We start from the raw sequence: 56,849 nt of genomic DNA on the forward strand, positions 1-56,849 counted from the left end.
CGTTCATGCCCGCGTGCCGCCGGGGCGGGAGATTCAGACGCGCTTCGTCCGGCAGGACCGCGGGGTGCGTATCGAGGTGCACGACGCCTCCGGCGTGTGGCCGGTACGGCGGGTGCCGGGCGGGGCGGGCGGCTTCGGCCTGGTCGTGGTCGAGGCGCTGGCGGCGCGGTGGGGTGTGGTCGAGCGCGGCGGGGTGGGCAAGGCGGTGTGGGCGGTGGTCGTCGAGCCGGTGGGTCCCGTGGTGCCGGGCGAGAGCGCGGTCGGGTGACGGCCCTCGGCCGGGCTCGGCGGGTGCGGACACCGGCACGCCGGTGATCGGGGTCCCGCCCGGAGGCCAGCTGTCCGCATCCGTGCGTCGCATCGCTCGGCGGGCCAGATTTCGATGTCGTTTCCAAGCCTGAATCGATATCATTGACGGGTTGTCGGGATGTGGAGGACGACTGATGGCCAGGACTGTGATCGATCTTGACGAAGAGATCGTCGAGCAGGCGATGCGCGTATACGGGGTGAAGACCAAGGCCGCCGCGGTACGGGCGGCCATGGAGGAAGGGGTGAAGCTGCGGCTGCGCCGGGAACTGTTCGACGCCATCGACGAGGGTGAGTTCGAGGACGCCTTCGCAGAGATCCGGTCGCAGACCGGGCCGCGGAATCCGGACGGCTCCCTCAAGCGCGGAGGCGGGGCCTCGGCGGCGTGAAGGGGCGCTACCTCATGGACAAGTCCGCGCTGGCCCGCCGGGGCAAGCCGGCGGTGCGGGCGCGGCTGGATGCGCTGGACCGCGACGGGCTCCTCGCCGTGTGCGCGCCGACCGAGTACGAGGTGCTGTACTCGGCACGCGGCAAGCCCGAGGCGCTGCGGCTGCGCACGCTGCTCCGTGGCTTCGACTACCTGCCCTGCAACGACGAGGAGTTCGAGCGGGCCCTTGAGATCCAGGGCCTCGCCCTGAACGCGGGCTTCCACCGGGCCCTGTCACTGGCCGACGTCCTCATCGCGGCAACCGCCGAGCGGCACCGGGCCACGGTCCTGCACTACGACGGCGACTTCGACATGATCGCCTCGGTGAGCGGGCTGCGCGCCGAGTGGGTCGTGGAACCCGGCGCCGGCGACTGAGCCGGGAGCGCCGGACGCTGCGCCGCCGCGGCGGAGGGGGCGGGGTGGGGCCGCGCGGCGGGCTGGGGGGAGGGGGCGGTTGCGTGACGGGGCCACGGGCCCCGGGCCACGGGCCACGGGCCACGTTCGGGGCGGGTCCCGGTGCTCCGGACCCGCCCCCGCGCCGGAGCATCCCGTCCCCGCGCCCGGGGCATCCCGCCCCCGCGCCGCCGCGCCCCGGCGCCGTGGCTTGCCGTCCGTCACGCCCGGCCGCGGCACAGCTCCAGCAGGGTCATCGCCAGCGTCGTGCCCGGGCGGCCCAGGTGGTCGCGGTAGCGGGCGAGGATCTCCATCTCGCGGGCGAGGTTCACCCGGCGGCCGCCGGAGGCGATGCGGGCCTGCTGGATGCGGGACGAGACCGCCATCCGTTCCTGCACCAGCGCGATGATCCGGCCGTCGAGGTCGTCGATCCGTTCGCGGGCGCCGGTGATCTCCGTGGCCGCCTCGTCCGTGTGCGCGCCGGTCCTGTCGCCCGCCTGGGTTGCGTTCATCTCGTCTCTCCTGGGATACGGGCCCCGGAGCCGCCGCCCGGCGGCGACAACGCAGCGCGCCCCGGGCCTGTCGGCCCGGGGCGCCTGGGAAGTCGCTTGTCTGTCAGCTCAAGCGCACGACCATGGCAGCCGGACGGGCCGGTTGCCATAGGTAAAGAGGAAGCTCTGCGTGCGCATGGGCCCCAGTATTCACCGGCGTCCCGCCGTGGACAACGCCGGCCCGGATGGTGAGACGCCGCGGCGGGGAGGGGCAGCGGATAGACTCGGCGGTATCTCCCCTCCCACCGCCGGAAGGCCGCAGCAGTGACCTCAGCGACCCCCGACACCGTTCTCGTCGTGGACTTCGGTGCCCAGTACGCCCAGCTCATCGCGCGTCGCGTGCGCGAGGCCCGGATCTACAGCGAGATCGTGCCGTCCACGATGCCGGTGCCGGAGATCCTCGCGAAGAACCCCAAGGCGATCATCCTCTCCGGCGGTCCCTCGTCGGTGTACGCGGAGAACGCTCCCGGCATCGACCCGGCGATCTTCACCGCGGGCGTGCCCGTCTTCGGGATGTGCTACGGGTTCCAGCTCATGGCCCAGGCCCTCGGCGGCACCGTCGACAACAACGGGCAGCGCGAGTACGGGCGTACGGAGCTGACCGTCTCCCGCCCCGACTCGACCCTCTTCGAGGGCACTCCGCGGCGGCAGGACGTCTGGATGTCGCACGGCGACGCCTGTTCCGCCGCCCCCGAGGGCTTCACCGTCACCGCGGCCACCGAGGGTGTGCCGGTCGCGGCCTTCGAGGACGACGAGCGGAAGCTGTACGGCGTGCAGCACCACCCCGAGGTCATGCACTCCACCCACGGCCAGCTCGTCCTGGAGCACTTCCTCTACCGCGGCGCCGGCCTCGCCCCCGCGTGGACGACGGCGAGTGTCGTGGAGGAGTCCGTCGCGGCCGTCCGCGCGCAGGTCGGGGACGCGCAGGCGATCTGCGCGCTGTCCGGCGGGGTGGATTCGGCGGTGGCGGCGGCGCTCGTGCAGCGGGCCATCGGGGACCGGCTGACGTGTGTGTACGTCGACCACGGGCTGATGCGCAAGGGCGAGTCCGAGCAGGTCGAGAAGGACTTCGTGGCGGCGACGGGTGTGCAGCTGCGGGTCGTGGACGCGGCCGAGCGCTTCCTCGCGGCGCTGGCCGGGGTGTCCGACCCGGAGGAGAAGCGGAAGATCATCGGCCGGGAGTTCATCCGGGTCTTCGAGCAGGCGCAGTCCGAGATCGTCGCCGCGGCCGGGAGGTCCGGCGAGGCGGTGCGGTTCCTCGTCCAGGGCACGCTCTACCCGGACGTCGTGGAGTCCGGCGGCGGCACCGGCACGGCGAACATCAAGTCGCACCACAACGTCGGCGGGCTCCCCGAGGACCTGGACTTCGAGCTGGTCGAGCCGCTGCGGCGGCTGTTCAAGGACGAGGTCCGGATGGTCGGCAGGGAGCTGGGGCTGCCCGAGGCGATGGTGCACCGGCAGCCGTTCCCCGGCCCGGGGCTCGGCATCCGGATCGTCGGTGAGGTCACGAGGGACCGGCTCGACCTGCTGCGTGAGGCGGACGCCATCGCCCGCGAGGAGCTGACGGCGGCGGGTCTCGACCGCGACATCTGGCAGTGCCCGGTGGTGCTCCTCGCCGACGTGCGGTCGGTGGGCGTGCAGGGCGACGGCCGGACGTACGGGCACCCGGTGGTGCTGCGGCCGGTGTCGTCGGAGGACGCGATGACGGCGGACTGGTCGCGGCTGCCGTACGAGGTGCTGGCGCGGATCTCGACGCGGATCACGAACGAGGTGCCGGAGGTCAACCGCGTGGTTCTCGACGTCACGTCGAAGCCGCCGGGCACCATCGAGTGGGAGTGAGCGGCCCGGCCGCCCCGCCGGGGCGGCGGTAGGGCAGAATGCGCTCTCTCATCACATGCACGGCATGCACAGGTACGGCTTGCGGTCAAGGGGGCACGAGGTGGCGGTGGACGCGGGGGGCGACGACACGGGCGCGCCCGCGGCCGGCGCGGCGGGTGCGCCTGCGGCCGGCGGGCCGGAGGGGCACGCGGGTGCGGAGAGCGAATCGGCCGGCGCCCGGGCGGCCGGGGACGCGGCCGGCGGCGGCGCCGAGGTGCCGGTGCAGCGCGGGGGCAGCGGTACGGGACCGGGTGCCGCGCGCGGTACGGGCGGCGGCCCGCAGACCGGCGGCGGCACGGCCGAAGCGGCGGCGGACTCCGGCGCCCCGGCCGCGCCCGGCTCCGGCTTCGCCTCCGTACCCCCCGACCCGGCCCGCGAGTTCGCCCGCCGCCGCGACGGCTTCGCCGCCGGCGAGGGCGTGCCCGCCGGGGTCGCGCACTCGCCCGGCGCCTCCCGCCAGTGGGTCTCCGACGAGCTGACCCGCTCCGCCGAGCGCGGCGCCGCGGCCGCCGGCGGGACGTGGCCGGCCGCGCTCTGGCGGCGCAGCCTGTACGTCATAGGCGGCGGCCTCCTCGCCCTCCTCCTCGTCGTCGGGCTCACCGCCCTCGGACCCGGCTGGACCCGGGCCCGTACCGCCGCGCTGCTCGCCGCCGTGCTGACCGCCGGGCTGCTGGCCGGCGCGGCGTGGCTGAACCGCGCCCGCGGGGGGCTCCTCGCCCCCGTCGTCGGCGAGGACGGGCGGCTCTCGACCGGCCGGGCGGTGGCCGGCGCGTGGACGCTGCTCGCCGGCTACGCCCTGCTGCACCTCGCCCTCGCCCTGGCCCTCGCCGACGGCTCCGCCGCCCGCGACCGGCTCCTCGACGGCCTCGGCTGGTCCGGCTCCGGGTCCGGATCCGGTACGGGCACGGGGCCGGACGCCGGCGCCAGCGGTGGCGCCGCCGGGCTCGTCGTCACCGTCGCCGTCGCCTGGGCCGCCGCGCTCGGCGCCCGCGCCGTCGTGGCGTACCGGCTGCGCTCCGGCGGCCTCACCAAGACCCGCGCCCCCCGCCCCCGCGCCGCCGACCTGCTCACCGACGACGCCGGCCGCGCCGCCGCCGTCGACATCCAGTACGCCGTCGTCTCCGCCGCCGCGCTGCTCTTCGCCCTGGTGCAGCTCGGCCGCCGGCCCGAGCAGCTGCCGGGCCTGCCGTGGGGCGTCGCCGCGCTGGTCGCGGTGAGCGCGGCGGTGCACCTGACGGCGCGGCTCGTCGACGGCGGACGGCCCGCGGTGCTGTCCGTCGTCCGGGTGCGCGAGCCCGGCGACCTGCACACCGCGATCCGCACCGGCGACGACGTCGAGGTGCGCGGCACCGGCTTCGTGCCCGCCGGGGCCGAGGCGCCGGAGCTGCTGGCGCGGGTCGTCGTGCGGATCGGCGCCGTCCACGTCCACGTGCCGCTGGTGCCGGTCGCGGGCGGCTTCGCCAACCCGACGGCGACCCGGCTGACGGTGCCGGTGCCGGTGGACGTCGAGCCGGGGCGTACGGAGCTGAGGGTCGTCACCGCCGGGGGCGCGGAGTCCGCCCCGTACCTGCTCGACATCGTCGACTGAACCGCCGAACGGGCCGTCGACCCGGGCGGCCGCGAACGACCCGATCCGGTTGAGCGTTCACGAAACGCTTTACGTATCCCCTCCCACACATGAAGTATCGGCGCCGGGACGATCACCGGCACGGTCTACGGCAGGAGAGGCGGACAACACATGGCACAGGACCAAGCGTCCGGCACCGGTGTACTCGGGAGGGTGCCGCAGGGAGATCCGCCGGGCGGCATCCGCGCCGCCGCCGCCCGGTTCGCGCTGCTGCCCCTGCGGATCTTCCTCGGCGTCACCTTCGTCTACGCCGGCATCGACAAGCTCACCGACGACGCGTTCCTCGACGCCAGCGGCCCCGGCTCCCTGCACGACATCCTCGACACCCTCCCCGACGTGGCGATTCCGGCGCTGGTGGACCTGGCGCAGAAGGCGCCGACGGAGTTCGGGATCGCCATCTCGCTGGGCGAGATCGCGGTGGGGCTCGGCACGCTCGCCGGGCTGTGGGCGCGGCTCGCGGCGGTCGGCGGGGTGCTGATCTCGATGACGCTGTGGTTCACGATGAGCTGGTCGGCGGATCCGTACTACTACGGGCAGGACCTGCCGTACATGATGGCGTGGACGGCGCTGGCCCTGGCCGGCGCGCCCTACTGGTCGCTGGACTCGGTGCTCGCCGTCCGCCGCCGCCGGAAGGGCCGGCAGCTCTTCTCCTAGCGCCCCGCCGCCCCGGCAACCCCGCCGCCCCTGCGCCTCAGCGCCCCGACCCGCCGGTTCTCCCGCTCCCGTCCGCCACGTCCTCGGGGTCCGCCTCCCCGGCGGGCCCGCCGAAACGCGCGTCGTACGTCCCGCGCAACTCGTCCATCGGCAACGCGCCCAGGTCCGCCCCCGGGTCCGTGCCCAGGTCCGCACCCGGGCCGGTGCCCGGGTCCGTACCCGCGCCCGCCCTCCGCGGCCCCGCCGCGCGCGCCTCCCGGGCGCGCCGGCGTGCGCGGCGCGCGGCGTAGCCGACGGCGGCGACGAGCGCCGCCAGCGCCAGCCCCGGCGGCACCACGACCAGCGGCACCCAGTTCGGCTGGCGCAGCGCGTCGGCCGCGTCGAGCAGCCCGAAGAGCGCGCCGCAGAGCAGCACCAGGCCCGCGACCAGCTTCGCGGGTTCGAACCTATGGCGTCGCACGCCGGACCTCCAGCTGACCGACCGAGACCGTCAGGTCCAGCACCATCGTCCCCCCGGAGCCGTCCGCCCGCCCGGCCGCCGGCTCCAGCACCGTCCTGCGCTCCTGCCCCGGCGACACGTCGATGTCGCCGCCGCCGTCCTCCGGCGGGTCGGTGCGGGTGGTGGGCGGGAACTGGAGGTCGCCGAGGTCGACCCGGCCGCGTACCTCGACCCGTACGTCGTCGGGGACCCGTACCTCCAGCTGGCCCAGGCCCACCTGGGCCGTGGTCTCGACCGTCCGGCCCTCCGCCACCTTCAGCCGGCTGAGGTCGAGCATCGCCTCACCGCTGCCCAGCTCGTACCGCTCGCGTACGTCCTGGACCGCGGCCGGGCGCCAGGTCCGCTCGCCCCAGTCGGCGGTGATGGTGTCCGGCAGCCAGAGCGCGCCGGCCAGCAGGACGGTCGTCAGCAGCGCCCAGAAGGCGGTGCCGCCGCCGGTGCGGCCGAACCAGGCGCTGAGCGTGAACCCGGCGCCGAAGACGGCGAGGGCGCCGCCGAGGCCGAGCGCCAGCGTGGTGCCCAGCGGCTCCGCGCCCCAGGTGGCGGCGACGAGGGTCGCGCAGGTGGCCGCGGCGGCGAGGAACGTCCAGCCGCCGATGCCGGCGGCCTCGTGCTCGCTCCGGCGGCGCCCGCCGCCGGCCGGCGCCTTCTTCGTCCCCCCGCCGTCCGGGCCGGACGGGCTCTCGGGCGGGACCATGCCGTCGGCGGCGCCCTCCGGACCCCAGAGGTACGGCGGGAAGTCGCCGTCCTTGGTGAGCGGGTCGCGCCACCACGACGGGGAGTACGGCACGGGGGGCGGCGTGGTCTCCGGCGGGGCGTCGGCGACGGCGTGGGCGGTGGCGTCGTCCACGGGGACGCCGTCGGCGGCCAGCTCCTCGGCGGCGCGGCGGTGGTGGGACCAGTAGGCGGCGCCGCCGAGGCAGAGGATGAGCAGGGCGGCGAAGAAGTGGGTGTCGGTGGTGTTCAGTACGGAGAGGAACAGGCCGCAGCCGACGACGGCGAACAGCAGCGCCGTCAGCGCAGAGCCCTCGACCCGGCCGGACAGCAGCCGGCGGCCCTCGCTGTCGTCCTCGCCGTCGAGCGGCATCAGCAGCCAGGCGAAGCCGTACGCGACGAGGCCGAGGCCGCCGGTGGCGGTGAGCACGCCGAGCACGATGCGGAAGATGACGGGGTCCATGCCGAAGTACTGGCCGAGGCCGCCGCAGACGCCGCCGACGACCTTGTAGCGGCGGCTGCGCCGCAGCCGCGGGCGCGCGGGAGCACCGGCGCCGGTGCCGGTGTCGGTGCCGGTGCCGTCGGCGGAGTCCGGTCCGGGCCGTCCGGACGGGCCGCCGCCGGCCCCGCCGGGCGGCTCGTCCCGCGCGCCGGGGCCCGCGCCGGGGCTCGTGTCCGTCATGGGTCCATGGTGGCGGACGCCGCCGCGGGGCGGCAGGCGGGACTACCCCGAGCCCACCCTGAAATCCTCCGGGGGCCGATGGGGGGTCAACCCTGATGCCAGGGCCGCCCCACCCGTGTGACGATGCATGACATGACCGCAGCCGCCACCGCGCCCGCCCCCGAGGGCGCCGCCGCGCCCGGCGACCCGTACGAGCGGCCTGTCCGGCGGCTGTACCGCAGCGCGGACGGGCGCTGGCTCGGCGGGGTCGCGCGCGGTCTCGCCGGGCACCTGGGGCTGCCCGTGTCGTGGGTGCGGATCGTCTTCCTCGGCCTGCTCATGGCCAACGGCCTGGGCGTGCTGCTGTACGCCGTGTTCTGGTTCGTCGTCCCGCTCGGCCAGGGCGGCCGCGCCGAGAAGCCGCTCGTGGACGTCGACGCCGACGGGCGCAAGCGGCTCCGCAAGCCCGACAAGGGCCAGCTGCTCGCCCTGCTCGCGCTGCTCGTCGGCGCCGGCATCTTCGCCGGCAGCCTCGACCTGGGCCGCTCCAACGCGTTCGTGTGGCCGCTGCTGCTCATCGGCGCCGGGGTGGCGCTGGTGTGGCGGCAGGCGGACAACGCCCGGCGGGCGAAGTGGGCGGCGGTCACGCGGGGGACGAAGTTCCTGCCGTTCGCGCGCGGCGCCGCCGGGGTGCTGCTGGTCGGGGCGGGGGTCAGCGCGATCTTCGTCATCCAGGGCTCGACGCGGCACATCGGCGCCGTCGTGCAGGCGTCGCTCGCCGTGCTGGTGGGGGTCGCGCTGCTGGCCGGCCCCTGGCTCGTACGGATGGTGCAGGACCTCTCCGAGGAGCGGCTGATGCGCATCCGCGCGCAGGAGCGCGCCGAGGTCGCCGCCCACGTCCACGACTCCGTGCTGCACACCCTCACCCTCATCCAGCGCAACGCCGACAACGCCGGCGAGGTGCGCAAGCTGGCCCGCGCGCAGGAGCGGGAGCTGCGCACCTGGCTGTACAAGCCGCAGGGCACCGGGAAGGACGGCGAGGACGGCGAGGCGGGACCCGGCACGCTCGCCGAGGGGGTGCGCCGGACGGCGGCGGAGGTGGAGGACCACCACGGGGTGCCGGTCGAGGTGGTGTGCGTCGGCGACTGCCCGCTGGACGACCGGCTCGGGGCGCAGTTGCAGGCGGCGCGGGAGGCGATGGTCAACGCGGCCAAGTACGGTGGCGAGGCGGGGCCGGTGCAGGTCTTCGCGGAGGTCGAGGGCCGGCAGGTGTTCATCTCGGTGAAGGACCGCGGTCCCGGCTTCGACCCGGAGGCGGTCCCGGCCGACAGAATGGGCGTACGCGAGTCCATCATCGGCAGGATGGAGCGCAACGGCGGCACCGCCCGGCTGCGCACGCCGGCGGGCGGGGGCACCGAGGTGGAGCTGGAGATGGAGCGCGCCGAGTGAGGGCGCGCGGGCGTACGCGGACGGCGCGGACGCGGTGGGCGCGCGGGGCGCGCCGGGCGCAGTGAGGAGCGGACGATGACGGACGACGCGGCGGGCGGGACGCCGGCGAGTGGCGCGGGCCCCGGGGAGGGCCGTCGGGTACGGGTCGTGCTCGTCGACGACCACCGCATGTTCCGGGCCGGGGTGCAGGCGGAGATCGGCGTGACGGACGAGACCGGCGTCGAGGTCGTCGGCGAGGCGGCGGACGTGGAGCAGGCGGTGACGGTCATCACCGCCACCCGCCCCGAGGTCGTCCTTCTCGACGTGCACCTGCCGGGCGGCGGCGGCGTGGAGGTGCTGCGGCGCTGCTCGGGGCTGATGGGGGAGTCGCCGAGCGGCGAGGCGCCGGTGCGCTTTCTGGCGCTGTCGGTGTCGGACGCGGCCGAGGACGTCATCGGCGTCATCCGCGGCGGCGCCCGGGGGTACGTGACGAAGACCATCACCGGCACCGACCTCGTCGGCGCGATCTTCCGGGTCTCCGACGGCGACGCGGTGTTCTCGCCGCGGCTCGCCGGCTTCGTCCTCGACGCCTTCGCGTCGACGGACGCGCCGCCGGTGGACGAGGACCTGGACCGGCTGACGCAGCGGGAGCGGGAGGTGCTGCGGCTGATCGCCCGGGGGTACGCGTACAAGGAGGTCGCGAAGCAGCTGTACATCTCCGTCAAGACCGTCGAGTCGCACGTGTCGGCGGTGCTGCGCAAGTTGCAGCTGTCGAACCGGCACGAGCTGACGCGCTGGGCGACGGCCCGCCGGCTGGTGTGACGCACCCCCGCCGCGTGCGCGCCTCACGCGCGCGTGCCCGCGCCCGCGGCCTCGCGGGCGCCCGCGGTCACGCGGGGCGTACCGCGGTCGCGAACGGCATGGCGTCCACCGGGGCGTAGCGCACGGTGGCGCCCGGGCGGGGCGCGTGGATGATCTGCCCGCCGCCCGCGTAGATGCCGACGTGGGTGCGGCCCGGGTAGTAGAAGACCAGGTCCCCGGGCGCCAGCGCGGAGCGCGGGACGGCGGTGCCCGCCGCGGCCTGGGTGTAGGTCGTACGGGGCAGGGAGACGCCCGCGGCGCCCCAGGCGGCCTGGGTCAGGCCGGAGCAGTCGAAGGAGCCGGGGCCGGTGGCGCCCCAGACGTACGGGCTGCCGACCGCGCTCCGGGCGTACGACACGGCCCGCGCGGCGCGGGCGTTGGGCGCCTGCACCGGCCCGCGCGCGGCGTCGCGGCCCGCCCGGCCGTCCGCGCCGGCCGCCCCGGCCGCGGCGCCGTGGCCGTCCGCGCCGAGGACCGACTCCCGCTGCCCGGCGGTGAGGGTGGCGAGCAGCCGGCGGGCCTCGGCGAGCTTGTCGTTGATCGCGCTCTTGCGCCGCTTCAGCTCCGCACGCGCGGACTTCAGCTCCGCCAGCCGCTCGTCGGCCTCCGCGCGCACCTGCCGCACCTCCCGCAGCTGCCGCCCGACGTCGGTGAGCGCGGCGGCCCGCCGGCTGCCGACCCGCTCCAGCAGCGCCGCCTGCCGCAGGTAGTCCTCCGGCTCGGCGGACAGGGCGAGTTGCACGGTGGGGTCGGCGGTGCCGCTGCGGTACTGGGCGGTGGCGAACGCGCCGAGGGCGTCGCGGGCGTCGTTCAGCCGGGCGGTCCTGCGGGCGGCCTCGTCGCGGAGGTCGTCCAGGTCCCGTTCGGCGCGGTCGGCCTTCTCGGCGACGCCGTTGTACTTCTCGACGGCCTGCTCGGCCTCGTGGTGCAGCCGGTCCACCCGGGCCTGGACCTCCGCGGGCGCCGGCCGCGGGTCGGCGTGGGCGAGACCGCCGAGGGCGCCGGCGGTGGCGGCGCCGACGAGCGCGATCGCCCCGGCGGTACGGGCCGTGGCCTTACTGTGCGACGCCACGCGGGCGTTCACCCCTTCCTCGCAGTCAGGTGGCGGCCCGCACGGGGGAGCGGGCCGCCGCCGAGAAATTAGGCCGGGGCGGCGGCACAGCACGAGGGGATGACGGAGACTTGTCGGCACCGGTCGATGATGACGTATTGTGATCGACCGAACACGCTGAAGTGAGCCGCGGGTTGGCGTCTGCGACCGATGCTGCTGAAGTGGTCACCCCCGTGGGCGGGGCCTGTTACGGATCGCTACGCTCGCGTGCCATGGATGTACTCATCAACCTCTTCGTCGCGTCGCACATCATCGGGATCGCCTCGCTCCTCGGCGGCTGGCTCACCCAGATGAAGTCGATGAGCACCGGCGACGTGCGGGTCGTGCCCGCGATGGTGCACGGCGCCCTGGTCATGCTCGTCACCGGCTTCATCCTCTCCGGGCTCAACGAGGCCGACGACGTGGAGCTGAACCAGGCGAAGCTCGGCGTCAAGGGCGTGATCCTGATAGTGATCCTCGTCATGGTCTTCATCAAGAGGAACGAGGAGCGCGTCCCCAAGGGCTACTTCGCCGCGATCGGACTGCTGACCATGTCGAACATCGTCATCGCCACCACCTGGACCTGAGACCGGCCGGGCAACGGCCCGGCCCGGTCTGCCCCGGCCCCGGGCGGTCCCTCAGGCCGGGCGCACGCCGCTGTGGAACGGCATGTAGTCGATCGACTCGTACTTCACGTCGTCGCCCGGCTTGGAGGCGTGGATCATCTGCCCGTTGCCCACGTAGATCCCGACGTGGCTGATGTCGTCGTAGAAGAAGACGAGGTCACCCGGCTGCAGATCCGCCTTGGCCACCTGCGTGCCGGCGTTGACCTGGTCGTAGGTCGTGCGCGGCAGGGAGATGCCGGCCTCCCGCCAGGCGGCCTGGGTGAGGCCGGAGCAGTCGAACGAGTCCGGGCCGGTCGCCCCCCACACGTAGGGCTTGCCCAGCTGGGCCTCGGCGAACGACAGCACCTTGTCCGCCTTCGTGGCACCGGTGTCCGGCGGCGGGTCCTGCTGCTCCTCCTCCTGCTCCTGCTGTTCCTCTTCGCGCTGCTGCTGCTCCCGGCGCTCCTGCTCCGCCTGCCGCTGCCGCTCCGCCTGCCGCGCGGCCTCCTCGGCCTTGCGCCGCGCCTCCTCCTCGCGCTTGCGCTCCAGCTCCGCGAGCCGCTTCTTCTCCGCCTCGGTGAGGCGGTCCAGCACCTGACGCGCGTCGGACAGCTTCGTCTGGACCTCCTTCTTGGAGTCCCGGAGCTGCTCCTGCGACTCGGTGAGGGTCCGCAGGCTCTCCTGCGCCTCCGCGCGCTTCTTCGCGGCCTTGGCCTGCCGCGCCTGGAACCGGTCGACCGCGGCCTGCTCGTGGTTCGTCAGCCGCTCCATGAGGTGCGCCTGGTCGAAGTAGGTCTGCGGGTCGGGGGCGAGCATGAACGTCGCGGTGGGCGTGATGCCGCCGTTGCGGTACTGGGCGGCGGCGATGCGGCCCAGCTCGCGCCGCGACTCGTTGAGCCGCGCGGTCTCCTCGGCCACCTCGTCGAGCTGCTCCTCGACGCGGGTGCGCTGCTGCGCCGTACGCTCCTTGGCGCCGTTGTAGCGCTCGGTGGCGCGCTCCGCCTCGTGGTAGAGGTGGTCGACCTCCTTCTGCACCTCTTCGATCGACCGCTCGGCCGGGGCCGCGCCGGCCTCCTGGCTGAGGAGCGTCGCCGAGGCCAGTGCCGCGGAGCCGACGCCGACCGCGGTACGCCGCCCCGCCGGCGACTCCATGATCCGGGTGCGCGGCTTTCGGTGGGAAGCCAAGGCAGGCCACTCCTTCCGTCCAGGCAGTGCCGTGCACGGTAGCCACTCGGTGGGACTGCTGTGAAGCCTGATGTTCGATTTGCCCGAAACCATTTTGTGATCTGAGGGAGTCGTTCCGTCCATCCCGGACATCCCGGATCCCGGGCCGGGATGCGCGACCGGGTGCGCGGCGGGTGGCGCGGCGCGGTGCGCGGCAGCGGGCGGGGGCGGGGATACGGGAACGGGCTGTCGGTGGGGCGCCCTAGACTCTGTGGACGATGAGCAGCCTCTTCGACGACAGTCACCCCGCCCTCGCCGCGAGCGTCCCCGAGCCGTACTACCGCGACGGCGCGCCCCGCCCCGTCACGGACCCGGAAGCGCTGCTCACCGGGCTGAACGAGCAGCAGCGCGCCGCCGTGGAGCACACCGGCTCGCCCCTGCTGATCGTCGCCGGCGCCGGCTCCGGCAAGACCCGGGTGCTCACCCACCGGATCGCGTACCTGCTGGCCAAGCGGCGCGCGCACCCCGGCCAGATCCTCGCGATCACGTTCACGAACAAGGCCGCGGGCGAGATGAAGGAGCGGGTCGAGGAGCTGGTCGGCGCCCGCGCGAACGCGATGTGGGTCTCCACGTTCCACAGCGCCTGCGTGCGCATCCTGCGCCGCGAGTCGAAGAAGCTGGGCTTCACGTCCTCGTTCTCGATCTACGACGCCGCCGACTCGCGCCGGCTGATGTCCCTCGTCTGCCGGGACCTGGACCTCGACCCGAAGCGCTACCCGCCCAAGGCGTTCAGCGCCAGGATCTCCGGCCTGAAGAACGAGCTGGTCGACGAGGAGAGCTGGGCCTCCCAGGCCGCCGACGGCTACGAGAAGACGCTCGCCGAGGCGTACGCGATGTACCAGTCCCGGCTGCGCGAGGCCAACGCGCTGGACTTCGACGACCTGATCATGACGACCGTGAACCTGCTCCAGGCGTTCCCGGACGTCGCAGAGCACTACCGCCGCCGCTTCCGGCACGTCCTCGTCGACGAGTACCAGGACACGAACCACGCGCAGTACACGCTGGTGCGCGAGCTGGTCGGCACCGAGGAGGACCCCGCCGAGCTGTGCGTCGTCGGCGACGCCGACCAGTCGATCTACGCCTTCCGCGGCGCCACCATCCGCAACATCTTGCAGTTCGAGGAGGACTACCCCGAGGCGCGCACGATCCTGCTGGAGCAGAACTACCGCTCCACCCAGACGATCCTCAACGCCGCCAACGCCGTCATCGAGCGCAACTCCTCCCGCCGCCCCAAGAACCTGTGGACGGACGCGGGCGCCGGCGCCCGCATCGTCGGCTACGTCGCCGACACCGAGCACGACGAGGCGCAGTTCGTCGCCGACGAGATCGACCGGCTGTCGGACGCGGGCGACGCCCGCGCCGGCGACGTCGCCGTCTTCTACCGCACCAACGCCCAGTCCCGGGTCTTCGAGGAGGTCTTCATCCGCGTCGGCCTGCCGTACAAGGTCGTCGGCGGCGTCCGGTTCTACGAGCGCCGGGAGGTCCGCGACGTCCTCGCGTACCTGCGCGTGCTCGCCAACCCCGAGGACTCCGTACCGCTGCGCCGCATCATGAACGTGCCCAAGCGCGGCATCGGCGACCGCGCCGAGGCGATGATCGAGGCGCTGGCGCAGCGCGAGCGGATCTCGTTCCCGCAGGCGCTCGTGCGCGTCGACGAGGCGTACGGGATGGCGTCCCGCTCGGTGAACGCCGTCAAGCGGTTCAACACGCTGATGGAGGAGCTCCGTACGGTCGTCGAGTCCGGCGCCGGACCGGCCACGGTGCTGGAGGCGGTGCTGGAGCGGACCGGCTATCTCGCCGAGCTCCAGGCGTCGACCGACCCGCAGGACGAGACCCGGATCGAGAACCTGCAGGAGCTGGCCGCCGTGGCCCTGGAGTTCGAGCAGGAGCGCGGCGAGGAGGGCCCGGGGACGCTCGCCGACTTCCTGGAGCGGGTCGCGCTCGTCGCCGACAGCGACGAGATCCCGGAGGAGGAGACGGACGGCTCCGGCGTCATAACGCTGATGACGCTGCACACCGCCAAGGGACTGGAGTTCCCGGTGGTGTTCCTCAGCGGCATGGAGGACGGCGTCTTCCCGCACATGCGGGCCCTCGGCGACGTCAAGGAGCTGGAGGAGGAGCGGCGGCTGGCGTACGTGGGCATCACGCGCGCGCAGGAGCGGCTCTACCTGACGCGTTCGGTGATGCGCAGTTCGTGGGGCCAGCCGTCGTACAACCCGCCGTCGCGCTTCCTGGACGAGATCCCGCCGGCGTATCTGGAGTGGCGGCGCACCGGCTCCGCGGCCACGCGGGGCGGCGGCGGTGGAGGACGGTCGCCGATGGAGTCCGCGGTGGCGGCGCTGGCGTCTTCGGGCACGTCGCCGTCGGGGGCCGCGGCCCGTACCCGCCAGGGGCCGTCCGGCTTCGCGACCGGGCGGGCGACGGAGCGGCCGGTGGTCGCGCTGTCGGTGGGGGACCGGGTGACGCACGACCAGTTCGGGATGGGGACGGTGGTGGAGGTGTCCGGGTCGGGGGCGAACGCGCAGGCGACCATCGACTTCGGCGACGGGCGGGCGAAGAAGCTGCTGCTGCGGTACGCGCCGGTGGAGAAGCTGTAGGACGGGCCCGCGGCGGCGGCCGCCGCCGCGGCTCACCGACGCCGCCCGCGCGGGCCTACTGGGGGTTGAAGCCCTTCTCCTGCAACCACGCGAGCGGGTCGACGGTGGAGCCGCCGTAGGGGCGCACCTCGAAGTGCAGGTGCGGACCCATGGAGTTGCCGGAGTTGCCCGAGTAGGCGATGACGTCGCCGGCCTGCACGGGGCCGGTGGTCACGGCGTAGCTGTCGAGGTGGGCGTACCACGTCTCGGTGCCGTCGGGGGCCGTCAGGACGAGCATGTTCCCGTACGAGTAGTCGTAGCGGGTGGTGACCGTGCCGTCGGTGGCCGCCATCACCTCGGTGCCGTACGAGACGGGGAAGTCGATGCCGGTGTGCACGGAAGCCCAGTTGACGCCGGCCTGGCCGTAGTACGCGCTGAGGCCCGGCTCGGCGACGGGGACCGCGAACTTCGGGCGCAGCGCCTCCTTGCGCGCGGCCTCCTCCGCCTCCCGCTTCCGCTCGGCCTCCTGCTTCTCCTTGAGGTCGATGCGCTCCTGGGTGCGGCTCGCGCGGTCGGCGAAGTCGTCGGCGTCCTCGGTGACGCCGCGGAGCTGCGTGTCGAGCGCGGCGTTGGCCTTCGAGGCCGTGGCGGAACCGGCGTCCGGGGCCGCCTGCGTCGTCTTGCCGTCGTCCTCGGCGCCGTCGGAACCGGTGCCGGTGACGGACGCGGCGGCGACGCCGGCCACGCCGACGACGGCGATGGACGGCACGGCGACGGTGAGCAGCGCGGAGCGCTTGGGACAGCGGCGGCGGCTGGAGCGTACGGGGCGGCCGACGGGGGCGCCGGCGGCGCCGGCCGCGGGCTCGGGGTCCGCGGCGTCGGGGCCGTCGATGCCTTCGGGCGTCTCGGGGACACCCGGTGCGGCGGGGTCGTCGTGGGCGTCGAGCGCTTCCAGCTCGGCGAAGTTCCAGGCGGCGGTCGACTCGGGGTCGGCGGCCTGTTCGGCGTACGCCGCGGTGGCGGTGGCCGTGGCGGTGGCGGCGAACGCCCCGGGGTACGCGGTCGCTTCGGTGTACACCGTGGCGTCGGGATACCCCGTCGCGTCGGTGGCCACGTCCGCGTACGCCGCGGCGTCGTGGTGCCCGGTGTCCCCCCAGCCGGACGTCGAGTCGTACTGCGCGGTTTCGTAGTGCGCCGACTCGTACTGCGCGGACTCGGGCTGCGCGGCCTCGTACTGCGCGGTTTCGTACTGCGTCGTCTCGTACTGCGCGGTCTCGTGCCGCGTCGTCTCGTACTGCGTCGTCTCGTACTGCGTGCCCGTGTCCCAGCCGGACCACTCGCCGGTGGTGTTCCACTGCGCGGCCGGGGCGCCCGCCGAGGGGTAGCCGTAGTCGTAGTCGTCGGCCGGGCCGCCCTGCCGCGGAATGCCGGCGGCCGGGGTGTCGCCGGCGCCCTGCGACCAGAGGGCGGAGACGTCGTAGCCGCCGGAGGCGTGGGAGTCGGCGGCGTAGGGATCGGCCGTGCCGTACAGGCCGTTCGCGTCGTACGCGCCGAAGTCGGCGGACTGCGTGCCGGTGTCCCAGGACGGGGCGGAGCCGGGCGTCAGGTAGCCGCCGGCCTCGTAGCCGGTGGCGTCGTACGCGCCGGTGGCGTCGTACGCGCCGGTGTGGCTCGCGTCGTACCCGTCGTAGGTCTGGTAGCCGTAATGGAGCGGCTCTTCGCCGGAACCGCCGCCGTGGCCGGGGGTGTCGTAGCCGTACCCGTAGCCGTCGAGGCTTCCAAGGGCGGAGGCGTCGCCGGCGGGAGAGGTCGGGGTGGGGGTGGGGAAGCCCGACGGGGGACGGTCGTTCACCACTTCTCTTTCGCCTCGGGGGCAGGAGACTTGCGCGACTGTACCCGGCGTCCCACGGCTCGACAATCTTTCCTTGGTTTCACCGGGGTGCGTTCGGGGCACTTGCCCGATTTTTCGAGTACCCGAGGGTAGGGCCGGGGCCAGAGCTGTCCGTTTTGCCGGTGGCCGACCGTGTGATTTCCCCCTCCCCGGAGGTTGCGTTCCGCCGGGGTGCGGGATCCTGGGGATAACGTTCGTTCACACCTCGAAGGACTCTCACGAACGCGCGGGACCGCGCGATGGAGGCAGCGATGAGTGGCACCGGTCCGATCCGCGTGGTGGTGGCCAAGCCGGGGCTCGACGGCCACGACCGCGGCGCCAAGGTCATCGCGCGGGCGCTGCGCGACGCCGGGATGGAGGTCATCTACACGGGCCTGCACCAGACGCCCGAGCAGATCGTCGACACCGCGATCCAGGAGGACGCCGAGGCGATCGGCCTGTCCATTCTCTCCGGGGCGCACATGACGCTCTTCGAGAAGGTCGTGGAGCTGCTGCGGGAGCGGGACGCGCTGGACATCAAGCTGTTCGGCGGCGGGATCATCCCGGACGACGACATCCCGCGGCTGAAGGAGCTGGGCGTGGCGGAGATCTTCACGCCGGGCGCGGCGACGACCGAGGTGGTGGAGTGGGTACGGGCGCACGTGCGCGAGCCGGCGGGCGCGTGAACCCTGCGGGCGGCGGCGGGATCGTATGCCCGCCGACGGCCTGAACCCGCGACGGCTGCCCGCGAAGGCGTGGCCCGGTCGGTGCCACCGGATGCGGCGCGTGCGACACCGACCCGCCCGCTCGGGTCGCGTCCGCACTGTGGTGTCACCGGCCCGAGGCTACGACTTCGCAGGTGGCGGGGGCCTCTGGGCCGTCCGGCCAACGGGCGCGCGCCGCGCAGCGGCAGCCGCTTCCCCGCCGCGCCGGGCGCGGTGACGGCGCCGGGGCGCCGGACAGCCCCACCGCGTGCGGGCGCTGCCCTGCACCACGCCGCGGGCACGATCCCCGCCCGCCCCCTCCCGCCTCGGTCAGGGGCGCAGGGCGGGGGGCGCGGCCAGCTCGTCGCGCATCGCGGCACGTATCCGCAGCGTGGCCACCAGCCGCTGGAACGCCTCCGACCAGTACCCGGCGGCGCCGGGCGAACTCTCCTCCGCCTCCTCGTGCATCGCGGCGAGCGGTTCGAGACGGATCGCGTACGAGGGGTCGAGACAGCGCTCCGCGAGCCCCATCACGCCGCTGAAGCTCCACGGATAGCTGCCGCCGTCCCGCGCGATCTCCAGGGCGTCGACCACGGCCCGGCCCAGCTCCTCGGGCCACGGCACGGCGCAGGCGCCGAGGAGCCGGAACGCCTCCGACAGCCCGTGCGCCGAGATGAACTCGGCCACCCACGCGGCCCGTTCCGCCGCGGGCAGCGCGGTGAGCAGCCGCGCCGGGTCCCGCCCGGGTATCTGCTCGCCGGCCCCGGCGGCGGTGCCGGTGGCCACGGCGGCACCGGGGGAGGGCACGGCGCCCGGCGGGCCGGCGGTGAAGCCGGGCGGCTCGTCCGGCGCGGCGGGGGCGGTGCCGAGGAGGGCACGGGCCCACGCGGCGTCGTGCTGCCGGGCGGCGGCGCGGCTCCAGGCGGCGAGCAGGTCCGGCCGCCAGCCGTCCGCGACCGGCAGCGCGATGACCTCCTCCGGCGTCCGGCCGTCGAAGACCTCCGACCACACCGCCAGCGGCGCCGCCGCGACCACCTGCCCGAACCACCACGACCGCTCGCCCATGCCCGCCGGCGGCTTGGCCACCACCCCGTCCCGCTGCATGGCCGCGTCGCACTCGTACGGCGCCTCCACCGCGACCACCGGCGGCTCCTCGCTGCGGTCGAGCACCACCAGCGACCGCACCCGCGCGGCCATCCGCCCGGCCAGCGCGGAGCCGGCGAGCCCGGCGAGGAGGTCCGCGGCGGCGGCCCGTACGCCGCGGCTGCGGTCGCCGAGGGCCTCTTCCAAGAACGGCTCGTCGGCGCGGGACAGCCCCGTGCGCAGCAACTCCACGAACGCCAGCCGGTCCTCGGCCTTCTCGCTCGCCCACGTCGACGCCAGCAGCTCGACAGCACCGGCGGGATCGGCCCGGCGCACCTCCGCGAAGAGCGCGCCGCGCACCTGGCTGGTCCCCGGCCCGCCGGCCCGCGGCCCCTCCTCCCAGAGCGCGCGGACGGCGGCCGCGTCGCGCGGGTCGGGCAGCGCGGGCCCGGCCGCGCCGTCGCGCAGCAGCGGCGCCCACTGCGGCGCCCGCTCGGCGAGCCACAGCCCGCGCGGCCCGGCGAGGGCGAGCGCGTGCGGGCGCAGGTCGACGCGGGCGCGGGCGGCGTCGAGCAGCGCGGGCAGCAGCTCGGGCGGCGCCTGGTAGCCGCACTCGACGGCGTACCGCAGCCACTCCGGTATCAGCTCGGCCAGGTCGGGGGTCGGTCCGCGGCGACTCCCACCGCCGGGGCCGGAACGGTCGGCGAGCAGCGCGGCGAGCCGCCGCCGCGCGGCGGCGGGCAGCCGGGGCCGGGGATCGTGCGCGGCGGGCTCGGGCAGCGCGCGCGCCGGGGCGGGCAGCGCCCCGGCACGCCGCCGCACGGTCGCCGCCGCGGCGGCGTCGAGCAGCGCGCGCTCGTCGACGCCCCGCCGCCCGGCCCCGACCACGGCGGCCGCGACCAGCTCCGCCCAACCGCCGCCCGGGTCCCGCACGTCCTGCATGTCCTGCACGTCAACCGTCATACGACCCCCTCCACGTGCGCCTGCGGCACCGCCGCGGCCGACCAGCCCACGCGCCGGTCCCCTCCGGGTGCGGTGCGCGCCTTCCGCGTGTGTTGTCCGCCCGGGTCCGCCGCCCCCCGCGGGGCGGCCGGTACGCGGCACGCCGTGTCCCCCGATACCGCCCGCCGCGCGGAGCGCGCGCGCCGGTCCTGTCCGGGGCCGCCGCGTGCGCCGGGTGCCCGCTGCCCGCCTCGTTCTGCTGGTTTCCGAGGGGACGGAGGCGCACCCCACGCCGCACCCCCCGGCACCGCCCGCCGCGCGCTGCGAGGCCGTCCGCCGAGCGTGCGCGCCGGTCCTGTCCGGCAGGCCGCACACCCCGATACCGCCCGCCGCGCGGTGCGCGTCTGCTGCCCGTCCCGTCCCGCCCGTCCCGGACGGGCACTTCGGCTTCGCCGCGACCGCCCCCGCACCGTCGTCACCGCCACGTGCCCCCTCCCTTCCCCGCCGCGACCGGCGCCGCCGCCCCCGCTCCCGCGGCGCCCGTGAGGGGCACCGCCGTGCCCGCGGACCACGTCGTCAGCGGGCGGAAACCCGCGTGGCCGAACTCGCCGAAGACCGTGACCGGGCCGCCGCCCGACACCGCGAGGAGCTGCCACACGCCCGGGCCCCGCGCCGCGGCCGGGTGGAGCGGCAGGGCGCCGTCGCCCGTCCGCTGGGCCAACTGCCAGCCGTCGTCCCCTTCTTCCGGCACGGGCACCACATCCGCGAGCACCACCGGTATCCCCTCCAGCCACGGATCCGCCGCCAGCGCCGCCCCGTACGCCGCGGCCGCCGCCGCGATCCCGGCCCCCGGCGGGACCGCGCGCTCCGGGCCGTCCGCGCCCCCGGCCGGGGACCGCGGGCCCGCGTGGACCGTGCCCAGCGCCGCGCGCAGCGGATACGCGCCCGGGTAGTACGCCAGCTCCGCGTCGAGCACCAGCCCCGTCGGCAACGACTGCTCCGGCGCCCGGCCCGCCGCCCCGTAGACCAGCAGCAGCGCCATCCGGTCGGTGCGCGCGCCGTGGAGCCAGATGCGGCGCGTGACCAACTTGCCGTCGTCGGCGTCCTCCTGGGCCAGCACCAGCCAGCTGTCCCGGAGCGTGCCGCCGCGCAGCAGCCCGGCGGCGTCGACCGTGAGGCCCACCCGCGCCCGGACCGTCGCCGCCAGCGGCTCCGGCAGCTCCGACAGCCGTAGAAAGCCCTGGTCCAGCAGGTGCGTCAGGCTGCACTCGGCGAGCAGCCGGGCCGGCCAGCCGGGGCCCGAGGCCGGCAGCGACCCCAGCTCGCGCACCCGGGCCGCGAGCCCCGGCGCCTGCGCGTCGACCATGCGCGCCGCCGTCTCCTCCCACACCGCGCCCCGCGGCGCCGCCGCGAGCCCGTCCCGCAGCAGGTCCGTCAGCCGCTGCTCCAGCTCCGTCGCCCCCGAGGCGATCCGCTGGAGCCGCTGCTCCGCCCGGCGCCGGGCCTCGGCGGCCGCCGCCGGGTCGGGGGCCCGCTCCGCCGCGGGGGCGGCGGTCGCCGCCGTCCGCTCCGCCTTCTCCCGGCGGCTCGCCAGCCACTCGGCCGCCCACTCCGGCACCGGGCCGGTGTCCCCTCTCTCCCCTCTCTCCCGTCCCTCCCGCGGGACCTCGGGCACCTCGCCCCCGGCCCAGCGCAGCAGCAGCCCCAGCGCGTGCTTGCAGGGGAACTTCCGGCTCGGACAACTGCACTTGTACGCCGGGCCCTGGAGATCCACCGCCGTCTGATACGGCCGGCTGCCGCTGCCGCGGCACAGCCCCCACACCAGGTCGCCCGCGGCCCCGGACTCCGCCCACGGCCCGGCCGCCGCGAGCTTGCCCGCGGCCGTCCGTGACGAGGCGTCAGGGGCCAGCCCCCACACCTGATCCGTGCTCCACCGCTCGCTCTGCCCCTCCATGCCCACGACGCTACGGCCCGGCACTGACAACGTCTCTGACCTGCGTTATCCACAGGCCCGGCGGCGGTGTCAGTGGTGTACGGCAAGGTGGTTTCCGCAGGCGTCGGGGCGGCAGTCGCGGCGGCTGCGACCGAGTCGGCGAGGAGGGGACGATGACGACCACGACAGGGGCAGGCGCGGCCGCCGGGGGCACCGCTGAGGCGGGGCGTTCCGCCGGGTCCGCAGGGTCCGCGGGATCCGCGGAGCCCCCGGGCGCGGACGCGGCCCTGCGGCCGCACGCCGAGGACGCCTTCGCGCACGAGTTGGCGGCCCTCGCCGCCGCGGACGACCGGCCGCGGCCGCCGCGCTGGCGGCTGTCGCCGTGGGCGGTGTCCACGTATCTGCTGGGCGGCACGCTCCCGGACGGCACGGCGATCACGCCCAAGTACGTCGGCCCGCGCCGGATCGTGGAGGTCGCGGTGGCCACGTTGGCCACGGACCGGGCGCTGCTGCTGCTCGGCGTGCCCGGCACCGCGAAGACCTGGGTCTCGGAGCACCTGGCCGCCGCCGTCAGCGGTGATTCCACGCTGCTGGTGCAGGGGACGGCGGGGACGCCGGAGGAGGCGATCCGGTACGGGTGGAACTATGCGCAGCTGCTCGCCGCCGGCCCCAGCCGGGAGGCCCTGGTGCCCAGCCCGGTGATGCGGGCGATGGCGGAGGGCATGACGGCGCGGGTCGAGGAGCTGACCCGGATCCCGGCGGACGTGCAGGACTCGCTCATCACGATCCTGTCGGAGAAGACCCTGCCCGTCGCGGAGCTGGGCGAAGAGATCCAGGCGGTCCGGGGGTTCAACGTGATCGCGACCGCCAATGATCGCGACCGGGGGGTCAACGAGCTGTCCAGCGCGCTGCGCCGCCGCTTCAACACGGTGGTGCTGCCGCTGCCGGCGTCGCCGGAGGACGAGGTCGGCATCGTCACGCAGCGCGTGGCGCAGATCGGCGCCACGCTCCAGCTGCCGCCGGTCCCGGAGGCGGTCGACGAGATCCGCCGGGTCGTCACGGTCTTCCGCGAGCTGCGCGACGGGGAGACGGCCGACGGCCGGACGAAGGTGAAGTCCCCGTCCGGGACGCTGTCGACGGCCGAGGCGATATCCGTGGTCACCGGCGGCCTCGCGCTGGCGGCGCACTTCGGCGACGGGGTGCTGCGGGCGAGCGACGTGGCGGCGGGCATCCAGAGCGCGGTCGTCCGCGATCCGGCGGCCGACAGCGTGGTCTGGCAGGAGTATCTGGAGACGGTCGTGCGCGAGCGCGAGGGCTGGAAGGACCTCTACCGCGCGTGCCGCGAGGTCACGGCGTGACCTCGCGCGGCGCGGCGGGGCCGCGCCGGGCCGCGGGGCCGCGGAGCGTAAGAGAAAGAGGTGCGGTGCGGGCGGGGGAGAAGGACGGCGGCGGCGCGGGCACGCGGGTAGCGGACGCGGGCGGGGCGCACGCCGACGGACGGTCCGCGGACGGGGCGTCCGCGCGCGGGGAGTTCGCCGGCGCGGAGCACGGGGGCAGGGAGTACGGGGCCGCGGAGTACGTGGCCGGGGGAGCCGGAGTCGTGGGCGAGGGGGATCGGGTCGTGGCCGGTGCGGAGGAGGTGCGTCCGGGCGGGGCGGCGGGTGCGGCCGTCGAGCCGTTACTGCTCGGCGTGCGGCACCACGGCCCGGGCTCGGCGCGCGGCGTGGCCGCGGCGCTGGACGCGTACCGGCCGCGGGCCGTGCTCATCGAGGGCCCGCCGGAGGCGGACGCCATCGTCGGGCTGGCGGGTGACGAGGACATGCGGCCGCCGGTCGCGCTGCTGGCTCACGCCGTGGACGAGCCGGCGCGGGCGGGCTTCTGGCCGCTGGCGCACTTCTCGCCGGAGTGGGTCGCGATCCGCTGGGCGCTGCGCCACGGCGTCCCGGTCCGCTTCATCGACCTCCCCGCCGCCCACACCCTCGCGATGGCCGACGCCGGCCGACCGGCTCCCGGTGCCCCGGGCGCGGCAGGCGAACCGGACGCGGACGAGCCCGGAGAGCCCGGAGAGCCCGGAGAGGCGGGCGAAGGAGGACGGGTGCCGGGCCCGGAGGCGGTGCGCCTCGACCCGCTCGCGGTCCTCGCGCAGGCCGCCGGGTACGACGACCCCGAGAGGTGGTGGGAGGACGCGGTCGAGCACCGCATGCCGCCCCGTACCGACCCGGCCGCCCCGGGGGAGGGGCCGCCGGGGACGGGTACCGGCACCGCGGCTCCCGGCGCACCCGTGGCTCCCGGCGCACCCGCGGCCCCCGGCGCACCCGCGGCTCCGGGGGCACCTGCGGCCCCTGGGGCACCCGCGACCCCCGGGACACCTGCGGCTCCCGGGGCACCCGCGGCCCTCGGGGCACCCGTGGCCCCCGGGGCGCCCGGTGGCGTGGACGGCGCGGGCGGTGCCCCTGCCCCCGGCGGGGGCGACGGCGGCGGCGACGCCGGCTCGGGCCGCCGCGACCCGCACCGGGGCGACCCGGGAGGTGCCCCCGCCGCCCGCGGCTCCTCCGCCACCGCCGCTCCCCACGGTCCGGGCGGGCCCGCCGCAGGCGGTGACGTGGCCGCACCGTTCGCCGCGCTGGACGAGGCGATGGGCGTGCTGCGCGAGCGGTACGGCGACGGCGGGCACGACCGGGACCTGGTGCGCGAGGCGCACATGCGGCTGCGGCTGCGGGAGGCGCGGCGCGAGTTCGGCGGGCAGGTCGCCGTCGTGTGCGGCGCCTGGCACGTGCCCGCGCTGCGGACCCGTACCACCGCCACCGCCGACCGCCGCCTGCTCAAGGGCCTGCCCAAGGTCAAGACCGAGGTGGCCTGGGTGCCGTGGACCCACCGGCGGCTGGCGCGGCACAGCGGCTACGGCGCGGGTATCGACTCCCCGGGCTGGTACGCGCACCTCTTCGAGGCCCCGGACCGGCCCATCGAGCGCTGGTTGATCAAGGTCGCGGACCTGCTGCGCGGCGAGGGCCGGATCGTCTCCTCGGCGCACGTCATCGAGGCCGTCCGGCTCGCCACCGCGCTGGCGACGATGCGGGGCCGCCCCCTCGCCGGGCTCGCCGAGACGCTGGACGCCGTACGGGCCGTGATGTGCGACGGCTCCGAGGTGCCGCTGGCGCTCGTCGCGGACCGGCTCGTCGTGGGCGACGCGCTCGGCGAGGTGCCGGACTCGGCGCCCGCCGTGCCGCTCCAGCGGGACCTGGCGCGCACCCAGAAGGCGCTGCGCCTCAAGCCGGCGGCCGAGGAGCGCGAGCTTCAGCTCGACCTGCGCAAGGAGACCGACGCGGGGCGCAGCCGCCTGCTGCACCGGCTGCGGCTCCTCGGCGTCGACTGGGGCGTGCCCGCGGCCTCGCGGGCGAGCACGGGCACGTTCCGCGAGACGTGGAGCCTGCGGTGGGAGCCGGACCTGTCCGTGCGGGTGGTCGAGGCGGCGCTCTGGGGCACGACGGTGGTCGCGGCGGCCACCGCGAAGGCCGAATACGAGGCGGCGCAGGCCGGTTCGCTGGCGGCGGTGACGGCGCTGGCCGAGCAGTGCCTGCTCGCCGAGCTGTCCGACGCGCTGCCGGTCGCGATGCGGGCGCTCGCCGACCGCGCGGCGCTCGACACGGACGTCGGCCACCTGGCGCAGGCGCTCCCCGCGCTGGCCCGGTCCGTCCGCTACGGCGACGTCCGCGGCACGGAGACGGCGGCGCTGGCGGAGGTCGCCACGGGGCTGGCCGACCGGATCTTCGTCGGCCTCCCCGGCGCGTGCGCGGGGCTCGACGCGGACGGGGCGCAGGAGATGCGCACCCACGTCGACGCGGTGCACGGCGCGGTGGCCCTGCTGGACGCGGGCGACGCGCCGCGGGGCGGCCCGGAAGAAGAGGAGAGCGGAGGAGGCGCCGGTGAGGGCGCCGGGCGCGGCGGGGACGCGGCGAGCGGTGCCGTTCCGGGGGGAAGTCCGGTGCCGGGCGGGGCGGATTCGCTGCGCGGGCGGTGGGCCGCCGCGCTGCGGGTGCTGGCCAGCCGGGACGCCGTGCCCGGACTCATCCGCGGGCGGGCGGTGCGGCTGCTCCTCGACGGCGGCCGGATGCCGGCCGAGGAGGCGGAGCGGGCCATGGGCCTCGCGCTGTCCCACGCGGTGCCGCCCGCGGACGCCGCCGCGTGGGTCGAGGGCTTCCTCGGCGGCGACGGCGGCATGCTCCTCGTGCACGACGAGAGGCTGCTCGCGCTCGTCGACGGCTGGCTGACCGGGCTGGCCGGCGACGCCTTCACGGACGTGCTGCCGCTGCTGCGGCGGACGTTTGCCGAGTACGAGCCGGGGGCCCGCCGGGCGATCGGCGAGCTGGTGCGCCGCGGGGCCACCGCCGCGGGCCCGGCCGAGCCGGACGGCCTGCCCGGCTTCGCCGACGAGGTCGACGCGGCCCGCGCCGAGGCCGTCCTGCCCACGATCCGAGCGCTGCTCGGCACGAAGGAGGCACCCCGGTGACCCCGCCCGCCGCCGCAGACGGTCCGCAGCACCCCCCGACCCCGTACGAGGAGACCCCGATGCCCAGCCCGCCCCCCGGTCTCCGACCCACCCCCGCCCCCGCGCCGGGCCCGAAGACCGCGCCGGCGGATTCCGCCGCGGGTGTGCACCCGCCCGGCCCCGGCGACCCCGCCCCGATCCCCGCGCCCGCGCCCGCCGCCCACGCGGCCACCGCCACCCCCGGCCCTGCGCCGGGCCCGCGGACCGCGTCGGCGGATTCCGCCGCGGGTGTGTACTCGCCCGGCCCCGGCGACTCCACCCCGGCCCCCGCGCCCTCGCCCGCCCCGGTACCCGCGGCCCCCACCCACGCGGCCACCGCCACCCCCGGCCCCGCGTTCTCCGCCGCCCCCGGCGCCCCGGCGGCCGCCGCCCCCACCCGCGCGGCCACCGCGAGCCCCGGCCCGCCTGCCTCCGCCGCCTCGCGGAGCGACGCCGCCGAACCCGCGCTCGGCGGCGTCGCCGGGGAGCGGCTGCGGCGCTGGCGGCTCGTTCTCGGGGGCGAGGGGGGCGGGGACGGGACCGGGCGGGCGCTGGACGGGGACGACGCCGGTATGGACCGCACGCTGGCCGCGCTCTACGGCTCCCCCGACGGCCCCGCCGGCGGCGGCAGCCGCCGCCGCGCCGGGCTCGGCGGCTCCGCGCCGCAGGTGGCGCGGTGGCTCGGCGACGTGCGGACGTACTTCCCCACCCCCGTCGTCCAGGTCATGCAGCGCGACGCGATCGACCGGCTCGGCATCGCCTCGCTCCTCCTGGAGCCCGAGATGCTCGCCGCCGTCGAGCCCGACGTGCACCTCGTCGGCACGCTGCTCTCCCTCGCCAAGGCCATGCCCGACGAGGCCCGCGAGACGGCCCGCGCCGTCGTCCGCCAGGTCACCGACGACCTGGAGCGCAAGCTCGCCGCCCGCACCCGCGCCACCCTCACCGGCGCCCTCGACCGCGCCGCCCGCGTCCAGCGCCCCCGGCACCGCGACATCGACTGGGACCGCACCATCCGCGCCAACCTCAAGCACTACCTCCCCGAGCACCGCACCGTCGTCCCCGAGCGCCTCGTCGGCTACGCGCGCGCCGCCCGCTCCGTCCGCAAGGAGGTCGTCCTCGCCATCGACCAGTCCGGCTCGATGGCCGCCTCCGTCGTCTACGCGTCCGTCTTCGGCGCCGTCCTCGCCTCCATGCGCTCCCTCGCCACCCGGCTCGTCGCCTTCGACACCGCCGTCGTCGACCTCACCGACCAGCTCAGCGACCCCGTGGACGTCCTCTTCGGCACCCAGCTCGGCGGCGGTACGGACATCAACCGGGCGCTCGCCTACTGCCAGCAGCGCATCACCCGCCCCGCCGACACCGTGGTCGTGCTCATCAGCGACCTGTACGAGGGCGGCATACGTCAGGAGATGCTGAAGCGGGTCGCGGCGATGAAGGCGTCCGGCGTGCAGTTCGTCGCGCTGCTCGCGCTCTCCGACGAGGGCGCGCCCGCGTACGACCGGGACCACGCCGCCGCGCTCGCCGCCCTCGGCGCGCCCGCCTTCGCCTGCACGCCCGAGCTGTTCCCGGAGGTGATGGCCGCCGCCCTCGAAGGCCGCCCGCTGCCCGCCCCGGCGGAGGCGTGAGCGGAGACGGAGGGAGGGGGGCGTACGGGCCGGAGAGGCGGAGAAGGGGGCGTGGGAGAGGGGCCGGAGCGCAGTCCTCCGTGGTCCATCCGTACCCCGCGGACGCCCGGGCCGCACCTGTGACCGTTCTCACCGCGCCGGTGTGACCCCGGATTTAGGCCGCGCTGTCGGGCAGGGCTAATCTGCAAGACGACCCTGCCATTACAACGCGACACGACTGAATCACAAGGGACGGACGCGCGTGGATCTGTTCGAGTACCAGGCGAGGGATCTCTTCGCCAAGCATGGTGTACCGGTGCTGGCCGGCGAAGTCATCGACACGCCCGAGGCGGCGCGCCAGGTGACCGCGGAGCTCGGCGGTCGCGCCGTCGTCAAGGCCCAGGTCAAGACCGGCGGCCGGGGCAAGGCGGGCGGCGTGAAGCTCGCGTCCGACCCGGACGACGCCGTCGAGAAGGCCGGCCAGATTCTGGGCATGGACATCAAGGGCCACACGGTCCACAAGGTGATGCTCGCGCAGACCGCCGAGATCGCCGACGAGTACTACGTGTCGTACCTCCTCGACCGCGCCAACCGCACCTTCCTCGCCATGGCGTCCGTCGAGGGCGGCATGGACATCGAGGAGGTCGCGGCCACGAAGCCGGAGGCGCTGGCCCGGATCCCCGTGGACGCGAACGACGGCGTGACCGAGGCCAAGGCCCGCGAGATCGTCGAGGCCGCCCGCTTCCCCGCGGAGATCGCCGACCAGGTCGCCCAGGTCCTGCAGACCCTCTGGACCGTCTTCGTCAAGGAGGACGCCCTCCTGGTCGAGGTCAACCCGCTGGTCAAGACCGCCGACGGGACCGTGCTGGCGCTGGACGGCAAGGTGTCGCTGGACGCGAACGCCGAGTTCCGCCAGCCCGACCACGGCGCGTTCGAGGACAAGGCCGCCGCCAACCCGCTGGAGGCCGCGGCCAAGGCCAAGGGCCTCAACTACGTGAAGCTCGACGGCCAGGTCGGCATCATCGGCAACGGCGCGGGCCTGGTCATGTCCACCCTCGACGTCGTCGCGTACGCGGGCGAGCGGCACGGCGCCGTCAAGCCCGCCAACTTCCTCGACATCGGCGGCGGCGCCTCCGCCGACGTGATGGCCAACGGCCTGGAGATCATCCTCGGCGACCCGGACGTCCGGTCCGTCTTCGTCAACGTCTTCGGCGGCATCACCGCCTGCGACGAGGTCGCCAACGGCATCGTGCAGGCTCTCGCGCTGCTCAAGAACAAGGGCGAGGACGTCACGAAGCCGCTGGTCGTGCGCCTCGACGGCAACAACGCCGAGCTGGGCCGCAAGATCCTCAGCGACGCGAACCACCCGCTCGTCGAGCAGGTGGACACCATGGACGGCGCCGCCGACCGCGCCGCCGAGCTGGCCGCCAAGTAAGGACAGAGGACAGAAGAAAACCATGGCTATCTTCCTCACCAAGGACTCCAAGGTCATCGTCCAGGGCATGACCGGCTCGGAGGGCCAGAAGCACACGCGGCGGATGCTCGCGTCCGGCACCAACGTCGTCGGCGGGGTCAACCCCCGCAAGGCGGGCCAGCAGGTCGACTTCGACGGCACCGAGGTCCCGGTCTTCGGATCGGTGCGGGAGGCCGTCGACGCCACCGGCGCGGACGTCTCCGTCATCTTCGTGCCGGAGAAGTTCACGAAGTCCGCGGTGGTCGAGGCGATCGACGCCGAGATCCCGCTCGCGGTGGTCATCACCGAGGGCATCGCGGTCCACGACACCGCCGCCTTCTGGGCGTACGCGGGCGCGAAGGGCAACAAGACGCGCATCGTGGGCCCCAACTGCCCGGGCCTGATCACCCCCGGCCAGTCCAACGCGGGCATCATCCCCGCGGACATCACCAAGCCGGGGCGGATCGGCCTGGTGTCGAAGTCCGGCACGCTGACGTACCAGATGATGTACGAGCTGCGTGACCTCGGCTTCTCCACCTGCGTCGGCATCGGCGGCGACCCGGTCATCGGCACCACCCACATCGACGCCCTCGAAGCCTTCGAGGCCGACGCCGACACCGACCTGATCGTGATGATCGGCGAGATCGGCGGCGACGCCGAGGAGCGGGCCGCGGACTACATCAAGGCCAACGTGACGAAGCCGGTCGTCGGCTACGTCGCCGGCTTCACCGCGCCCGAGGGCAAGACGATGGGCCACGCCGGTGCGATCGTCTCCGGTTCGTCGGGCACGGCCCAGGCGAAGAAGGAGGCGCTGGAGGCCGCGGGCGTGAAGGTCGGCAAGACGCCGTCGGAGACGGCGCGGCTGGCCCGCGAGCTGCTGACGAGCTGACGCCCCCCGCGGCTCGCCGCGAACGGCACCGAGAGCGGGTCCGCCCCTTGGGGGGTGGGCCCGCTTTCGCGCGTCAGCACGGAGGGCCGCGGCCGGGTCGCCCGAACGGGTGGTTCGGGTGGCCGCCGGCGGCGGGCGCCGACCGGGCGGGCGCGGTCCGTCCCGGGCAGCCCGTGCGGCCGGTCCCGCCCGCCCGGTCCCGCCAGTCCGATCCTGCCAGTCCGGTCCCGCCAGCCCGGTCCCGCTAGTCCGGGGCGGCAGGCGGTGGACGGACCGGACGGGCCGGAGCGGCCGGTGCGGGCGGCGCGCCCGCGCCCGGCGCGGCGTGTGCCCGGTGGTGGCGGTCGCCCCCGGGCTGTCCGCCGGGCCGGGTGCCGCGCGGTGGGGCGGTGCCCGGCGCGGCCGGCGCGGCGGTGCTCGCTGCCGGTGGCGTCCCCGTACCCGCCGCGGGTGGCTGACCGGCCCGGACGCCCGGCCACGGGGGTGCGGTCCGGTCGCGGGTGTGGTCCTCGCCCAGGACGCTGACGGCCGCGGCGGCGAGGAAGAGGGCGGCGGCGAGCAGGGCGTAGCGGCGCAGCTGCCGGTCCGTACGGCGCTCGCTGCGGTGGCGTGCGGCGCCGGGGGGCAGGGTGCGTATCGGCTGCGTGGCGGCGAACCGCCGCAGCCCGGCGCGCAGCGCCTCCGCCCGTTCGGCCGCCGGGAGCCGCCCCAGCTCCGGTACGGCCGCGGCCAGCGCCTCGTGCGCGTGCGTCAGCCGGGCCGCGGCGGCCAGGGTGGTGGCCTCCAGCTCGGCGGCTGCCTCGGGCAGGTCCAGCCCGACGACGTCGTAGACGACGACGGCGCTGCGGTACGACTCCGGCAGCGCCAGCAGCGCCGCGAACAGCCGCCGGTCCGCCGCCTCGCCGTCCGCCTCGCCGTCCGGCCCGTCGCCGTACCCCTCCGGGGACTCCGCGCCCGCGCCCCGCCTCCGGATCCCGCGCCGCCGCCGGCGTCCCCGGGCGCGCAGCCACTCCCACGGCTCCTGCACGTAGGCGAACGCGGCGGCCCGCACCCACCCCGGCGGATCCCGGTCGGAGGCCACCTCGGGCCAGCGCTCCCAGGCGAGGTGGAAGGCGTGTTCGACGGCCTCGCGGGTGAGGGCGTGGTCGCCGGTGAGGAGGTACGTGTGCCGGGTGACGTCGGCGGCGCAGCGCTGGTAGAGCGCGTCGTACGCGGCCTGCGCGGCTGCGGCCGTGGCGTCGGCGGCGGCCGCGGAGTTCCGTGCGGCGGCGGCGCGGCGCCCGGCCCGGTAGGCGCGGCTCCCGTACGCCCCGACCCGGTGTGCCCCGCCCCGGGCCGGGCGGCGACGGGGCGTGCCGCCGCCGGAGCCCGTGCCCGGGGAGGCCGCGGCTCCGGTCACCCCGGTCCCGGGCGGCGCGCCGCCGGAGACGCCCGGCCCGTACACCCCGGCCCCGGCAGCCCCATCCCCGGCAGCCTGGGCCCGCGCCGGCCCGGTCCCCCCGCTCACCAGCGGTATCTCCTGCGTGTCCGCCTGCTCCGCCGGCCGCTCCCGCCCCCGTCTTCGCCCGCGCCGCCTCCGGCGTCGCTCCCGCGGCCCGATCGGCACCGGCGGCGCTATGTCAGGGTCCATAGCAGCATCGTGGCCAACACGACGGGCATTCGCTCGTTACCAGGGCGAAACGGGTGTATTTGGCACCATGGCGGCCGTGAGCCAATTGACCGACCTCGCCCCGTCGTTGTCACCCCGGCGCCAGGCCCGGGGCGCCCGCGGCGCCGCCGTGGCCGCCGCGCTGGCCGGTGGGTTCCTCGCCGCCGGCCTCGGCCTGGGGTTTCTCGCCGTGCTCGTGCTGCTGCTGTGGATCACGTCCCCGTACCCCGACAGCGGCCCGGGCGGGGCCCTGCGCGTCGTCGCCGACCTGTGGCTGCTCGCCCACGGCGCCGATCTCGTACGCACCGAGACCCGCACCGGCGTGCCCGCGCCCGTCGGCCTCACGCCGCTGCTGCTCACGGCGCTGCCCGTCTTCCTGCTGCACCGCACCGCGCGCGACGCGCTCACCCCGCAGGACGGCCGGCCGCAGCTCGCGCCGCTCGCCACCGGCGCGTGGGTGGCCTGCGGCTATCTGGCCGTCGCCGCCACCGTGACCGGGTACGCCCTCGGTGGGCCGCTGCACGCCGCGCCGCTCAGCGCCGCGGTCGTGGTGCCGCTGACGGTGTCGGCGGCCACCGCCGCCGGGGTGTGGTCCGCGGCCGGGACGCCCGCCGTGCTGCTGCCCCGCCGGCGGCGGCCGGCGGCGGCTGACGCGCGGGCCGGGGCGGCGCCGCGCGCGGAGGCCGTCGCCCGGGCCGGTGCGGCTGGGGTCGTCGCGCTGGTCGGCGGGGGTGCGCTGCTGTGCGGGATCGCGCTGGTCACGCACGCGGCCGTCGCGCAGGAGCACTTCCTGTCCCTCTCCGGGACGGTCTCCGGCCGGTTCGGCGTCTTCCTCCTCGCCCTCGCGCTGCTGCCGAACGCCGCGGTGTGGGCGGCGGCGTACGGGCTCGGGCCCGGCTTCACCGTCGGGGCCGGGAGCGCGGTGGCGCCGCTGGGCGCCGCCGACTACCCCGTGCAGCCCGTCTTCCCGCTGCTCGCCGCGGTGCCGGGGGAGGGCCCCGGCGGGCCGCTGACCTGGGCCGCCGCGGCGGTGCCGGCGGTGGCGGGGGTCGTCGTCGGGTGCTTCGCGGGGCGGGCGGCGGCGCCGGTGGCGGGGGAGCGGGGGCCGAGCTGGCGGTGGTGGCCGACGGTGTGGGTGACGGCCTCGGCGGCGCTCGCCTGCGGCGCGGGCACGGCGGCGCTGGCGTGGCTCGCCGGTGGCCCGCTCGGTACCCGGACGCTGGCGGAGTTCGGGCCGGTGTGGTGGCAGGCCGGCGGGGCGGCGGTGGCGTGGACGGCGGTGATCGGGGTGCCGGTGGCGCTCGTCGTACGGGCCGTGCGGCTGCGCGGCGCGGACCCGCTGGTGTCGGCGGGGCGGCCTACCCTGGGGCGGGAGTGCGGGGGACGTGGTGCGGTGGCGGCGCCCGGGGCGCCCGTCCGGGGGCGGCGGTGGCGGTGGGGCCGGCAGGGCTGGCCGCTGTGGGAGCCGCGCTCGCGGCTGGCGGAGGAGTGGCAGGAGGAGCCGGGCGGCGACTGACGCCGGGCCCGCCCCGCGCGCCCGGGCTACGCCCCGTGCCCCGTACCGACGGTCCCGCCTGGGGCTTGCTCGCGTGCGTGACGCTGCCGGGTCCGGCTCACTTTCGTGGTCCTGCCGGGACCGCCCACGTGCGCGGTCCCGCCGGCCTCGTGTCCGGGATCCGCCCGCCGCGGCGCGCGCCCTGACCCGGCCTCGCGGTCCGACCGCGCCCCGTACCGGCCCACGCCGGTGCCCGCCGCCCGCCCGGGGCGCCCGCGGCGGGCCGCCCGCGCGTCAGTCGCGTTCGAAGAACGTCCGCAGCGGCTTGGGCAGTTCGTCGCTGCACTTGTCCTTCGACGTCTCGGTGAGCGCGTCGCTGCGGCAGCTGAAGTAGTCCCGGTACGCGATCTGCACCGCGAACCCGGCGAGCACGATGGACAGCGTGATGCCCGCCGCCACGATGCCCGTGATCGCCGTCGTGGTGTGCTGCCGGGTGCCCTTCCCCTGGCGCTGGACGGGCTGGCCGAAGGCGTCGGTGCCGCCGTTGTTCCGGGCGTTGTTCGCGGCGGCGTTGTCCTGTCCGCCGGACTTGCCGCGCAGCGCGTCGATGCCCCAGTAGAGCGCCAGCGCGCCGAGGAGCAGCGCCAGCGGCCACCAGTTGAACAGGGCGAAGAAGAAGCCCCACATGCCGGCGAGCAGCGCGTACCGCGAGCGCCGCTGCACGGGGTCGGTCGGGTCCCAGCGCAGATTGCCGCGGGGGCCGTCGCCGCGGCCGTTGTTCTTGCCGGAGCCCGGCTCGTCGCCCGACCCGCCCGAGCCACCCGGGCCGGGCCCGGGGCCCTGCGGCCCGCCGGGGCCCTGCTGGCCCGGGTCGCCGCCGCCCCAACTGCCGTGGCCGGGCGGCGGCTGCTGGGGGCTCCACTGGTTGCCCCACGGGGGCGGCGGCTGGTCCTGGCCGCCGTTCTGCCCGTTGCCCTGGCCGCCGTTGCCCTGACCGCCCTGACCGTCCTGACCGCCCTGGCCGCCGTCGTGGCCGCCGCCCCCGGGCGCGTCGCGGGGCTGCTGCGGCGGCGCGCCCTGCGGTCCCGGCCCGTACTGCGGCATCCCCTGCGGCGGCGCACCGTGAGGCGGCGCCCCGTAAGGCGAGCCACCGTAAGGCGGTGCGCCGGGCGGCGGCGCGCCGTAAGGCCCCGGCCCGTACGGCGGCTGCCCCTGCGGCTGCCCCGGTGCGCCCGGTCCGCTCGGCGCCCCCGGTCCGCCGCCCTCCGGCGGCGGCGCCGGTGCCGCCGCGGCGTCCGCGTCCGACGGCGGCCGGGCGTCGCGGTACGCGACGCCGCCCTGCCCGGGCACGCGCACGTCCCGGGGCGCGCCGAACCGCCCGCGCGACTGCGCGCGCTGCTGCGAGGGGGCCCCGGCCGATGCGGGGACGGGGCGTCGGAGGGCCGCGCTGCGGCGTCGGTCCGGCTGCATCTGGACGGCGTCGTCTCCTCAGGTCGTCTGCCCGCTCGGCCGGGGCGCGTACGCGGGCGCGCGTACTTGCTACCGGAGACGCTACCCCGCCCGGCCTGCCGCGGCCCCGTCAGGGGACGCCCGGTATGGTGGCAGACGTCCGTCGCCCCTCCCCGGGCCCCCTGGTACCCCAGGGTCTCGCGGCTCGTACGGACGCACAATCGCCCGCCGAAGAGAGATCCGCCGTGGTTCCGCATGCGCCCGCCCGCATCGTCGTGCTCGTCTCCGGCTCCGGTACGAACTTGCAGGCCCTGCTCGACGCCGTCGCCGCACGCGGCGCGGACGCCTACGGCGCCGAGGTCGTCGCCGTGGGCGCCGACCGCACCGCCGACGCCGGCGCGGCCGGGCTGCTGCGCGCCGAGCGCGCCGGGCTGCCGACGTTCGTGTGCCGCGTCCCGGACTTCGCCACCCGCGCCGAGTGGGACCGGGCGCTGGCCGAGGCGACGGCCGCGTACGAGCCGGACCTCGTCGTCTCGGCCGGGTTCATGAAGATCGTGGGGAAGGAGTTCCTGGCGCGCTTCGGCGGCCGGTTCGTCAACACCCACCCCGCGCTGCTTCCCAGCTTTCCCGGCGCCCACGCCGTACGCGACGCGCTCGCGCACGGCGTCAAGGTCACCGGGTGCACCGTCCACTTCGTCGACGAAGGCGTCGACACCGGCCCGATCATCGCGCAGGGCGCGGTCGAGGTCCGCGAGGAGGACCACCGGGACGGGGGCGAGGCGCTCCACGAGCGCATCAAGGCAGTCGAACGCCGGCTGCTCGTCGACGTCGTGGGCCGGCTGGCCCGGGACGGCTACCGCGTCGAGGATCGAAAGGTTCGCTTCGGTGAGTAATTCGGTGAGTCATACAGAGTCGTCAGGGTCCGGCGCGCAGCGGCCGGTCCACCGCGCGCTCATCAGCGTCTACGACAAGACGGGCCTGGAGGAGCTGGCCCGCGGGTTGCACGAGGCCGGGGTCGCGCTCGTCTCCACCGGCTCGACGGCCGCCCGCATCGCCGCGGCCGGGGTGCCGGTGACGCAGGTCGAGGAGCTGACCGGCTTCCCCGAGTGCCTGGACGGCCGGGTCAAGACCCTGCACCCGCGCGTGCACGCCGGCCTCCTCGCCGACCTCCGCCTGGACGACCACCGGCGCCAGCTCGCGGAGTTGGGCGTCGAGCCGTTCGAGCTGCTGGTGAGCAACCTCTACCCGTTCGCCGAGACCGTCGCCTCCGGCGCCTCGCCCGACGAGTGCGTGGAGCAGATCGACATCGGCGGCCCGTCGATGGTCCGGGGCGCGGCGAAGAACCACCCGTCGGTCGCGGTGGTCGTCAACCCCGCGCGCTACGACGAGGTGCTGAAGGCGGTCGCCGACGGCGGCTTCGACCTGGCGCAGCGCCGGCGGCTCGCGGCGGAGGCGTTCCAGCACACGGCGGCGTACGACGTGGCGGTGGCCAACTGGTTCGCCGAGGAGTGCGCGCCCGCCGACGACGGCCCGCCGGACTTCCTCGGCGCCGCGTACACCCGCCTGCACCCCCTGCGCTACGGCGAGAACCCGCACCAGGCCGCCGCCCTCTACACCGACGGCTCCGGCACCGGCCTGCCCGGCGCCGAGCAGCTGCACGGCAAGGAGATGTCGTACAACAACTACGTCGACACCGAGGCCGCCCGGCGCGCCGCGTACGACCACGAGCGTCCCTGCGTCGCGATCATCAAGCACGCAAACCCCTGCGGCATCGCCGTCGCCGACGACGTCGCCGCGGCGCACCGCAAGGCGCACGCGTGCGACCCGGTGTCCGCGTACGGCGGCGTGATCGCCGTCAACCGGCCGGTGTCCAAGGAGCTGGCCGAGCAGGTCGCCGACATCTTTACCGAGGTCATCGTCGCGCCGTCGTACGAGGACGGGGCGCTGGAGGCGCTGACGCGCAAGAAGAACATCCGCATCCTGGCGAGCCCCGGTGCGCCGCAGCGCGCGCGGGAGCTCCGGCCGGTCGACGGCGGGCTGCTGGTGCAGGAGCGGGACGTGTTCCAGGCCGCGGGCGACGACCCGGCCGCCTGGACGCTGGCCGTGGGCGAGCCGCTGGACGCGGCGGGGCTGGCGGACCTGGCGTTCGCCTGGCGGGCGTGCCGCGCGGTGAAGTCCAACGCGATCCTGCTGGCGAAGGACGGCGCGACCGTCGGCGTCGGCATGGGGCAGGTCAACCGCGTCGACTCGGCGAAGCTCGCGGTGCAGCGCGCGGGCGTGGAGCGCGCGGCCGGGGCGTACGCCGCCTCGGACGCCTTCTTCCCCTTCCCCGACGGGCTTGACGTGCTGCTCGACGCGGGGGTACGGGCCGTGGTGCAGCCGGGCGGGTCGATCCGCGACGAGCAGGTGGTCGAGGCGGCGCGGAAGGCGGGCGTGACCATGTACCTCACGGGCGCGCGGCACTTCTATCACTGAGAGGGCCGGTACGTACGAAGGGAGCCCCGCCGGCGCCGGCGGGGCTCCCTTCGCACGAGACGGGGATCACGTCACGGGCGGGGCCGGGAGAACCAGCGTCCGGAGTCGCTGCCGGCGACCATCACGATGGAGATGATGCCGAGCGTGATCCAGATGATGCCGATGGGGAGCCCCAGCACGCCGAAGAGGATGAGGAAGCTCAGCCACACGAAGGTGCAGACGCGCACGGCGCGCCGGCCCTTGCCGAACAGCGAGGCGAGGGCGATGCCCAGGGCCGCGTGCACGAGGTAGAGGCCGGCGACGGCGGCCACGGCCCCGGCGGGGACGTCGACGCCCGAGCCTTCGCTGAAGCCGTCCTCGATGGCGTCCGGGTCCGCGGCGACGCCGATGAGCAGCAGGATCGAGAGCAGGGCCTGCAGCCCGCCCGAGATGAACATCATGATGCGGGCGGCGGTCGCCTTGCCCGGGATGCTCGTCGGGTGGTCGACCGCGCCGTACGGGCCGGGGCCGCCGGGGTACGCGGGGTAGGGCTGGCCGGCGCCGGGGTACTGCGGGTAGCCGTACGGCTGTTGCGCCTGCTGCGGCGCCTGCTGGGGCGGGTATGGCGCCTGCTGCGGTGCCTGCTCGGCCGGCTTCTCTTGCTGCTGGCCCTGGGGCCCGCCGTAGGGGTTGTTCTGGTCGGGGAGGCTCACGGTGCCCTTCTTCCGCGGTTTGAGGTACTGACACACTGACCTGGCCCGAGGACGGCTGTCCAGACCGGCTGATTGGTCTGTTACCCGCCGCATCGGGGAGGATGGGGCCCATGACCGCCCAGATTCTCGACGGCAGGGCCACCGCGGCCGCGATCAAGTCCGAGCTTGCCACGCGCGTGCAGGCGCTCAAGGGCCGGGGTGTCTCACCCGGTCTGGGAACCCTCCTGGTCGGGGACGACCCGGGCAGCCAGAAGTACGTCGCGGGCAAGCACCGCGACTGCGCCGAGATCGGCATCGCCTCCCTCCAGCGCGAACTGCCCGCGACCGCCACGCAGGAGCAGGTCGAGGCGGTCGTCCGGGAGCTGAACGAGGACCCGGCCTGCACCGGCTACATCGTGCAGCTGCCGCTGCCGCGGCACATCGACGAGAACCGGGTGCTGGAGCTCATCGACCCGGCCAAGGACGCGGACGGGCTGCACCCCACCAACCTCGGCCGGCTCGTGCTGAACGAGCCCGCGCCGCTGCCCTGCACGCCCAACGGCTGCATCCGCCTGCTGCGGCAGTTCGGGGTGGAGCTGAACGGGGCGCACGTCGTGGTCGTCGGGCGCGGCGTCACCATCGGGCGGTCGCTGCCGCTGCTGCTGACCCGCAAGTCGGAGAACGCCACGGTCACCCAGTGCCACACCGGCACCCGCGACCTCGCCGCCCACCTGCGGCAGGCCGACGTCGTCGTGGCCGCGGCCGGCTCGCCGCACCTGATCAAGCCGGCGGACGTCCGTCCGGGCGCCGCCGTGCTCGACGTCGGCGTCAGCCGCGACGAGCACGGCAAGATCGTCGGCGACGTGCACCCGGGCGTCGCGGACGTCGCCGGCTGGCTGTCGCCGAACCCGGGCGGGGTCGGGCCGATGACGCGCGCGATGCTGCTGTTCAACGTCGTGGAGGCGGCCGAGGCCGCGGCGGGCGCGGCACCGGGGGCGAGCGGGGCGTCCGGTACGGGCGCGTCGGGGACGGGCACGGCCTCGCCGGCGGCGCGCTGATGGCCCGGCGCACGGCGTTCCCGACCCGCGGCACGGTACGCCCCGAGGGCGGCGGCCGGGCCGCGTCCGGCCACGCGCCGCCGCCGGTGCGGCAGTGGCCGATACTCCTGGTGCTGGCGATAGCGGCGGCCGGGTTCGTCACGGTGGCCGCGGGCCCGTTCCGCGAGGGCACGCTGGTCGTCGGCGGGTCGCTGCTCGTCGGCGGGGTGCTGCGGGGGGTGGTGCCGGAGGTGGGGATGCTGGCGGTGCGGTCCCGGTTCACCGACATCGTGACGTTCGGGGTGCTGGGGCTGGCGATCGTGCTGCTGGCGCTGGTCGCGATGCCGAACCCGTGGCTCGACCTGCCGTTCGTGGAGGACGTCGTCCACTTCTCCGTGCGCTGACCGCGCACGGCGGGCCGTCCGGGGCCGGCGGAGAGGCCGGCCGGGGGGCCGGTCCGTACCCGGGTTCTCCACGTTCGTGCTGGCAGGTGCCATGCTGGAGCGGGAGCGCGTCACGGGGACCAAGGGGGAACGAGGGAGTAGCGATGCCTCGCTGGAAGGAGCTGCCGGAAGAGCTCGACCCGCAGATACGGGAGTTCGCCGAGCACCTGCGCCGGCTGGTCGACCGCAGCGGCCTGACCGTGTCGGAGATCGCGGACCGCACCGGCTACAGCAGGTCGTCGTGGGAGCGCTACCTGGGCGGGCGGCTCATGCCGTCGCGGGAGTCGGTGGTCGCGTTCGCGGAGGTGACGGACGCGCGGGACGAGCAGCTGATGGCCGAGTGGGGCGCGGCCGACCGCGCCTGGAGCCGGGCCGAGCTGCGGAACGAGGCGGCGCTGCGGGCCCTGCGGGCGGCCGAGCCGGGGTCCGAGCAGGACGTGGACGACGACGCGGGTGCGGCGCCGGGCGGGCGGCCGGGGCGGGGGCTGCGGGGCGTCCTGGGCCGGGGCCGGAGACGCGGCGAGGACGTGTCCGGCGCGGCGGCGATACCGCCACCGGAGGAGATACCCGGGCCCGGGCCCGGGCGGCCCGGTGCGGCGCCGGAGCGGCCCGCGGGCGCCGCGTATCCCGAACGTCCCGTACGCCCCGACGCGGCCGAGCGTTCAGCGGTACGCCCCGGCCCCCCGCCGCCGCCGGAGGGGCGCGGCGAGGAGCCGCCGGGCAGACGGCGGACAGGCGCGGGCACGGGCGCGGGCACGGGCGGCGACGCCGGGACCGGGGCCGGTACGGACGGGACCGGCGAAGGCTCCGGCCGCACCGGCGCGGCCGACGCCCCTTCCCGCGACGACGAGACCGCCAAGCTCCGCGCCGTCTCCCGCCCCGCCCCCGCCCCCGCCCGGGAGCCGGAGCAGGAGCAGGATCCGGATCCGGCCCGCGATCCGGCCGCGACGTCCCGTATCCCCGTGGTCTCCACCACCGCCACCGCGGCCCCGCCCCCCGCGAAGAGCTGGCCGCTGCGCCGCGTCCTCCTCGCCGGCCTCGTCACCCTCCTCCTCACCGGCAGCTGCGCCGGAGCCGTCTACGTCGCCCACGGCCTGATCACCGACCCCGGCGTCGAGGAGCAGGACCCGCGCGGCGGCCCGCCGCCCGACACCGACACCGGCCCCGCCGGCTCGGCGCCCGGCTCGCCGTCCGGGTCCGCCTCCGGATCCGGGCCCGGATCCGGCTCCGAGCCGCTACCCGAGGGCGTGGAGTGCCGGGGCGCCGACTGCACGGGCCGGGACCCCGACGAGATGGGCTGCGGCGGCGACTTCGCCCGTACGACCAAGGAGATCTACGTCGGCGACATGCTTCTGGAGATCCGCTACAGCAAGCCCTGCCGGGCCGCGTGGGCCCGCATCACCGCCGCCGCGCCCGGCTCGACCGTCACCGCCCTCGCCGAAGCACCGGGCGAGGAGCCCGTCCGCGAGGACGCGTCCGCCGGCACCAGCGAGGGCTTCACCGCGATGGTCCCGGCCGAACGGCTGGCCGACGTGCGGGCCTGCGCCGCGCTCCCCGACGGCACCGCGGACTGCACGACGGGCACGCCACCGTGAGCGGACCCACACCGGCCGCCCACCGGCACTCCGTGCCAGTCGGATAGATTGGCCTCCGGGGGCACGGCTGCCCTTGGCCGCCCGGGCCCCGCCAGCCCGAATGTCGCGCCCCCTATCGGAGAGATCACCATGACCCGCACTCCCGACAGCCCCGTCACCGTCACCGTCACCGGCGCGGCCGGGCAGATCGGCTACGCGCTGCTCTTCCGTGTCGCCTCCGGCCAGCTCCTCGGCCCGGACGTACCGGTCAGGCTGCGGCTGCTGGAGATCACCCCCGCCCTCGGCGCCGCCGAGGGCACCGCCATGGAGCTCGACGACTGCGCGTTCCCGCTGCTGCGCGGCATCGACATCAGCGACGACCCGAACGTCGCCTTCGACGGCGCCAACGTCGCGCTGCTCGTCGGCGCCCGCCCGCGCACCAAGGGCATGGAGCGCGGCGACCTGCTGGAGGCCAACGGCGGCATCTTCAAGCCGCAGGGCAAGGCCATCAACGACCACGCCGCGGACGACGTCAAGGTCCTCGTCGTCGGCAACCCCGCCAACACCAACGCGCTCATCGCCCGCGCCGCCGCGCCGGACGTGCCCGCCGAGCGGTTCACCGCGATGACCCGCCTCGACCACAACCGCGCGCTGTCGCAGCTGGCGAAGAAGACCGGCGCCGCGGTCGGCGACATCAAGAAGCTCACGATCTGGGGCAACCACTCCGCGACCCAGTACCCGGACGTCTTCCACGCCGAGATCGCCGGGAAGAACGCCGCCGAGGTCGTGAACGACGAGAAGTGGCTCGCCGACGAGTTCATCCCCACCGTCGCCAAGCGGGGCGCGGCGATCATCGAGGCCCGCGGCGCCTCCTCGGCGGCCTCGGCCGCCAACGCCGCGGTGGACCACGTCCACTCGTGGGTCAACGGCACCCCGCAGGGCGACTGGGTGTCGATGGGCATCCCGTCGGACGGCTCGTACGGCGTGCCGGAGGGCCTCATCTCCTCGTACCCGGTGACCTGCGCGGACGGCTCGTACGAGATCGTGCAGGGGCTGGCGGTCAACGACTTCTCGCGGGCCCGCATCGACGCCTCCGTGAAGGAGCTGGCGGAGGAGCGCGAGGCGGTGCGCGCCCTCGGTCTGGTCTGAGCGCACGGGCGTCGTCCAGACGCCACCGGCCACCGCCGCGGCGGGCTCTCCCCAGGGAGGGCCCGCCGCGGCCGTGTGTGCGGGGCTTATTCGGTTGCGGCCGTACGGACTCCGTCCCTACGGTCGGGCGCATGGTCTCCGAGCCGGTCGACACACCCGAGGCGCACTAGCTGCCCCGCCCCGGCCCCGCCGTCCGCGGGGCTGCTTCGGCCTGCCCTGCTCGACCGATCATGTCTCCGGGACGTCCCCGTGCCTCAGCCCCCTTCTCTACGCGCCCGCGCGCGTACCCACGTGCGCCCGCGGGTGCACCCCGACACCGCCCTGGTTCTCCGGCCCCTGGTCGGGCGGGATCCCCCGCCCGCGTTCGCCGCACCACCGCAGCGAACGTCCACCGGAGGAAGGGAACCAGCGTGTCCAGCTCGATGTTCAGGAAGAAGTCGCGGGCCCGGGTCCGCCACCACCGCGCGCAGTGGCGCGGCCGGGTCTCCGCGCCCGCGCTGACGCCGTGCCCGAACGCGGTGTGCGGCGAGCCGAAGCCGTCGCACACCGCCTGCCCGCACTGCGGGCAGTACAAGGGGCGGCAGGTCTATCGCCCGTAGCGCGTACGGTCGCCCCTGACCGCGAAGTCGTGCAGGTCAAAAAGCGGATCCGGGGGCCCGGTTGCCGCACGGTGAGGATGTCTCGACGGCGGCTGTCCCGCGGCCCGCCGGCGCCGGCCCGGAGTTCCGGCGCCGGGTGCCGCGGGGCTGTCGGTGCCGCCGCCCTTGCCCGGAGGGACCGGTATCGGCACGATGTCGGGCGGCGCCGTGGCCCAGGGGCCGCGGGCGCGGGCGCGGGCCGTCGACTCCTCGGTACGGTTCGGTGTGCCGGCGGACGCGGAGGCGCCGGTGACGAGTCTCCGTGCGCTGCGGGCCGGGTTGCCCGCGCAACCGCCCTCATCGGCACGGGCAGTGCCGCGGCGGCGGCAGCGGTGGAGTCGATCGGCCGGCTGCTCGGCTGAGAGCCGGGTGGGGGACAGGGGAGTGGAGCATGAGCGGGTCGTACTGGGACGAGGACGCGCAGCAATGGCGGCAGGGCCCCGCGGTCCCGCCGCCCCCGACCGCCCCTCCACCGCCGCCCCCGGCCCCGCCCGCCCAGCCGCCGCCGCTGCCGGACACCGGGCCAACGGCCCCGGGCCCGGAGCCCTCCGGGCCGGAGGGGTCGTCCCCGGGGGAGCCGGACGGGCCTGCGGAGGGCGGGACGCCGGGTGACCCGCCGGACGCCCCGGCCGACGCGGACGCCGAGTCCCCGGAGGGGGAGGTCCAGGACTCCGTCCCCGACGAGGCGGCGGTGTCGTCGTCGGACGGGACGGCCGAAGAGGCGGCGGAGGAGGGCGGTGAGGCTCCCGAGGAGGAGGCTCCGCAGGACGAAGTCCCCGAGGACGAAGCCCCCGAGCACGAGGTCCCCGGGCACGAGGTCCCCGGGCACGAAGCCCCCGAGCACGAGGTGCCGGAGGACGAGGCGCCGGAGGGCCAGGCACCGGCAGACAGGACGCCCGACTCCGGTTCCCCTTCCGCGGACACGCCGCCGACCGCCGCGTCGGACGACGCCCGGGCCGAAGGCCCCGACGCCATGGCGGACACCCCGGCCGACGTAGCCGCCCGGGACGCCGTCGACGAGCCCTCGGACGCCGGTCCCGACGCCGGACCGGCGTCGGGGGCGGTGCGGGAGTGGTGGGAGGACCGCGGTCCGGAGGCGTCGGCCGGGGGGCCCGCGTGGGCCGCGCCCGAGCCGCCCGCCCCCGCCGAACCCCCGGCCCCCGCCCCCGGCAGCCCGCCGGGACCCGCCCAGCTGTCCATCCCCGCCGAACTGTCCGCCGCCGCTCAGCCGCCCGCCCCCACCGAGCCGCCCGCCCCCACCGAGCCGCCCGCCCCCACCGAGCCGCCCGCCCCCACCGAGCCGCCTGCGCCTGCCGAGCCCTCTGCCCCCGCCGGGCCGCCTGCTCCCGCCGGGCCGCCCGCAGGCACCGGGTTTCCGGCGCCGCCGCTCACCGCGCCCGACTGGTCGGCAGACCCCGGGGCTTCGGCGCCGCCGCCCACCGCGTACGACCCGGGCGCGGCGCGCGGGCCCGGTGCGGGGACTCCGGCGGCCGAGTTGCCGACGCAGCACGCCACCCCGCCGCCGGCGGCCGCGTACCCGGCGGTGCACGAACCCGTACCCCCGCCGCCCGGGCCGCCCCCCGGCACCGGGGGCGGCGAGGCGCACGACCCGTACGCCGCCTACACCCCGTACCCCGGCGGCTTCGAACTCGGCACCGAGCCCGCGGACCGGTCCCCGCGCAACGGGGTCGTCGCCGCGGTGGTGGGGCTCGCCGTGGTCGTCGCGGGCGCGCTCGGCGCCGGCGGCTGGCTGCTGTTCGGCGACGACGACGGCGACGAGACGGCGAAGCCGCAGAGCAGCGTCTCGGCGGAGCCGGAGCCGTCGGCGGACGACCCCGAACCGCCGCCGTCCTCCGAGCCGCCGTCGCCGTCCGCCTCGGAGTCGGCCCTCCCGCCCGGCTACGCGCTCGCCACCGAGGACGACTACTCCCTCGCCGTGCCCGAGGACTGGCAGCGCCGCGTCGACGGCGTGTCCGTGTTCTACGAAGAGCCGGTGGGCGGCGGGGCGTTTATCCAGGTCTACGAGGTGACCGAGCAGGTCAGCCCGTTCGAGGCCGTGCAGATCATCGAGGAGACCAAGCAGGAGGCCGACGGCTACCGGCTCAACGACCTGGTGGATCTGCACACCGCGGCCGAGTACGACTACTCCTACGTCGATGAGCAGTTCGGCCCGCGTCGCGTGCTGCTGCACGACCGGGAGACGGGGGACGGAAGGATGTACGCCCTCCTCGCGTCGGGGCCGGAGTCGAGCTGGCCGTTGCAGCGGGAGGTCGTCGACGAGATGACGGCGTCGTTCTGCGTCGAGGCGGAGTGCCCGGCGCCGGATGACGGGGCCTGAGCCCGGCGGGCCGGTCCCCACCGGGCGCCCCGCAGACGCGGCGTCCTCGTCCTCAGTCTCAGCCTCGTCCTCAGCCTCCGTCCGCGCCCGCCGTCCGCAGCTCCGTCGCCAGCTGCTGTACCGCCACCAGCGTCCGATCCAGCAGCCCGCCCCCGAATGTCACCCGGCTCGCCCCCAGCGTGCCCAGCTCCTGCGGGCCCGGGCCGTCCGGTGTCGCCATGGCGTTGACCGGCAGGCCGATCTCGTCGGCCAGCAGCCGCAGGTGCCGCGGCGGCGCCATGATCGGGTACACGGCGTCCGCGCCGGCCGCCGCGTACAGGCGGCCGCGTTCGATGGCCGGCGCCGGGTCGGGCACGCCGCGTACGAAGGTGTCGATGCGGGCGTTGACGAAGAGCCGGTCGCCCGCTTCGGCGCGTACCGCGGCGAGGAAGTCGGCCTGCCGGCCCGCGTCCCCGAGGGTCTTGCCGGGGTGGACGGTGTCCTCCAGGTTGCAGCCCACCGCGCCCGTCGCCAGGAGCCGTTCGACCAGTTCGCGGGGCGGCAGGCCGTACCCCGCCTCGATGTCCGCGGTGACGGGGACGGTGACGGCGCGGGCGATGCGGGCGATGGCCGCGAACATCTCGTCGACCGGGGTGGCCTGGCCGTCTCCGTAGCCGAGGGACTTGGCGACACCGGCGCTCGGGGTGGCGAGCGCCGGGAAGCCCACGTCGGCGAAGGCGCGCGCGCTCGCGGCGTCCCACGGGCCGGGCAGGACCAGCGGGTCGGCCGGGTCCCGGCCGTGGTGCAGGGCGCGGAAGTCCGCGACCCCCTGCCCGCCCGCCGGGCCGCCGTCGTCCTCCGCCGCCGTCACTCCGGCTGCCCGGCGGCGCTCGGCTGGTAGTGCCCGGCCTCCATCCGGCTGGTGACGCACCAGCGGTTCCAGGAGTTGATCGCGATCAGCACGCTGATGAGCCGGGCCAGCTCCGGCTCCGCGAAGTGCTTCGCCGCGCGCTCGTACACCGCGTCCGGGACGAAGCCGTCCGTCAGCACCGTCACCGCCTCGGTGAGGGCCAGCGCGGCCTGCTCCTTCTCGGTGTAGAGGTGCGGCACCTCCTCCCAGGCGCACAGGAGGTGGAGGCGCTGCTCGGACTCGCCGGCGGCGCGCGCGTCCTTGGAGTGCATGTCGATGCAGTACGCGCAGTGGTTGATCTGGGAGGCGCGGAGCTTCACCAGCTCGAAGACGACGGGGTCGAGGTCCTTCTTCGCCGCCTGCTCCAGCCTGATGAGGGCGCGCTGGACGTCGGGGACGAGTGCGGCGATGTTGAGGCGCTGTGTCATGACTCCCACGCTAGATCGTCATATCCCAGATGTATGGTCCATTTCCATGGCGGATTCATGGGCCACTTCCAGGGAGCTGCGGGACTTCCAGCGCTCCCTGGACCTGCACCTCGACGTACGCGGCGGCACCCGCGGCACCGGTGCCGCGCTGATCCGGGCGCTGCGCGAGGCGGTGCGTACGGGCCGGCTGGCGCCCGGCACCCGGCTGCCGTCGTCCCGGGCGCTGGCCGCGGACCTGGGCGTGGCGCGGAACACGGTGGCCGACGCGTACGCCGAGCTGGTCGCCGAGGGCTGGCTGACCGCCCGGCAGGGCTCCGGCACCCGCGTCGCCGCCCGCGCCCGGCCGCGCCGGACGGGGGCGGCCGCCGCGCGGGTGCCGGAGCCGCCGCCGCACCCGCTGGACCGGCGGGCGACGTACAACCTGCTGCCCGGCGCCCCCGACTCCGCCCGCTTCCCGCGCGCCGCGTGGGCCGCCGCGGCGCGGCGGGCGCTGACGGCGGCGCCCTCGGCGGCCTTCGGCCACCAGGGGCCGGGCGGCCGGGTGGAGCTGCGGCGGGCGCTGGCCGGGTATCTGGCGCGGGCCCGCGGCGTGTACGCGGAGCCGGAGCGGATCGTGGTGTGCGCCGGGTTCACCAGCGGGCTGCGGCTGCTGGCGGAGGTGCTGCGGGCGGAGGGGGCGCGGCGGGTCGCGGTCGAGCCGTACGGGCTGGGGCTGCACCGCCGCCTCCTCGCCGACGCCGGGCTGCGGACGGTGCCGCTGCCGTACGACGACGGGTGCGTCGCCACCGCCGCGCTGCCCGCCACCGGGGCGCACGCCGTCCTCCTCACCCCGGCGCACCAGTTCCCCACCGGCGTCCCGCTCGCCCCGGAGCGGCGGGCGGCGGCCGTCGACTGGGCGCGGGCGGCGGGCGGGGTGGTGCTGGAGGACGACTACGACGGGGAGTTCCGCTACGACCGGCAGCCGGTGGGGGCGCTGCAGTCGCTCGACCCGGAGCACGTGGCGCACCTGGGCACGGTCAGCAAGAGCCTGTCGCCCGCGCTGCGGCTGGGCTGGATGGTGCTGCCGGGGCGGCTGCTGCGCGCGGTGCACGCGGTGCAGGCGCTGAGCCGTACGCCGCCGGGGGTGGTGGACCAGCTGACGCTGGCGGAGTTCGTCGAGTCCGGCGGCTACGACCGCCACGTACGCGCGGCCCGCCAGCGCTACCGGCGCCGCCGCGACCGCCTCGTCGCCGAGCTGGCGCGGCGGGCGCCGCGGGTGACGGTGACCGGGATCGCGGCGGGGCTGCACGCCGTCGTGCGGCTGCCGCCGGGCACCGAGGGGCGGGTGCTGGCGCGGGCGGCGCGGGAGGGGCTGGCGGTGGCCCGGCTGGGGGCGTACGAGTACGGGAAGGGCGCGTGGGAGGAGGGCGCCGACTTCACGGCGCCGGCGCCGCCGGGGGAGGTGCCGGGGCCGGAGGGGGAGGCGCTGGTGGTGGGGTACGGCACGCCGCCGGAGCACCTGTATCCGGGGGCGCTGGCGGCGCTGTGCCGGGTGCTGGAGGCGGAGACGTAAGGGGCGGGCGGTCAGGCCCGCGGCGACGCCAGCCGCACCATCGTGATGTCCGACCGCGCGCCCACCCGCACCGGCGGCCCCCACGCGCCCGCGCCGCGGGTGACGTACAGCTGCGTGTCCCCGTACCGCTCCAGCCCAGCCAGCGTCGGGTTCGCCGCCTTGGCGATGTACGTGACGGGCCACAGCTGCCCGCCGTGGGTGTGCCCGGACAGCTGGAGGTCGACGCCGTGGTCCACGGCGTCGTGGATGACGACCGGCTGGTGGGCCAGGAGCACCGAGGCGCGGGAGGGGTCGCGGTCGCCGAGGGCGCGCGCGAAGTCGGGGCCCTCGCCGACGTCCTCACCGGAGACGTCGTTGACGCCGGCGAGGTCGAAGCCGGGCAGTTCGGTACGGGCGTTTTCGAGCGGGTGCAGGCCGAGTTCGCGGAGGTGGTCGATCCATTCGGCGGCGCCGGAGGCGCCGGCGAAGTACTCGTGGTTGCCGGTCACGTAGTACGAGCCGTCGCGCGCGTTCAGCTGCCCGAGCGGCTCGGCGGCCGAACCCAGGTGGTCGACCGTCCCGTCGACGAGGTCGCCGACGATGGCGACGAGGTCGGGGCGCTGGGCGTTGATGGTGTCGACGATCCGCTGGGTGTGGCGGCGGCCGAGGACGGGGCCGAGGTGGATGTCGCTGACGACGGCGATGCGGTAGCCGTCGGCGCTCGCGGGGAGCTTGGTCAGGGGGACGGTGACGTTCTTCACCTGGGGCGCGCGGCCCAGCACGCCGTACGCCCCGTACGCCACGGTGCCGGCGGCGACGGCGGTGGCGCCGACGGCGACGGTACGGGCGACGAAGAGCCGCCGGGACACGTCGGCGGCGGCCGGCTCCGCACGGCCGCCGACGCCGGGGCCTTCCGCCACACCGGAGCCCGGCCCCGAACCGGAGCCCTGCACCCCGCCGCCCGGCCCCGCACCGGCGCCCTGCGCACCGGCGCCCTCCGCGCCGCCGCCGTCCACGTGCCCGGTGACCGGCGCCAGCCGCAGCGGCGCCCCCGTCCCCGTACCGCCGGAGCCACCGGCACCACCGCCGCCCCCGACCGGCTCGCCGTCCGCCGCCTCCGTCACCGCCACCTGCTGCGCGAGCGCCGCGACGGCCGCCTCGCGCTCCGCCTCGGCCACCGGAGCCGCCCCGGCGGCACCGCCCGTACGAACCGCACCGCCCGCCGCCGCGCCCGCCGCCTGCCGCTGTGCCCGCCGCTCCAGCACCCGCAGCAGCACCGGCCGGACCACCTCGCCCACCGCGAGCCCCAGCAGCAGATACAGCAGCAACGCCAGCCACATCAGCCCCGGCCATCCCAGCGCCCGCTGCACCGCCATCGGCGCCTCGGCCCGCTCCGAGATCATCGTCGCCACCGCCAGCAGCGGCAGCAGCACCACCGCCGACGTCCCCAGCCGCCGCGGCCAGCCGCCGCGCCGCATGGTGTCGCGGACCAGCCGCCGCCACACGTACCAGTGCGCCGCGGCGACGAGCAGCACCATCGCGATCAGGACCAGCACGAACACCGCCACCACGGCCTACCTCCCCGCCCCGGCCGTCGCGCGCGTCTCCGCGCCGTCCCCGCCCGCCGCGCCGCCGTCCCGCCGCGACGCCCGTACGCCCCGCAGCCCCAGCCACCCGATCGCCGTCCCGAACGCGAAGGACGCCACGGCCAGGGTGAGGTGCACCCAGAAGTACCCCGTGGGGTCCCCGTCCTCGAAGGCCAGCCCGCTGGAGTCCTTCCACAGATTCCGGACGAACGTGATCCAGACGAACCAGGACCACCCGCCGAAGGCGAGCAGGAACCAGGAAGCGCGGCGCGAGAGGTGCATGCGCCTAGCCTCGCACCTCCGCGCGCCGGGCAGCGTCCGGGGTTCGCGGGCCGGCCCCGCGGGGCGCGGGGTGGCCGCCCCGTACCGCTCAGCCGGCGAGCTGCTCGGCGAGCTTGACCATCTCGGGCCGGTCGGACTGCATCCGGCCGGCCAGCCCGACCTGCTCAAGCGGGTAGCCGTTCAGGAACACCATGGTGTGCTCGGTGTCGGCGTGGTCGCCGTAGGCCCCGGTCACGGCCGCGTTGATGCGCGCGACCAGGGTGCGTTTCGCCTCGATGCCCGACAGCTCGGGGACCTCCAGCGTCACCACCGGCCGGACCCGGGCGCCCAGGACGCCGTCCTGGGCGTAGCCGTCGGCGGGGGTCTCGCGCAGCCAGATCCGCACGTCGGGCACGCGGTACGCCTCGTCGGCCGCCCGCGTCACCTCCTCGACCAGCTTCTTCTTGGCGTTCTGGGACAGCCCTCGCGGGCCGTCGATGTAGATGACGGGCATGGCGTGCCTCTTTCTCTTCTCGTCGCCTGACTCTCGAAACGATAGTGCTGAAGCTTGAAAAAATAAAGTTGCTACGCTTGAGGATGTGAAATCGTACGGGCACTACTGCGCGCTGGCGCGCGGTCTCGACGCGATCGGCGACCGCTGGCTGCTGCTGATCGTCCGGGAGCTCCTCCACGGCCCCCGCCGCTACGGCGAGCTGCTCCAGGGCCTGCCGGGCGTCGCCACCAACCTGCTCTCCGTACGGCTGCGCACGATGCAGGCCAACGGGCTGGTGGCCAAGGCCGACGACCACTACCGGCTCACCGAGCGGGGCGAGGGCCTGCGCGACGTCGTGGCCGCCATCGGCCGGTGGGCGGACCCGATGATGGACCGCATGGCGCCCGGCGACGCCTTTCGCGGCCACTGGCTCGCCCACCCCGTCGCCGCGCTCTTCCCGGGCGTCGACGCCGCCCGCCCGGAGCTGACCGTCGAGGTGCGGTGCGACGACGAGCCCATGACCCTCCGCTCGGCCGCGGGCCGCGTCACCATGGAACCGGGCCGCGCCGCCGCCCCCGACCTCGTCCTCACCGGCCCCCCCGACGCGGCCGTGGGCCTCCTCGCCGGCCGCATCGACCCCGCCGAAGCCGCGTCCCGCGGCCTGGCCGTCACCGGCGACGCCCGCCTGCTGCGCCGCCTCCGCCCGTACGCGCCGGATGCGCCGGCGCAGCGGGGGTAAACCCGCTACACCTCCGGCACCTCGACGACGAAGAACAGGAAGCTGGTCTTCGTCGTCGAGGTCGTCGAAGCCCCCGGTCACGGCCGCGTTGATGCGCGCGGCCCCGGGCCGGACGGGGCAATCCGCCCGGTCGGCGGGACAGTTCGGCCCCGCGCCGGGGGCGCCGCGGAACCGGGCTTCCGTCCCCTGCCCGTACGGCACCGGTCCCCTTCCGGGGGCGGTCCTCGGCCAACTAGCGCACCTCGGTGTCCACATCGGCGGCGACTCCAGGTAGGTTCGCGACGTGTCGACATCTCATGTGACTATCCGCGGCGCCGCGCTCGCCGCCGCCGCCACCCTGCTGTCGCTCGGAGGCGTCGCGCCCGCCGCGGCCCAGGACGACAAGCCGCGGCCGCCGGACCAGATGTCGAACGTCGGGGGCACCCTGCTCGGCCAGCCCGGGACCCACGTCGACCTCGGTACCGGAGCCCCCGAGCTGCCGCGGAAGCTCACCGGCCGCTCCTGGGTCGTCGCCGACGCCGAGAGCGGCGCCGTGCTCGCCGCGCACAACGCGCACTGGAAGCTGCCCCCGGCCAGCACGCTGAAGATGCTTTTTGCCGAGACCCTGCTGCCCCGCTTCAACAAGGAGGAGAAGCACAAGGTCGCCCCCGAGGAGCTGGAGGGCATGGGCGAGGGCAGCAGCCTCGTCGGCATCAAGGAGAACCTCACCTACACCGTCCGCGAGCTGTGGCTCGGCGTCTTCCTCCGCTCCGGCAACGACGCCGTGCACGTGCTGTCCCACATGAACGGCGGCGTCGAGAAGACGGTGCAGGACATGAACGACCGCGCGCACGAGCTGGGCGCCGAGGACACGCACGTGGTCAGCCCCGACGGGTACGACGAAAAGGGGCAGACCTCCAGCGCGTACGACCTGACGCTGCTCGCCCGCGCCGGGATGCAGAACCCCGACTTCCGGTCGTACGCCTCCACCCCCCGGGCGAAGTTCCCCGGCGGGAAGGGGAAGAAGGGCAAGCGCGAGTACTTCGAGATCCAGAACACCAACCGGCTGCTCACCGGCGACGTCGACGTGGACGTGTACAAGGGCATCGCCGGCATCAAGAACGGCAACACCACCAACGCCGGCGCCACCTTCACCGGCGTCGCCGAGCGCGACGGCCGGGTGCTGCTCGTCACCGTCATGCACCCCGACGAGACCGAGTCCAACGCCGTCTACAAGGAGGCCGCCAAGCTCCTCGACTGGGGCTTCGAGGCCGCGCCCGCCGTGCAGCCGGTCGGCGAGCTGGTGCCGCCGGAGGGTATGCGCCCGGAGGACGGGACCGGGGCCGGGACCGGCGAGGGGTCCGGCAAGAACGCCGACGGGAAGAACGGTGGGAACAGCGGGTCCGCAGGGTCCGCCGGCTCCGCCGGCGCCGGCGAGCAGCCGTCCGCGTCCGACGGCACCGAGCCCGTCGCGACCCGCGAGGAGGAGGGCGGCGTCGGCACCGCGCTCGTCATCACCGTCGGCTCAGTCGCGCTGCTCGCGATCGTCGCCTACGTCATCCACCGCCGCTGGCCGCTCCCCGACCTCGTCGGGCGTGGCCGTCCAAGCGGCGCAATAGAGCAGGAGGCGGGCCATGAAGTTGATCCAGAGGACAAGCGCGACGGGGACGCCGAAGGCGCCGTAGACGCTCCGTCCGGCGACGCCGCTGAGGTATCCGCTGAGAAGAAGCTTGAGTAGCTCGATCCCCACCGCCCCCGCGAGCGCGGCCTCCAGCACCCGCCGGCGCGGCGGGTGCACGCCGGGCAGCCGGGTCAGGACGTAGACCAGGAGCAGCAGCTCCGCGATGACGGCCGCCGCGAACGCGGCCACCCCCAGCAGCACGCCGCCCGCACCGCCGTCCTCGATGCCGAGCCGGTCGAAGACGGCGTCGGCGGCGGTCGTCGCCGTGATCGAGACGGTGAGCGAGACGAGCAGCGTGCCGCCGAGCCCGAACAGGATGAGTGCGTCCTTGCCCTTGCCGAGGAACAGGTTCTCGGTGGTGTCCGACCGGTCCCACACCGCGCGCAGGGCGTCGCGGAGGGTGCTGATCCAGTTGATGCCGGTGAGGAGGAGCGCGGCCAGGGAGATCAGCCCGACCGTGCCGGCGTTGGCGAAGAGGCCGCCGAGGTCGAGCTTGTCGGAGATGCCGGGCACCTGCTCGGTGATCCACTCCTCCACGTCCTTGCGCCGGCCCTCGCTCAGCACCGCCGCGGAGATCGCGGCGGCCGAGGTGAGCAGCGGGAAGAGGGCGACGAAGCTGCTGAAGGTCACGGCGCCGGCGAGCCGGCTCCAGTGCCGGTCCTGGAGGTGCGCGAAGGCCCGGTACGGGCGGGTGCGCAGCAGCCGGGCGGCGTACGGACCCACGACGGGCACCCTGGTCAGCCACTCCACGCCCACTCCTGCCGTCGCGTCCCCCGTGCCGCCGTCACCGGGCCGGCGGCGGCTGTCGGCCGTACGACCGGCGTATGCCCCGGAAACGTCAGGTTATCGGTGGGGGGCGAGGGGAAGGTGACGCGGCACGCGCGGCGGGCGGGCTCGCCTCAGCCCGGCGACGGGGCCGGTTCGGAGCGGGTCTGCGCCGGCACCTCCAGCGCCGGGTCCCGGCCGAAGCGGAACTGCCGCTGGAGCCGCCACACGCCCTCCGCGTCCTGCTCGTACAGCGAGAACCCGTCGACCGACCACGCCGCCTCGAAGTCCGCCAGCTCCGCCGCCGCCCGGTCCATCGCGGCCTCGTCGATGTCGTGGGCGATCGTCACGTGCGGGTGGTACGGGAACTGAAGATCCCGGGCCAGCGGCCCGGAGGCGTCCCGCACCGTCTTCTGCAGCCAGGAGCAGGCCGCCGCACCCTCCACCACCTGCACGAAGACGACCGGCGTCAGCGGCCGGAAGGTGTCCGTACCGCTCAGCCGCATCGGGAACGGCACGCCGCGGGCGGCGACCTGCGCCAGGTGCCGCTCGATCCGCGGCAGCTCGCCGGCGTCGGCCGCGGTCGGCGGCAGCAGCGTGATGTGCGTGGGAATGCCGTGGGCCGCGGTGTCGCCGAAGCCGATCCGGCGCTGCTGCAGCAGGCTGCCGTACGGCTCCGGGACGGCGATGGACACACCGACCGTCACGGTCCCCACAAGCGTCTCCTTCACGGGCCCTCAGTGTTTGGCGGGCAGGAAGCCCACCTTGTCATATGCCTCTGCAAGTGTCTCCGCCGCGACCGCACGCGCCTTCTCCGCGCCCTTGGCCAGCAGCGAGTCCAGCGTCTCCGGGTCGTCCAGGTACTCCTGCGTACGGGAGCGGAACGGCGTCACCCACTCGGTCACCACCTCGGCGAGGTCGGTCTTCAGCGCACCGTAGCCCTTGCCGGCGTACTTCTGCTCCAGTTCGGCGACGGTGGCCTGGGTGAGCGTCGAGTAGATGGTGAGGAGGTTGCTGACGCCGGGCTTGCCCTCCGGGTCGTAGCGGATCTCGGTGTCCGTGTCGGTCACCGCGCTCTTGATCTTCTTGGCGGAGGACTTCGGCTCGTCGAGCAGGTTGAGCAGGCCCTTGGGCGAGGACGCGGACTTGCTCATCTTCACCGTCGGGTCCTGGAGGTCGTAGATCCGGGCGGTCTCCTTCAGGATGTACGGCGCGGGGACGGTGAACGTCCGGCCGTAGCGCGCGTTGAAGCGCTCGGCGAGGTCGCGGGTCAGCTCGATGTGCTGGCGCTGGTCCTCGCCCACGGGGACGGCGTCGGCCTGGTAGAGCAGGATGTCGGCGATCTGCAGGACGGGGTACGTGAAGAGGCCGACGGTGGTGTTGGCCGTGCCCTGCTTGGCGGCCTTGTCCTTGAACTGCGTCATGCGGGACGCCTCGCCGAAGCCCGTGAGGCAGTTCATCACCCAGCCGAGCTGCGCGTGCTCGGGCACGTGGCTCTGCACGAAGAGCGTGCAGCGGTCCGGGTCGAGACCGGCCGCGAGGAGCTGCGCGGCGGCGAGGCGCGTGCTGCTGCGCAGCTCCTTCGGGTCCTGCGGGACCGTGATCGCGTGCAGGTCCACCACCATGTAGAACGCGTCGTGCGTGTCCTGGAGGGCCACCCACTGACGGACGGCGCCGAGGTAGTTGCCGAGGTGGAACGAGCCGGCCGTGGGCTGGATGCCGGAGAGCACGCGGGGGGGACGGGTCGGAGCTGCCATGCCGCTCATTCTCTCAGGTGCGGAACGCGTTTCGGGCCCGCGGTGTAAGGAGGGTGCGGCGGCCCCGGGCGGGGGCGGCGAGGGGAGGGGCGACGATCAGCGGGGACGGTGCGGGCGGCGCGGGCGCCGCGGGCGAGGGGTGCGAGGGGGGCGCCGCGGGCGAGGCGCGGCTGGTCGCGCGCGTACGGAACGGCGAGGCCGAGGCGTACGCGGAGCTGGTGCGCGCGCACGCGGAGACCGCCCACCGGCTCGCGCTGCTGCTGGGCGCGGGCGCGGACGCGGAGGACGTGGTGCAGAACGCCTTCGTCAAGGCGTACCGGGCCCTCGGCGGCTTCCGGGACGGGGCGGCGTTCCGGCCGTGGCTGCTGCGGATCGTGGCCAATGAGACCAAGAACACAGTGCGGTCGGCGGCGCGGCGGCGGGCGGCGAACGCGCGCGCGGCGGCGGTCGCGGCAGGCACGGCGGAACCCGGCGCTCCGGGGGTGGCGGCCGGGGACCCGGAGGCGGACCCGGCGGGGCGGGTGCTGGCGGCGGAGCGCCGGGAGGAGCTGCTGACGGCGCTGCGGGCACTGCGGGAACGGCACCGGGAGGTGGTCGTGCACCGGTACCTGCTGGACCTGGACGAGGCGGAGACGGCGGCGGTGCTGGGGGTGCCGCGGGGGACGGTGAAGTCGCGGCTGAGCCGGGCGCTGCGGGAGCTGGCGCGGCTGCTGGGGGAGGGAGGCGGGTCCGGTGGGTGAGCGGGGCGAGCGGGGCGGTCGGGACGAGCGGGGTGTGAGGGGCGAGCGGGGCGGTCTGGAGGCGCTGGCGGAGGAGCTGCGGGCGCTTGGACGGTCGGGGGCCGGTGCCGGTACCGGGGCCGGTGTCGGGACTGGAGCCGATGCCGGTGCCGGTGCCGGGGCTGGCGCGGGTGCCGCGGCCGGTGCCGGTGCCGGGGTCGACGTGGAGCGGGTCGTCGCCGGGGTGGCGGAGCGCGTCGCGGGGGAGCCGGTGCCCGTCGCCGGGCGGCGGGTGCGGGTACGGCGCTGGGCGCGCGCGCGGCGGCGGGTGCTGCTCGCCGTACTGGCGGCGGTGCTGGCGGCGCTCGCGCTGGCTCCCCCCGTACGGGCCGGGGTGGCGTCGCTGTTCGACTTCGGTGGGGTGGCGGTACGGGTCACGCCGTCGGCGACGCCGGCCACCCCCGGCGCCGGCCCCGGAGGCGGAGGCGGCTGCGGCGCGCTGAGCCCCGACGCGGCCGCCCGCCGCGCCGGTTTCCGGCCGCCGGTGCCGCGCGAGCTGGGCACGCCGGACGCGGCGGGCGTGTCGGCGGACGGCCGGATGGTGTCG

General features: G+C 75.9%; 47 protein-coding genes and 2 pseudogenes (1 of these 49 running past the window's edge). 30 read left to right on the top strand and 19 right to left on the bottom strand.

What is annotated here, in order from left to right:
- The 3 genes and pseudogenes from ACHZ99_RS26725 to ACHZ99_RS26735 form a co-directional block, all read left to right on the top strand.
- Window positions 1-268: pseudogene (locus ACHZ99_RS26725) on the top strand (ATP-binding protein); the annotation flags it as partial.
- Window positions 269-443: 175 nt separating this feature from the next.
- Window positions 444-695, top strand: a complete 252-nt coding sequence (locus tag ACHZ99_RS26730; protein WP_420307321.1) for a type II toxin-antitoxin system VapB family antitoxin — start codon at window positions 444-446, stop codon at window positions 693-695.
- The gene (locus tag ACHZ99_RS26735) at window positions 692-1,108 is read left to right on the top strand and encodes a PIN domain nuclease (protein ID WP_420307322.1); all 417 of its coding nucleotides are present in this window, start codon (window positions 692-694) and stop codon (window positions 1,106-1,108) included. Before ACHZ99_RS26730 ends, ACHZ99_RS26735 begins: the two co-directional genes overlap by 4 nt.
- A 239-nt stretch (window positions 1,109-1,347) precedes the next feature.
- On the opposite strand, the gene ACHZ99_RS26740 is transcribed toward ACHZ99_RS26735, so the two are convergent.
- A complete protein-coding gene (locus tag ACHZ99_RS26740) occupies window positions 1,348-1,638 on the bottom strand; it encodes a chorismate mutase (RefSeq protein ID WP_420307323.1) in 291 nt (96 codons plus the stop codon).
- Window positions 1,639-1,941: 303 nt separating this feature from the next.
- Between ACHZ99_RS26740 and guaA the strand changes: the two genes are divergently transcribed.
- From guaA to ACHZ99_RS26755, 3 genes are all read left to right on the top strand, one after another.
- Complete coding sequence (gene guaA / locus ACHZ99_RS26745) at window positions 1,942-3,516, top strand: glutamine-hydrolyzing GMP synthase (protein ID WP_420307324.1); 1,575 nt, start codon at window positions 1,942-1,944, stop codon at window positions 3,514-3,516.
- A gap of 253 nt (window positions 3,517-3,769) precedes the next feature.
- The gene (locus ACHZ99_RS26750; RefSeq protein ID WP_420307541.1) at window positions 3,770-5,143 is read left to right on the top strand and encodes a hypothetical protein; all 1,374 of its coding nucleotides are present in this window, start codon (window positions 3,770-3,772) and stop codon (window positions 5,141-5,143) included.
- Between the two features lie 150 nt (window positions 5,144-5,293).
- Window positions 5,294-5,836 (top strand): DoxX family protein, encoded by a 543-nt coding sequence (locus ACHZ99_RS26755; RefSeq protein WP_420307325.1) that lies wholly within the window; start codon window positions 5,294-5,296, stop codon window positions 5,834-5,836.
- 37 nt (window positions 5,837-5,873) lie between these two features.
- Here the strand turns inward: ACHZ99_RS26755 and ACHZ99_RS26760 are convergent, their stop codons facing one another.
- A complete protein-coding gene (locus ACHZ99_RS26760) occupies window positions 5,874-6,296 on the bottom strand; it encodes a hypothetical protein (protein WP_420307326.1) in 423 nt (140 codons plus the stop codon).
- Window positions 6,283-7,731, bottom strand: a complete 1,449-nt coding sequence (locus ACHZ99_RS26765; protein ID WP_420307327.1) for a PspC domain-containing protein — start codon at window positions 7,729-7,731, stop codon at window positions 6,283-6,285. The genes ACHZ99_RS26760 and ACHZ99_RS26765 overlap by 14 nt, the downstream gene beginning before the upstream one ends.
- 132 nt (window positions 7,732-7,863) lie before the next feature.
- Here ACHZ99_RS26765 and ACHZ99_RS26770 point away from each other — a divergent pair, with 132 nt between their 5' ends.
- Both ACHZ99_RS26770 and ACHZ99_RS26775 read left to right on the top strand, forming a co-directional pair.
- The gene (locus ACHZ99_RS26770) at window positions 7,864-9,159 is read left to right on the top strand and encodes a PspC domain-containing protein (protein WP_420307328.1); all 1,296 of its coding nucleotides are present in this window, start codon (window positions 7,864-7,866) and stop codon (window positions 9,157-9,159) included.
- Between the two features lie 75 nt (window positions 9,160-9,234).
- The gene (locus ACHZ99_RS26775; RefSeq protein ID WP_420307329.1) at window positions 9,235-9,960 is read left to right on the top strand and encodes a LuxR C-terminal-related transcriptional regulator; all 726 of its coding nucleotides are present in this window, start codon (window positions 9,235-9,237) and stop codon (window positions 9,958-9,960) included.
- Window positions 9,961-10,027: 67 nt separating this feature from the next.
- Here ACHZ99_RS26775 and ACHZ99_RS26780 read toward each other — a convergent pair whose 3' ends face one another.
- A complete protein-coding gene (locus ACHZ99_RS26780; RefSeq protein ID WP_420307330.1) occupies window positions 10,028-11,083 on the bottom strand; it encodes an NlpC/P60 family protein in 1,056 nt (351 codons plus the stop codon).
- A 239-nt stretch (window positions 11,084-11,322) separates the two neighbouring features.
- Between ACHZ99_RS26780 and ACHZ99_RS26785 the strand changes: the two genes are divergently transcribed.
- Window positions 11,323-11,676: a hypothetical protein gene (locus tag ACHZ99_RS26785; RefSeq protein ID WP_420307331.1), complete on the top strand. Its 354-nt coding sequence runs from the start codon at window positions 11,323-11,325 to the stop codon at window positions 11,674-11,676.
- 51 nt (window positions 11,677-11,727) lie between these two features.
- On the opposite strand, the gene ACHZ99_RS26790 is transcribed toward ACHZ99_RS26785, so the two are convergent.
- Entirely contained in the window at window positions 11,728-12,879 is a 1,152-nt protein-coding gene (locus ACHZ99_RS26790) for an NlpC/P60 family protein (RefSeq protein WP_420307332.1), read from the bottom strand.
- A gap of 257 nt (window positions 12,880-13,136) precedes the next feature.
- On the opposite strand from ACHZ99_RS26790, the gene pcrA reads away from it, so the two are divergent.
- On the top strand, window positions 13,137-15,515 hold the full coding sequence (gene pcrA / locus ACHZ99_RS26795) for a DNA helicase PcrA (protein WP_420307333.1): 2,379 nt from the start codon (window positions 13,137-13,139) through the stop codon (window positions 15,513-15,515).
- Between the two features lie 55 nt (window positions 15,516-15,570).
- Here pcrA and ACHZ99_RS26800 read toward each other — a convergent pair whose 3' ends face one another.
- On the bottom strand, window positions 15,571-17,346 hold the full coding sequence (locus ACHZ99_RS26800; protein WP_420307334.1) for a peptidoglycan DD-metalloendopeptidase family protein: 1,776 nt from the start codon (window positions 17,344-17,346) through the stop codon (window positions 15,571-15,573).
- A gap of 290 nt (window positions 17,347-17,636) precedes the next feature.
- On the opposite strand from ACHZ99_RS26800, the gene ACHZ99_RS26805 reads away from it, so the two are divergent.
- Window positions 17,637-18,050, top strand: coding sequence for a cobalamin B12-binding domain-containing protein (locus ACHZ99_RS26805; RefSeq protein WP_420307335.1), 414 nt, complete (start codon window positions 17,637-17,639; stop codon window positions 18,048-18,050).
- 348 nt (window positions 18,051-18,398) lie between these two features.
- On the opposite strand, the gene ACHZ99_RS26810 is transcribed toward ACHZ99_RS26805, so the two are convergent.
- Both ACHZ99_RS26810 and ACHZ99_RS26815 read right to left on the bottom strand, forming a co-directional pair.
- Window positions 18,399-20,114 (bottom strand): DUF5691 domain-containing protein, encoded by a 1,716-nt coding sequence (locus ACHZ99_RS26810; RefSeq protein ID WP_420307336.1) that lies wholly within the window; start codon window positions 20,112-20,114, stop codon window positions 18,399-18,401.
- Window positions 20,115-20,568: 454 nt separating this feature from the next.
- Window positions 20,569-22,047, bottom strand: a complete 1,479-nt coding sequence (locus tag ACHZ99_RS26815) for an SWIM zinc finger family protein (RefSeq protein WP_420307337.1) — start codon at window positions 22,045-22,047, stop codon at window positions 20,569-20,571.
- A gap of 152 nt (window positions 22,048-22,199) precedes the next feature.
- Between ACHZ99_RS26815 and ACHZ99_RS26820 the strand changes: the two genes are divergently transcribed.
- The 5 genes from ACHZ99_RS26820 to sucD all read left to right on the top strand — a co-directional run bounded on the left by ACHZ99_RS26820 (window position 22,200) and on the right by sucD (window position 30,497).
- On the top strand, window positions 22,200-23,384 hold the full coding sequence (locus ACHZ99_RS26820; RefSeq protein WP_420307338.1) for an ATP-binding protein: 1,185 nt from the start codon (window positions 22,200-22,202) through the stop codon (window positions 23,382-23,384).
- A gap of 263 nt (window positions 23,385-23,647) precedes the next feature.
- Window positions 23,648-26,533, top strand: coding sequence for a DUF5682 family protein (locus ACHZ99_RS26825; RefSeq protein WP_420307542.1), 2,886 nt, complete (start codon window positions 23,648-23,650; stop codon window positions 26,531-26,533).
- Between the two features lie 509 nt (window positions 26,534-27,042).
- Complete coding sequence (locus ACHZ99_RS26830) at window positions 27,043-28,176, top strand: VWA domain-containing protein (RefSeq protein ID WP_420307544.1); 1,134 nt, start codon at window positions 27,043-27,045, stop codon at window positions 28,174-28,176.
- A 241-nt stretch (window positions 28,177-28,417) separates the two neighbouring features.
- Entirely contained in the window at window positions 28,418-29,590 is a 1,173-nt protein-coding gene (gene sucC / locus ACHZ99_RS26835; RefSeq protein WP_420307339.1) for an ADP-forming succinate--CoA ligase subunit beta, read from the top strand.
- A 22-nt stretch (window positions 29,591-29,612) separates the two neighbouring features.
- A complete protein-coding gene (gene sucD / locus ACHZ99_RS26840; protein ID WP_420307340.1) occupies window positions 29,613-30,497 on the top strand; it encodes a succinate--CoA ligase subunit alpha in 885 nt (294 codons plus the stop codon).
- 244 nt (window positions 30,498-30,741) lie between these two features.
- Here the strand turns inward: sucD and ACHZ99_RS26845 are convergent, their stop codons facing one another.
- Window positions 30,742-32,004, bottom strand: coding sequence for an RNA polymerase sigma factor (locus tag ACHZ99_RS26845; protein ID WP_420307341.1), 1,263 nt, complete (start codon window positions 32,002-32,004; stop codon window positions 30,742-30,744).
- 199 nt (window positions 32,005-32,203) lie between these two features.
- Here ACHZ99_RS26845 and ACHZ99_RS26850 point away from each other — a divergent pair, with 199 nt between their 5' ends.
- Complete coding sequence (locus tag ACHZ99_RS26850; RefSeq protein ID WP_420307342.1) at window positions 32,204-33,661, top strand: DUF6350 family protein; 1,458 nt, start codon at window positions 32,204-32,206, stop codon at window positions 33,659-33,661.
- A gap of 273 nt (window positions 33,662-33,934) precedes the next feature.
- On the opposite strand, the gene ACHZ99_RS26855 is transcribed toward ACHZ99_RS26850, so the two are convergent.
- Window positions 33,935-34,744 carry a hypothetical protein gene (locus ACHZ99_RS26855; RefSeq protein ID WP_420307343.1) on the bottom strand — a complete coding sequence of 270 codons (810 nt, stop codon included), beginning with the start codon at window positions 34,742-34,744 and terminating at the stop codon, window positions 33,935-33,937.
- A 590-nt stretch (window positions 34,745-35,334) separates the two neighbouring features.
- Between ACHZ99_RS26855 and purN the strand changes: the two genes are divergently transcribed.
- Window positions 35,335-35,982: a phosphoribosylglycinamide formyltransferase gene (purN, locus tag ACHZ99_RS26860; protein WP_420307344.1), complete on the top strand. Its 648-nt coding sequence runs from the start codon at window positions 35,335-35,337 to the stop codon at window positions 35,980-35,982.
- A 4-nt stretch (window positions 35,983-35,986) separates the two neighbouring features.
- Complete coding sequence (gene purH / locus ACHZ99_RS26865; RefSeq protein WP_420307345.1) at window positions 35,987-37,564, top strand: bifunctional phosphoribosylaminoimidazolecarboxamide formyltransferase/IMP cyclohydrolase; 1,578 nt, start codon at window positions 35,987-35,989, stop codon at window positions 37,562-37,564.
- 71 nt (window positions 37,565-37,635) lie between these two features.
- Here the strand turns inward: purH and ACHZ99_RS26870 are convergent, their stop codons facing one another.
- Window positions 37,636-38,256, bottom strand: a complete 621-nt coding sequence (locus tag ACHZ99_RS26870; RefSeq protein WP_420307346.1) for a hypothetical protein — start codon at window positions 38,254-38,256, stop codon at window positions 37,636-37,638.
- Window positions 38,257-38,366: 110 nt separating this feature from the next.
- Here ACHZ99_RS26870 and ACHZ99_RS26875 point away from each other — a divergent pair, with 110 nt between their 5' ends.
- The 6 genes from ACHZ99_RS26875 (at window position 38,367) to ACHZ99_RS26900 (ending at window position 45,414) form a co-directional block, all read left to right on the top strand.
- Window positions 38,367-39,293, top strand: a complete 927-nt coding sequence (locus ACHZ99_RS26875) for a bifunctional methylenetetrahydrofolate dehydrogenase/methenyltetrahydrofolate cyclohydrolase (RefSeq protein ID WP_420307347.1) — start codon at window positions 38,367-38,369, stop codon at window positions 39,291-39,293.
- Complete coding sequence (locus tag ACHZ99_RS26880; RefSeq protein WP_420307348.1) at window positions 39,293-39,676, top strand: DUF3017 domain-containing protein; 384 nt, start codon at window positions 39,293-39,295, stop codon at window positions 39,674-39,676. Before ACHZ99_RS26875 ends, ACHZ99_RS26880 begins: the two co-directional genes overlap by 1 nt.
- Window positions 39,677-39,819: 143 nt before the next feature.
- Window positions 39,820-41,310 (top strand): helix-turn-helix domain-containing protein, encoded by a 1,491-nt coding sequence (locus ACHZ99_RS26885; RefSeq protein ID WP_420307349.1) that lies wholly within the window; start codon window positions 39,820-39,822, stop codon window positions 41,308-41,310.
- Window positions 41,311-41,439: 129 nt separating this feature from the next.
- Window positions 41,440-42,438: a malate dehydrogenase gene (locus ACHZ99_RS26890; protein WP_420307350.1), complete on the top strand. Its 999-nt coding sequence runs from the start codon at window positions 41,440-41,442 to the stop codon at window positions 42,436-42,438.
- 410 nt (window positions 42,439-42,848) lie between these two features.
- The gene (rpmF, locus tag ACHZ99_RS26895) at window positions 42,849-43,037 is read left to right on the top strand and encodes a 50S ribosomal protein L32 (RefSeq protein WP_420307351.1); all 189 of its coding nucleotides are present in this window, start codon (window positions 42,849-42,851) and stop codon (window positions 43,035-43,037) included.
- A gap of 430 nt (window positions 43,038-43,467) precedes the next feature.
- Window positions 43,468-45,414, top strand: coding sequence for a hypothetical protein (locus ACHZ99_RS26900; RefSeq protein ID WP_420307352.1), 1,947 nt, complete (start codon window positions 43,468-43,470; stop codon window positions 45,412-45,414).
- Between the two features lie 70 nt (window positions 45,415-45,484).
- On the opposite strand, the gene ACHZ99_RS26905 is transcribed toward ACHZ99_RS26900, so the two are convergent.
- Window positions 45,485-46,264: an isocitrate lyase/PEP mutase family protein gene (locus ACHZ99_RS26905; protein WP_420307353.1), complete on the bottom strand. Its 780-nt coding sequence runs from the start codon at window positions 46,262-46,264 to the stop codon at window positions 45,485-45,487.
- Window positions 46,261-46,731, bottom strand: a complete 471-nt coding sequence (locus ACHZ99_RS26910; protein WP_420307354.1) for a carboxymuconolactone decarboxylase family protein — start codon at window positions 46,729-46,731, stop codon at window positions 46,261-46,263. Before ACHZ99_RS26910 ends, ACHZ99_RS26905 begins: the two co-directional genes overlap by 4 nt.
- 46 nt (window positions 46,732-46,777) lie before the next feature.
- On the opposite strand from ACHZ99_RS26910, the gene ACHZ99_RS26915 reads away from it, so the two are divergent.
- Window positions 46,778-48,283 carry a PLP-dependent aminotransferase family protein gene (locus ACHZ99_RS26915; protein ID WP_420307355.1) on the top strand — a complete coding sequence of 502 codons (1,506 nt, stop codon included), beginning with the start codon at window positions 46,778-46,780 and terminating at the stop codon, window positions 48,281-48,283.
- Between the two features lie 11 nt (window positions 48,284-48,294).
- Here the strand turns inward: ACHZ99_RS26915 and ACHZ99_RS26920 are convergent, their stop codons facing one another.
- The 3 genes from ACHZ99_RS26920 to ACHZ99_RS26930 form a co-directional block, all read right to left on the bottom strand.
- A complete protein-coding gene (locus ACHZ99_RS26920; RefSeq protein ID WP_420307545.1) occupies window positions 48,295-49,800 on the bottom strand; it encodes a metallophosphoesterase in 1,506 nt (501 codons plus the stop codon).
- A gap of 36 nt (window positions 49,801-49,836) precedes the next feature.
- Complete coding sequence (locus ACHZ99_RS26925; RefSeq protein ID WP_420307356.1) at window positions 49,837-50,130, bottom strand: SCO4848 family membrane protein; 294 nt, start codon at window positions 50,128-50,130, stop codon at window positions 49,837-49,839.
- A gap of 88 nt (window positions 50,131-50,218) precedes the next feature.
- Complete coding sequence (locus ACHZ99_RS26930) at window positions 50,219-50,623, bottom strand: tautomerase family protein (protein WP_420307357.1); 405 nt, start codon at window positions 50,621-50,623, stop codon at window positions 50,219-50,221.
- 85 nt (window positions 50,624-50,708) lie between these two features.
- On the opposite strand from ACHZ99_RS26930, the gene ACHZ99_RS26935 reads away from it, so the two are divergent.
- Complete coding sequence (locus tag ACHZ99_RS26935) at window positions 50,709-51,341, top strand: winged helix-turn-helix transcriptional regulator (protein ID WP_420307358.1); 633 nt, start codon at window positions 50,709-50,711, stop codon at window positions 51,339-51,341.
- A 298-nt stretch (window positions 51,342-51,639) separates the two neighbouring features.
- Window positions 51,640-53,058 carry a D-alanyl-D-alanine carboxypeptidase family protein gene (locus tag ACHZ99_RS26940; RefSeq protein ID WP_420307546.1) on the top strand — a complete coding sequence of 473 codons (1,419 nt, stop codon included), beginning with the start codon at window positions 51,640-51,642 and terminating at the stop codon, window positions 53,056-53,058.
- On the opposite strand, the pseudogene ACHZ99_RS26945 reads toward ACHZ99_RS26940, so the two are convergent.
- The 3 genes and pseudogenes from ACHZ99_RS26945 to trpS form a co-directional block, all read right to left on the bottom strand.
- A pseudogene (locus ACHZ99_RS26945) lies at window positions 52,975-53,757 on the bottom strand (YihY/virulence factor BrkB family protein); the annotation flags it as partial. The gene ACHZ99_RS26940 and the pseudogene ACHZ99_RS26945 overlap by 84 nt on opposite strands.
- A gap of 143 nt (window positions 53,758-53,900) precedes the next feature.
- Complete coding sequence (locus ACHZ99_RS26950; RefSeq protein WP_420307548.1) at window positions 53,901-54,482, bottom strand: 2'-5' RNA ligase family protein; 582 nt, start codon at window positions 54,480-54,482, stop codon at window positions 53,901-53,903.
- Between the two features lie 21 nt (window positions 54,483-54,503).
- Window positions 54,504-55,523, bottom strand: coding sequence for a tryptophan--tRNA ligase (gene trpS / locus ACHZ99_RS26955; RefSeq protein WP_420307359.1), 1,020 nt, complete (start codon window positions 55,521-55,523; stop codon window positions 54,504-54,506).
- A gap of 170 nt (window positions 55,524-55,693) precedes the next feature.
- Here trpS and ACHZ99_RS26960 point away from each other — a divergent pair, with 170 nt between their 5' ends.
- Window positions 55,694-56,263: an RNA polymerase sigma factor gene (locus ACHZ99_RS26960; RefSeq protein WP_420307549.1), complete on the top strand. Its 570-nt coding sequence runs from the start codon at window positions 55,694-55,696 to the stop codon at window positions 56,261-56,263.
- 202 nt (window positions 56,264-56,465) lie between these two features.
- Window positions 56,466-56,849: the 5' portion of a hypothetical protein gene (locus ACHZ99_RS26965; protein ID WP_420307360.1), read on the top strand. The gene runs 318 nt beyond the window's last position; only the first 384 of its 702 coding nucleotides appear in the window; the start codon lies at window positions 56,466-56,468; its stop codon lies beyond the right edge, outside the window.

Source organism: Streptomyces sp. MAR4 CNX-425 (assembly GCF_048656465.1).
Classification (GTDB): domain Bacteria; phylum Actinomycetota; class Actinomycetes; order Streptomycetales; family Streptomycetaceae; genus Streptomyces.

Coding starts and splice junctions, on each gene's coding strand:
- ACHZ99_RS26730 (WP_420307321.1), top strand. CDS start 444: ATGGCCAGGACTGTGATCGATCTTGACGAAGAGATCGTCGAGCAGGCG.
- ACHZ99_RS26740 (WP_420307323.1), bottom strand. CDS start 1,638: ATGAACGCAACCCAGGCGGGCGACAGGACCGGCGCGCACACGGACGAG.
- ACHZ99_RS26755 (WP_420307325.1), top strand. CDS start 5,294: ATGGCACAGGACCAAGCGTCCGGCACCGGTGTACTCGGGAGGGTGCCG.
- ACHZ99_RS26765 (WP_420307327.1), bottom strand. CDS start 7,731: ATGACGGACACGAGCCCCGGCGCGGGCCCCGGCGCGCGGGACGAGCCG.
- ACHZ99_RS26770 (WP_420307328.1), top strand. CDS start 7,864: ATGACCGCAGCCGCCACCGCGCCCGCCCCCGAGGGCGCCGCCGCGCCC.
- ACHZ99_RS26775 (WP_420307329.1), top strand. CDS start 9,235: ATGACGGACGACGCGGCGGGCGGGACGCCGGCGAGTGGCGCGGGCCCC.
- ACHZ99_RS26785 (WP_420307331.1), top strand. CDS start 11,323: ATGGATGTACTCATCAACCTCTTCGTCGCGTCGCACATCATCGGGATC.
- pcrA (WP_420307333.1), top strand. CDS start 13,137: ATGAGCAGCCTCTTCGACGACAGTCACCCCGCCCTCGCCGCGAGCGTC.
- ACHZ99_RS26805 (WP_420307335.1), top strand. CDS start 17,637: ATGAGTGGCACCGGTCCGATCCGCGTGGTGGTGGCCAAGCCGGGGCTC.
- ACHZ99_RS26810 (WP_420307336.1), bottom strand. CDS start 20,114: ATGACGGTTGACGTGCAGGACATGCAGGACGTGCGGGACCCGGGCGGC.
- ACHZ99_RS26815 (WP_420307337.1), bottom strand. CDS start 22,047: ATGGAGGGGCAGAGCGAGCGGTGGAGCACGGATCAGGTGTGGGGGCTG.
- ACHZ99_RS26820 (WP_420307338.1), top strand. CDS start 22,200: ATGACGACCACGACAGGGGCAGGCGCGGCCGCCGGGGGCACCGCTGAG.
- sucD (WP_420307340.1), top strand. CDS start 29,613: ATGGCTATCTTCCTCACCAAGGACTCCAAGGTCATCGTCCAGGGCATG.
- ACHZ99_RS26855 (WP_420307343.1), bottom strand. CDS start 34,744: ATGCCGCAGTACGGGCCGGGACCGCAGGGCGCGCCGCCGCAGCAGCCC.
- ACHZ99_RS26875 (WP_420307347.1), top strand. CDS start 38,367: ATGACCGCCCAGATTCTCGACGGCAGGGCCACCGCGGCCGCGATCAAG.
- ACHZ99_RS26880 (WP_420307348.1), top strand. CDS start 39,293: ATGGCCCGGCGCACGGCGTTCCCGACCCGCGGCACGGTACGCCCCGAG.
- ACHZ99_RS26885 (WP_420307349.1), top strand. CDS start 39,820: ATGCCTCGCTGGAAGGAGCTGCCGGAAGAGCTCGACCCGCAGATACGG.
- ACHZ99_RS26890 (WP_420307350.1), top strand. CDS start 41,440: ATGACCCGCACTCCCGACAGCCCCGTCACCGTCACCGTCACCGGCGCG.
- ACHZ99_RS26900 (WP_420307352.1), top strand. CDS start 43,468: ATGAGCGGGTCGTACTGGGACGAGGACGCGCAGCAATGGCGGCAGGGC.
- ACHZ99_RS26910 (WP_420307354.1), bottom strand. CDS start 46,731: ATGACACAGCGCCTCAACATCGCCGCACTCGTCCCCGACGTCCAGCGC.
- ACHZ99_RS26915 (WP_420307355.1), top strand. CDS start 46,778: ATGGCGGATTCATGGGCCACTTCCAGGGAGCTGCGGGACTTCCAGCGC.
- ACHZ99_RS26920 (WP_420307545.1), bottom strand. CDS start 49,800: ATGGTGCTGCTCGTCGCCGCGGCGCACTGGTACGTGTGGCGGCGGCTG.
- ACHZ99_RS26925 (WP_420307356.1), bottom strand. CDS start 50,130: ATGCACCTCTCGCGCCGCGCTTCCTGGTTCCTGCTCGCCTTCGGCGGG.
- ACHZ99_RS26930 (WP_420307357.1), bottom strand. CDS start 50,623: ATGCCCGTCATCTACATCGACGGCCCGCGAGGGCTGTCCCAGAACGCC.
- trpS (WP_420307359.1), bottom strand. CDS start 55,523: ATGGCAGCTCCGACCCGTCCCCCCCGCGTGCTCTCCGGCATCCAGCCC.